General features: G+C 50.0%; 50 protein-coding genes (1 of these 50 only partly in view). 24 read left to right on the forward strand and 26 right to left on the reverse strand.

Annotated features, from left to right (window positions below):
* Positions 1–252 precede the first annotated feature (252 nt).
* Entirely contained in the window at positions 253–1,917 is a 1,665-nt protein-coding gene (locus EHW58_RS02265; RefSeq protein ID WP_152794412.1) for a DUF342 domain-containing protein, read from the forward strand.
* Between the two features lie 22 nt (positions 1,918–1,939).
* Here the strand turns inward: EHW58_RS02265 and EHW58_RS02270 are convergent, their stop codons facing one another.
* The 6 genes from EHW58_RS02270 to EHW58_RS02295 are packed head-to-tail and all read right to left on the reverse strand — an operon-like array spanning position 1,940 to position 10,020.
* Entirely contained in the window at positions 1,940–4,057 is a 2,118-nt protein-coding gene (locus EHW58_RS02270; RefSeq protein ID WP_152794415.1) for a type I secretion system permease/ATPase, read from the reverse strand.
* Positions 4,050–5,984, reverse strand: coding sequence for an EAL domain-containing protein (locus EHW58_RS02275; RefSeq protein WP_046075591.1), 1,935 nt, complete (start codon positions 5,982–5,984; stop codon positions 4,050–4,052). Before EHW58_RS02275 ends, EHW58_RS02270 begins: the two co-directional genes overlap by 8 nt.
* A gap of 6 nt (positions 5,985–5,990) precedes the next feature.
* A complete protein-coding gene (locus EHW58_RS02280) occupies positions 5,991–6,656 on the reverse strand; it encodes a transglutaminase-like cysteine peptidase (protein ID WP_046075590.1) in 666 nt (221 codons plus the stop codon).
* Between the two features lie 13 nt (positions 6,657–6,669).
* Positions 6,670–7,278 (reverse strand): OmpA family protein, encoded by a 609-nt coding sequence (locus EHW58_RS02285; RefSeq protein ID WP_077639311.1) that lies wholly within the window; start codon positions 7,276–7,278, stop codon positions 6,670–6,672.
* Positions 7,275–8,603 (reverse strand): TolC family outer membrane protein, encoded by a 1,329-nt coding sequence (locus EHW58_RS02290; protein WP_152794418.1) that lies wholly within the window; start codon positions 8,601–8,603, stop codon positions 7,275–7,277. Before EHW58_RS02290 ends, EHW58_RS02285 begins: the two co-directional genes overlap by 4 nt.
* Before the next feature lie 16 nt (positions 8,604–8,619).
* Positions 8,620–10,020 carry an HlyD family type I secretion periplasmic adaptor subunit gene (locus tag EHW58_RS02295; RefSeq protein ID WP_152794420.1) on the reverse strand — a complete coding sequence of 467 codons (1,401 nt, stop codon included), beginning with the start codon at positions 10,018–10,020 and terminating at the stop codon, positions 8,620–8,622.
* Positions 10,021–10,264: 244 nt separating this feature from the next.
* Here EHW58_RS02295 and pdxH point away from each other — a divergent pair, with 244 nt between their 5' ends.
* Complete coding sequence (gene pdxH / locus EHW58_RS02300) at positions 10,265–10,903, forward strand: pyridoxamine 5'-phosphate oxidase (RefSeq protein WP_046075586.1); 639 nt, start codon at positions 10,265–10,267, stop codon at positions 10,901–10,903.
* A gap of 96 nt (positions 10,904–10,999) precedes the next feature.
* On the opposite strand, the gene EHW58_RS02305 is transcribed toward pdxH, so the two are convergent.
* Positions 11,000–11,698, reverse strand: coding sequence for a PAS domain-containing protein (locus tag EHW58_RS02305; protein ID WP_152794423.1), 699 nt, complete (start codon positions 11,696–11,698; stop codon positions 11,000–11,002).
* Between the two features lie 501 nt (positions 11,699–12,199).
* A complete protein-coding gene (locus EHW58_RS02310; protein WP_152794426.1) occupies positions 12,200–14,053 on the reverse strand; it encodes an SUMF1/EgtB/PvdO family nonheme iron enzyme in 1,854 nt (617 codons plus the stop codon).
* A gap of 583 nt (positions 14,054–14,636) precedes the next feature.
* Here EHW58_RS02310 and EHW58_RS02315 point away from each other — a divergent pair.
* From EHW58_RS02315 to putP, 4 genes are all read left to right on the forward strand, one after another.
* Positions 14,637–15,413, forward strand: coding sequence for an AraC family transcriptional regulator (locus EHW58_RS02315; RefSeq protein WP_077579437.1), 777 nt, complete (start codon positions 14,637–14,639; stop codon positions 15,411–15,413).
* 231 nt (positions 15,414–15,644) lie between these two features.
* The gene (gene putA, locus EHW58_RS02320; RefSeq protein WP_152794429.1) at positions 15,645–18,758 is read left to right on the forward strand and encodes a bifunctional proline dehydrogenase/L-glutamate gamma-semialdehyde dehydrogenase PutA; all 3,114 of its coding nucleotides are present in this window, start codon (positions 15,645–15,647) and stop codon (positions 18,756–18,758) included.
* A 31-nt stretch (positions 18,759–18,789) separates the two neighbouring features.
* Positions 18,790–19,500 (forward strand): aldehyde dehydrogenase family protein, encoded by a 711-nt coding sequence (locus EHW58_RS02325; RefSeq protein ID WP_152794432.1) that lies wholly within the window; start codon positions 18,790–18,792, stop codon positions 19,498–19,500.
* A 47-nt stretch (positions 19,501–19,547) separates the two neighbouring features.
* Positions 19,548–21,044, forward strand: a complete 1,497-nt coding sequence (gene putP, locus EHW58_RS02330; protein ID WP_152794435.1) for a sodium/proline symporter PutP — start codon at positions 19,548–19,550, stop codon at positions 21,042–21,044.
* A gap of 77 nt (positions 21,045–21,121) precedes the next feature.
* Here putP and EHW58_RS02335 read toward each other — a convergent pair whose 3' ends face one another.
* Positions 21,122–23,968: a two-component regulator propeller domain-containing protein gene (locus EHW58_RS02335; RefSeq protein ID WP_194163196.1), complete on the reverse strand. Its 2,847-nt coding sequence runs from the start codon at positions 23,966–23,968 to the stop codon at positions 21,122–21,124.
* Between the two features lie 269 nt (positions 23,969–24,237).
* Here EHW58_RS02335 and EHW58_RS02340 point away from each other — a divergent pair, with 269 nt between their 5' ends.
* Entirely contained in the window at positions 24,238–24,957 is a 720-nt protein-coding gene (locus tag EHW58_RS02340; RefSeq protein ID WP_152794441.1) for a GntR family transcriptional regulator, read from the forward strand.
* Here EHW58_RS02340 and EHW58_RS02345 read toward each other — a convergent pair.
* Positions 24,913–25,605 (reverse strand): HAD-IA family hydrolase, encoded by a 693-nt coding sequence (locus tag EHW58_RS02345; protein ID WP_152794444.1) that lies wholly within the window; start codon positions 25,603–25,605, stop codon positions 24,913–24,915. The genes EHW58_RS02340 and EHW58_RS02345 overlap by 45 nt on opposite strands.
* A gap of 154 nt (positions 25,606–25,759) precedes the next feature.
* On the opposite strand from EHW58_RS02345, the gene EHW58_RS02350 reads away from it, so the two are divergent.
* Positions 25,760–26,455 (forward strand): fumarylacetoacetate hydrolase family protein, encoded by a 696-nt coding sequence (locus tag EHW58_RS02350; protein WP_152794447.1) that lies wholly within the window; start codon positions 25,760–25,762, stop codon positions 26,453–26,455.
* Here EHW58_RS02350 and EHW58_RS02355 read toward each other — a convergent pair.
* The 4 genes from EHW58_RS02355 to EHW58_RS02370 form a co-directional block, all read right to left on the reverse strand.
* Positions 26,416–26,970, reverse strand: coding sequence for a DUF1415 domain-containing protein (locus EHW58_RS02355; protein WP_152794449.1), 555 nt, complete (start codon positions 26,968–26,970; stop codon positions 26,416–26,418). The two genes, EHW58_RS02350 and EHW58_RS02355, sit on opposite strands and share 40 nt — an antisense overlap.
* Positions 26,971–27,010: 40 nt before the next feature.
* Entirely contained in the window at positions 27,011–27,466 is a 456-nt protein-coding gene (locus EHW58_RS02360) for a CreA family protein (protein ID WP_370517811.1), read from the reverse strand.
* 146 nt (positions 27,467–27,612) lie between these two features.
* Positions 27,613–27,942 (reverse strand): hypothetical protein, encoded by a 330-nt coding sequence (locus tag EHW58_RS02365; RefSeq protein WP_152794451.1) that lies wholly within the window; start codon positions 27,940–27,942, stop codon positions 27,613–27,615.
* Between the two features lie 100 nt (positions 27,943–28,042).
* Positions 28,043–28,720 (reverse strand): hypothetical protein, encoded by a 678-nt coding sequence (locus EHW58_RS02370; protein ID WP_152794454.1) that lies wholly within the window; start codon positions 28,718–28,720, stop codon positions 28,043–28,045.
* A 370-nt stretch (positions 28,721–29,090) separates the two neighbouring features.
* Here EHW58_RS02370 and EHW58_RS02375 point away from each other — a divergent pair, with 370 nt between their 5' ends.
* From EHW58_RS02375 to EHW58_RS02390, 4 genes are all read left to right on the forward strand, one after another.
* Positions 29,091–29,492: a GFA family protein gene (locus EHW58_RS02375; RefSeq protein ID WP_077520382.1), complete on the forward strand. Its 402-nt coding sequence runs from the start codon at positions 29,091–29,093 to the stop codon at positions 29,490–29,492.
* 12 nt (positions 29,493–29,504) lie between these two features.
* Positions 29,505–30,023 (forward strand): GNAT family N-acetyltransferase, encoded by a 519-nt coding sequence (locus tag EHW58_RS02380; RefSeq protein WP_152794456.1) that lies wholly within the window; start codon positions 29,505–29,507, stop codon positions 30,021–30,023.
* A gap of 185 nt (positions 30,024–30,208) precedes the next feature.
* Positions 30,209–30,466 carry a glutathione S-transferase N-terminal domain-containing protein gene (locus EHW58_RS02385; protein ID WP_152794459.1) on the forward strand — a complete coding sequence of 86 codons (258 nt, stop codon included), beginning with the start codon at positions 30,209–30,211 and terminating at the stop codon, positions 30,464–30,466.
* A 9-nt stretch (positions 30,467–30,475) separates the two neighbouring features.
* Positions 30,476–30,829, forward strand: coding sequence for a hypothetical protein (locus EHW58_RS02390; protein ID WP_152794462.1), 354 nt, complete (start codon positions 30,476–30,478; stop codon positions 30,827–30,829).
* A gap of 1 nt (position 30,830) precedes the next feature.
* Here the strand turns inward: EHW58_RS02390 and EHW58_RS02395 are convergent, their stop codons facing one another.
* Together EHW58_RS02395 and EHW58_RS02400 are read right to left on the reverse strand one after the other, a co-directional pair.
* A complete protein-coding gene (locus EHW58_RS02395; protein ID WP_370517812.1) occupies positions 30,831–32,225 on the reverse strand; it encodes a diguanylate cyclase in 1,395 nt (464 codons plus the stop codon).
* An 80-nt stretch (positions 32,226–32,305) separates the two neighbouring features.
* Positions 32,306–33,193 (reverse strand): aspartoacylase, encoded by an 888-nt coding sequence (locus EHW58_RS02400; protein WP_152794464.1) that lies wholly within the window; start codon positions 33,191–33,193, stop codon positions 32,306–32,308.
* 222 nt (positions 33,194–33,415) lie between these two features.
* Here EHW58_RS02400 and EHW58_RS02405 point away from each other — a divergent pair, with 222 nt between their 5' ends.
* Positions 33,416–34,846, forward strand: coding sequence for a 6-phospho-beta-glucosidase (locus EHW58_RS02405; protein ID WP_152794467.1), 1,431 nt, complete (start codon positions 33,416–33,418; stop codon positions 34,844–34,846).
* 137 nt (positions 34,847–34,983) lie between these two features.
* Here EHW58_RS02405 and EHW58_RS02410 read toward each other — a convergent pair whose 3' ends face one another.
* The 3 genes from EHW58_RS02410 to EHW58_RS02420 form a co-directional block, all read right to left on the reverse strand.
* Positions 34,984–35,523, reverse strand: coding sequence for a histidine phosphatase family protein (locus EHW58_RS02410; protein ID WP_077579465.1), 540 nt, complete (start codon positions 35,521–35,523; stop codon positions 34,984–34,986).
* A gap of 193 nt (positions 35,524–35,716) precedes the next feature.
* Positions 35,717–37,552, reverse strand: coding sequence for a GGDEF domain-containing protein (locus EHW58_RS15995; RefSeq protein ID WP_152794470.1), 1,836 nt, complete (start codon positions 37,550–37,552; stop codon positions 35,717–35,719).
* A complete protein-coding gene (locus EHW58_RS02420) occupies positions 37,553–38,617 on the reverse strand; it encodes an ABC transporter substrate-binding protein (protein ID WP_194163197.1) in 1,065 nt (354 codons plus the stop codon).
* Between the two features lie 208 nt (positions 38,618–38,825).
* On the opposite strand from EHW58_RS02420, the gene EHW58_RS02425 reads away from it, so the two are divergent.
* The 4 genes from EHW58_RS02425 to EHW58_RS02445 all read left to right on the forward strand — a co-directional run bounded on the left by EHW58_RS02425 (position 38,826) and on the right by EHW58_RS02445 (position 41,695).
* Entirely contained in the window at positions 38,826–39,212 is a 387-nt protein-coding gene (locus tag EHW58_RS02425) for a hypothetical protein (protein WP_052708091.1), read from the forward strand.
* 57 nt (positions 39,213–39,269) lie between these two features.
* Positions 39,270–39,626 carry an NADH:ubiquinone oxidoreductase gene (locus EHW58_RS02430; RefSeq protein ID WP_152794476.1) on the forward strand — a complete coding sequence of 119 codons (357 nt, stop codon included), beginning with the start codon at positions 39,270–39,272 and terminating at the stop codon, positions 39,624–39,626.
* Positions 39,627–39,675: 49 nt separating this feature from the next.
* Complete coding sequence (locus tag EHW58_RS02435) at positions 39,676–40,230, forward strand: GNAT family N-acetyltransferase (protein ID WP_227986272.1); 555 nt, start codon at positions 39,676–39,678, stop codon at positions 40,228–40,230.
* Positions 40,231–40,390: 160 nt separating this feature from the next.
* On the forward strand, positions 40,391–41,695 hold the full coding sequence (locus tag EHW58_RS02445; protein ID WP_370517813.1) for an MFS transporter: 1,305 nt from the start codon (positions 40,391–40,393) through the stop codon (positions 41,693–41,695).
* A 61-nt stretch (positions 41,696–41,756) separates the two neighbouring features.
* Here EHW58_RS02445 and EHW58_RS02450 read toward each other — a convergent pair whose 3' ends face one another.
* Together EHW58_RS02450 and trpS are read right to left on the reverse strand one after the other, a co-directional pair.
* Positions 41,757–43,427 (reverse strand): methyl-accepting chemotaxis protein, encoded by a 1,671-nt coding sequence (locus EHW58_RS02450; protein ID WP_152794483.1) that lies wholly within the window; start codon positions 43,425–43,427, stop codon positions 41,757–41,759.
* Positions 43,428–43,648: 221 nt separating this feature from the next.
* Complete coding sequence (trpS, locus tag EHW58_RS02455; RefSeq protein ID WP_152794485.1) at positions 43,649–44,686, reverse strand: tryptophan--tRNA ligase; 1,038 nt, start codon at positions 44,684–44,686, stop codon at positions 43,649–43,651.
* 288 nt (positions 44,687–44,974) lie between these two features.
* Here trpS and EHW58_RS02460 point away from each other — a divergent pair, with 288 nt between their 5' ends.
* The 3 genes from EHW58_RS02460 to EHW58_RS02470 are packed head-to-tail and all read left to right on the forward strand — an operon-like array spanning position 44,975 to position 47,333.
* Entirely contained in the window at positions 44,975–45,706 is a 732-nt protein-coding gene (locus tag EHW58_RS02460) for a 5-oxoprolinase subunit PxpA (RefSeq protein WP_077479629.1), read from the forward strand.
* A complete protein-coding gene (pxpB, locus tag EHW58_RS02465; RefSeq protein WP_152794489.1) occupies positions 45,703–46,398 on the forward strand; it encodes a 5-oxoprolinase subunit PxpB in 696 nt (231 codons plus the stop codon). Before EHW58_RS02460 ends, pxpB begins: the two co-directional genes overlap by 4 nt.
* Positions 46,383–47,333: a biotin-dependent carboxyltransferase family protein gene (locus EHW58_RS02470; protein WP_152794492.1), complete on the forward strand. Its 951-nt coding sequence runs from the start codon at positions 46,383–46,385 to the stop codon at positions 47,331–47,333. The genes pxpB and EHW58_RS02470 overlap by 16 nt, the downstream gene beginning before the upstream one ends.
* Positions 47,334–47,410: 77 nt before the next feature.
* Here the strand turns inward: EHW58_RS02470 and EHW58_RS02475 are convergent, their stop codons facing one another.
* The gene (locus tag EHW58_RS02475) at positions 47,411–49,240 is read right to left on the reverse strand and encodes a DUF3413 domain-containing protein (protein ID WP_152794495.1); all 1,830 of its coding nucleotides are present in this window, start codon (positions 49,238–49,240) and stop codon (positions 47,411–47,413) included.
* Positions 49,241–49,313: 73 nt separating this feature from the next.
* Positions 49,314–49,715, reverse strand: coding sequence for a diacylglycerol kinase (locus EHW58_RS02480; RefSeq protein ID WP_077479625.1), 402 nt, complete (start codon positions 49,713–49,715; stop codon positions 49,314–49,316).
* A 96-nt stretch (positions 49,716–49,811) separates the two neighbouring features.
* On the opposite strand from EHW58_RS02480, the gene EHW58_RS02485 reads away from it, so the two are divergent.
* Entirely contained in the window at positions 49,812–50,855 is a 1,044-nt protein-coding gene (locus EHW58_RS02485; RefSeq protein ID WP_152794497.1) for a glycosyltransferase family 9 protein, read from the forward strand.
* Positions 50,856–50,894: 39 nt separating this feature from the next.
* Here the strand turns inward: EHW58_RS02485 and acnA are convergent, their stop codons facing one another.
* On the reverse strand, positions 50,895–53,633 hold the full coding sequence (gene acnA / locus EHW58_RS02490; RefSeq protein ID WP_370517814.1) for an aconitate hydratase AcnA: 2,739 nt from the start codon (positions 53,631–53,633) through the stop codon (positions 50,895–50,897).
* A 176-nt stretch (positions 53,634–53,809) separates the two neighbouring features.
* The gene (locus tag EHW58_RS02495; RefSeq protein ID WP_152794500.1) at positions 53,810–54,412 is read right to left on the reverse strand and encodes a DUF6151 family protein; all 603 of its coding nucleotides are present in this window, start codon (positions 54,410–54,412) and stop codon (positions 53,810–53,812) included.
* A gap of 438 nt (positions 54,413–54,850) precedes the next feature.
* On the opposite strand from EHW58_RS02495, the gene EHW58_RS02500 reads away from it, so the two are divergent.
* The 3 genes from EHW58_RS02500 to EHW58_RS02510 all read left to right on the forward strand — a co-directional run bounded on the left by EHW58_RS02500 (position 54,851) and on the right by EHW58_RS02510 (position 57,396).
* Positions 54,851–55,486: a 2OG-Fe dioxygenase family protein gene (locus tag EHW58_RS02500; protein ID WP_152794503.1), complete on the forward strand. Its 636-nt coding sequence runs from the start codon at positions 54,851–54,853 to the stop codon at positions 55,484–55,486.
* A gap of 2 nt (positions 55,487–55,488) precedes the next feature.
* Positions 55,489–56,736, forward strand: a complete 1,248-nt coding sequence (locus EHW58_RS02505) for a cysteine desulfurase-like protein (RefSeq protein WP_152794611.1) — start codon at positions 55,489–55,491, stop codon at positions 56,734–56,736.
* 192 nt (positions 56,737–56,928) lie between these two features.
* Positions 56,929–57,396: an ASCH domain-containing protein gene (locus tag EHW58_RS02510; protein WP_152794506.1), complete on the forward strand. Its 468-nt coding sequence runs from the start codon at positions 56,929–56,931 to the stop codon at positions 57,394–57,396.
* 54 nt (positions 57,397–57,450) lie between these two features.
* Here the strand turns inward: EHW58_RS02510 and EHW58_RS02515 are convergent, their stop codons facing one another.
* A protein-coding gene (locus EHW58_RS02515; RefSeq protein WP_046075496.1) for a hypothetical protein crosses the window boundary here: on the reverse strand, positions 57,451–57,671 show its 3' portion. It continues 64 nt past the right edge of the window; the window shows 221 of its 285 coding nt (coding positions 65–285); its start codon lies off the right edge, out of view; it ends in the stop codon at positions 57,451–57,453.

Below are 57,671 nucleotides of genomic sequence, written 5' to 3' on the forward strand. Positions count from 1 at the left end.
AGCCGTGCTGAGTGCGACTGAATTAATCCTATCCTGGTCACGTTTTTATCAGTGATCCTGCTCCCAAGCGGGATAAACCTGTATAATTTATTATAAATGAGACAATTGCGCACACTTGCATTAGATTTGGACTAATCTAATCAGTGACAACAGTCGAGTGCAAGGCTCCTCGAGATGATGGAGCAAGCGCATTGCCAAGTGGTTTATCTGGCTAATAAGGCCGCCACAGGGATTAGATAGGCAGGAAGCGAGATGCTAGACGATATCCTCCGCGTCTCTCAGGATGGTCAGCGTGTATACTTATCGGCAGGGAAAGTCGAGCATACCAATGGCCAACCGATAGAGAAAAAACAAATCAAGGACTGGTTGGTGAGCAACCAAGTCGAGGGCTTTTTTTGTTTTGATGATACGATAGAGTCAGCATTAACCAAGTTAAACGCGTCGCCGGATGATGCTGAATCGGAAGACTTCATTATTGCAGAACGCCGTGATGCAACCATCGAAGCGCGTATCGCCGACGATAAAATGACGGCCTATTTGATCGTTAACGGCGCGTGTGGCGGGCGTGGACTGAAAGCCGATGACATTCTCTCGACGCTGCGTGATGCCAATATCGTTCGAGGGATAAAAAAGCCGACCCTGCAAAAACTTCTCTCCGCGTCAGGAAAGCTCAAACCTGGTGAATACCTTGATGTTCCCGTCGCATTCGGTCGGCAGCCGGTTGCGGGCGAAGATGCGCACCTTGTCTATCTCATTGAAGATCCTGCCGAGCGTGTTCGCCGTCCCAAACAGCGTGAGGATGGAACCGTTGACATGCGTGATTTGGGTGAAATGGTGATGGTTAAGCAAGGACAGCCTTTAGCTAAACTGATCCCTGAAACATCGGGCTATGAGGGCTTTACTGTAACTGGGTCGGTGTTATCGACATCTTCCGGTAAGCCAATGACATTGACCGCGCACCCAGGCAGCGAGTTAAGTAACAAAGACCCTAATATTCTAGTGGCGACCATGGCTGGGATCCCACGGTTACAAAAAGACGGCGTGGCGGTCGATGATGCATTGAGCTTAGATGCGGTTGATGTCGGCACCGGGCATGTCAACTTTGAAGGCAGTGTGGTGATTAAAGGTGATGTTGAAGTGGGTATGAAGGTCACAGCATCGGGAACGGTCACCGTGGGAGGGGTAGTGGAATCAGCGACCATTACCGCTGGCGCAGACATTATTGTCCAAAATGGGATCATTGGTCGACAAGTCGCAGCAGACTCTGACATCAACTGCACCCTGGTTGCGGAGGGCAATATTGTCGCCAAGTTCGCGCAATATGCCACACTCTGTGCCAATCAAAACCTAGAACTTACCTTGCATGCGATGCATTGCAAAACGCATGTAGGGCAGTCAATCGTTATTAGTGATGCCACCAAGCGCAAAGGCACGTTGGCGGGCGGTAAGCATGAAGTGGGCGAAAAAGTCCAGGCGGTGATTATCGGCGCGAGCGCAGGGGCGCATACGTATATACATTGCTTTCCGCGTCTGCCAATACTTAAACGGGAACTCGTCAATTTAAATAAAAGCTGGGAAGAGAAAAGTGTCCAACTGGATAAGATCCAGGCGGGAGAGAAAAAACTTGAAGCGATCCCAGAAGAGAAGCGCGACGCGGCCATGGTTGAAAGAATAAGCTCGACACGCGAGCACCTCGCTTCTGCGCTAAGCGAGATAGAAGTCATGATAGAAGAGACAGACGCGGCGATAGAAAGCGGATACCAAACGGCCAGTATCATTGCGACTAAGTCGCTACTTAGTCGTGTTCACTGTACTATCGGCGAAGAAAAGCACTTGGTTCACTCAGAGCACGGCCCATCACATCTATTTTATGATAATGCCGCGATTGAATTAAAACCGTATCAAGCCAATGGTTGATACTGGTTTACAGTGTAAACTGTTAGCCAACTTTACGGATTTTTCCTTCTTTTAAGGCCTGAAGCACTGCCTTTTTCGGTCCATCTGCGACCACACATCCTTCCTCCATTACAATAAGACGGTCAACCACATCCAGCATGCTGGTTTTGTGGGTACTGAGAATGAGTGTCTCCTCTCTGCGTAAATCTTTTAGCTGCGTTTTAATGAACTGCTCTGTGCGGTTATCCATCTGACTGGTTGGCTCATCGAGTAAAATCACAGGTGGGCGGCCTAAAAAGGCGCGAGCAATTGCAACGGCTTGTCGCTGTCCCCCTGACAATAAGACGCCACCTTCACCAACTTGTCTTTCTAGTCCTGAGGCATGGTATTGGGTAAAACTTAACACGCCCGAGCGGGCAGCGGCGTCCATAATATCAATATCATCGGCAAGTGGCTGGCCGAGGGTCATATTCTCTCTGATTGAGCCAAAGAATAGCGTCGGCTCTTGAGGGACAAAACCGACATTGCGACGAACGTCGATATAATGAAGTTGAGAGATATCGGTATCATCGATGGCAACCGAGCCTTGGGTGGGAGAATAAAGGCCGACTATCAGGCGGACAAGCGTTGTTTTTCCTGAGCCCACTCGGCCAATAATACCGACTTTTTCGCCGGGATAAATGCGAAAGGACACTTGGCGTAAGGCGAGGGCAGTGGTGTTAGGGTAATGAAAGTCAACCTTATCGAGCTCAATTTTGCCACGCAGCATCGGGCGATGTAGATAATGCTTACCTTCGGTTTGTTCTGATGGCAATGCCATCAGTTGGTCGATGATATCGAGTGCTGATTTTGCTTGGTGATAGCGTGTCGAGAGCAAAGACAATTGAACCAAGGGCGCTACTGCTCTTGAGCTCAGCATACTTGCCGCAATCAATCCCCCCATTGTCAGTTCGCCCGCGGCTATTTGGTAAACACCAAATACAATCATACTGACGATGACAAACTGCTGAACAAAACTGGCCGAGTTATGGACTGAGTCTGTGAGACGGCGTGTTTTGATGCTCCAGTTTGCCATATGGGCCACCGCTTCTTCCCAGCGATACTGAAACTGACTCTCCGCCCCGAATATTTTAATGGTCTCAAGCCCTGACAGGCTTTCTATGAGGTTGGCGTTCTTTTGTGAAGAAAGACGTGTCCCTTCCTCAATTGTGCGCCGCAGGGGCTTTTGAATTAGCCATGCATGGATGACCAATAACGTGACCGCAATGATAGGCACGATTACTAAAGGACCGGCGACAAACCAAATCACGAGCAAGAAGATGATGGCAAAGGGGAGGTCGATGAGGGTGGATATAGACGCCGAGGTAAAAAACTCGCGGATGGATTCAAATTCTTGCATATGCCGTGCAAAGGCCCCGACTGAAGGGGGCTTGGCATCCATTCTTACCCCTATGACTTTGGCATATATGCGTGAAGAAATGAGTAAATCTGTTTTCTTACCTGCAATATCAATAAAGTAACTGCGCAGCAGTTTAAGGAGTAAGTCGAAGACAAAAATGACCAAAATCCCACTCGCGAGCACCCACAGTGAATCGAAGGCCAAGTTAGGCACGATTTTGTCGTAAACGAGGCGAGAAAATAGCGGCACACTAATCGCAAAGACATTGATAAAGAGTGAAGCGATTAAGACATCCCGATAAATATGACGTGATTGCCAGAGCGTGCCCCAAAACCAATGGCCCTCATCCTTCACCTGTGCTGTTGGCGCGCGTTCATCAAAGCGATATTGCTTTTTCAGCAAAAAAAGGCGCCCCAGATACGCATCGTTAAGATCATCAAGCATCACCCAACGCGGTGTCATATCCGCATGCGGCAAAACGATTTCCGCACGCCCCTTTTTCGCATCCATTTCTAGTACGACGCACGCGTCGTTATCTTTCATTAGCAAAATAGCCGGGCAGAGCAGCGAAGAGAGGCGCTCGAGTGGCATCGCTTCTTCTTTCGCGACAATCCCCGCACGTTCAGCCGCGCGGGGCAGTAAAAAAGGTGACAGGTAGCCGTCGGAGATGGGGAGCCCAGACACAAGGGCATCGGGGGAGTTCGCGTTACCGAAGTAACGCGATACATAAATCAATGATTGCAGAAGCGGATCTTTAACCATGGCTGTCCTGAGTATTATTGAAGATATAGCCTTGGAAACCATTGACGAACAGCTCGGAAAGGCGCGCAAGCTGTGCTTCTGTTTCCACGCGTGTCGCGATAGTAGTGATGTTTAAGTTATGCGCGGTACGACAAATGGATGCCAAAACATGCCCTTGGGCGTCGTCTTCTATATGACTGGTATAGGCAAAGTCTATTTTTACGTAATCGGGCTTAAAGCGTTGTAAGTAATCCAAAGACTGGAAGTTGCGGCCATAATTATCGACCCCAAATTGGAAGCCTGCTTGACGGATTTGATCGGTCAACAAGCCAGTGTGGTCAGCGTGACGGACAAAAGCGACCTCTGGGATCTCAAATAACAGTTGGCCTGCCAGTTTGCGGTGCTGGTACAAGGTTGTCCCCAACCAACGAATAAATGACGCATTGGTTACACTACTTAAGGTGAGGTTAACCGCCAATGGGCCGACGCTAGCGTCTTGAGACAAGGTTTTAATCACGTGAGTAATGACATATTTATCGAGGGTTTCACCCAGTTGGAGCTGCTCTACCGCCCCTAAAAAGTGGCCAGCGCCATAATAGTGCTCATCCTTTTCTATCGCGGAAAAGACCTCTTGATGCAACCGGTTTGATTCGCTGTCTGTGGCGGGTTGGTATTTGAACACAAACAGCTCTTTGGCCACGGCTTCATGAAGCAGTGCTTTCCATTGCTGTTTACCCATTGCAGCGTCACCGATAGATTGGTCAATCAGTACGACAGGGTGCTCCGGCGTATTGCGTGCCTGTGACAAGGCGTTATCCGCTTGTGACAGCAGCACACTGGCATCCTGATTTCCGCCGCCGTTGATGGCTAACCCCACTGCTACCTTAGGCGGCGTGAGACCGGTCGGATCCGCTTGCATGTCTACTACCATGGCGAGCACACTCTCGCCGAGTAAGCGCAAGTCATCGGGGTCTGAGTTAGGCGCTAGGATCACAAATTCATCTTTGCTCAAGCGCGCAGCTGTCATGCTGTCGTCGCTGATAATCGTGGTGGTGAGGTTATTCGCAAATTGCTCAACAATACGATCCCCAGATTCGAAGCCTTGGTTTTTATAGGCCTCTCCAATGAGATCCACTTTGATTAAGACCATACCGCCAACACCCGATTCAGTTAACCAAGATTTAAGCTGGCCAACATAGAAGCTGCGGTTGCCAAGGCCAGATACCGCATCTCGGTAGGCGGTTTTACGTAACCTATCGGCTTCTTTTGCCTGTTGTTCAAAGTAGTGTTTGAGCTGATCGGTCATGACATTAATGGCACTGACCACGGTTTTTAGCTCTGTCGTGGGAGGGAGCGGAATGGGATCACCAAACTTGTTTTTGGCGATTTCGCCTGCTTTAGCCGTAATACGGGCAAGGGGTCTCAGCGATCGCTGTAATTGCCAACCAATGATCACGGACGCGACCAAAAAGATGATTGCCAAAATTGTCCCTAACTGGACAAATGATTTCCACAGTTGCTTATACGCATAACCTGGATGCGCGACCACTTCGACTTCGGCAAGCTGCATCCAACCACTGGTGATGGTTTGTTTTTCGGTGATCACAGGGAAAACATCGAGGTCGATAAACCACTGGGGCACACCCTGGATTTGTACGGGATACTCGCGAACAATCTCACTGTTATCTGACAGCAAGGTCAGATTAACTTCGCGGTAAAAACCGCCGTCAAAAAACGCATTGATCACCGACTCTGCGGCGACTTTATCATCCGACTCTAAGTAGGGTGCTAAGGCTAGCCCCATCGAATTGACCGTGTTGTTGACATCAGAGGTTTGCTGATTGAGTAAAAAGTTGCGTGTGGTATTCAGCTCGATACCGAAGACGGCCAGCACTATGCAGAAGAAAATCACTAGCATCCACGAGAATATTTGATTGAATAACGTCATCGGTGTTTACCTATCAAATTGTCTAATCGGTTTTTGCATCTTTAAGGTGTCGATACGGCTACGTAAATCGTTCCAAAGGCCAAGCCGGGAAGCGTTGCCTGCAAGCTCGCCTTGGCCGCGTTCTTTCATTAACCATAGTCGGCTACCATTGAAGCTATATATTGGCAGTAGATCGCGTCGTAACGACGCACGTTTAATTGTTGGATCTAAGTTATCGAGTAGCACCGGCTCGGATGATGGCGTTGGGTAATACGCAACGACCATATGAAATTGGTCGAGACGGATTGCTTTTACGTACACCAGGCGCAGTTTTTTATCATCAATGCCTAATTCGCGAAGAGAAAAATATTTTGCAATACTAAAGTCTTCACAATCACCGGCCGCTGCGCCAAGAAACTCTAAGGGCGTTGCCCAATAGTCTTTTTTTCCCCATAAGTCGATATCATCGACAAAATACAGCTGATTAAAAAAATCGTTCACTTTGCGCAGCTTTTCTTGCTCTGACACGCCTTGCGTATTTTCCACCATGTTGCGCCATGCCGTGACACGCTTACCCGCGCGTTCACCATAAAAACTCGACACTTGCCCCACCCAGCGTGACTCTTTGGTGGTCAGGCTCATCGCGCTGAGAGAGAGCAACAAACATAACCCGGCAATATGCCATTGCTTCATAAATATTTTCGCTTTAAGACTGAGGTCGACGCGTGAAGATGGTCCATGCTTTCTCGACATCCCCTTTAAAATTCAATACTTCACCACTGACTCGCCGATACTTATCGGCCGATTCACTACCATGCTTAGCGTCCGTCTCTCCTTTGGCAACCACGTCGATTCGTTGTGGTGTAATGCCACGATCGATAAGCGCACGTTTAACAGTCATTGCTCGACGATAAGAGAGCGCGTGATTGTAGGATGTCGAACCGTCCGCACTGGCGTGACCGGTTAAACGGAGCTCAGTATCAGGGTAATTCATGAGAAAGTCTGCCATAGCGTCGATATCGGTTATAGCGTCGGTCGTCACTTTTGCGGTATCGAGGGCAAAGAACACATCGATTTGTCGTGCTGATGCGGTGGGTGACGGGTGCTCGCTGGTAGGTTGAATGTAATTGGGACAGCCTTGATTATCAACGACGGCGCCGCGTGGCGTATTGGCGCATCTATCACGGGCGTTGATCACGCCATCTTGATCACTGTCGGTCACGTCATGAATTTGCTTGGCCGTAGGGGGCGGAGAGAGTGCCACCGTACATCCGGTTACGAGCACAAGAATGAGGCTCAGTCCGAATACTTTCATTCCGTTTCTCCTTCTGTCCCTTGCCACTGTTTGGGTAAGGATACTCTCAACGCTTCCAATAAATGACCGGTATTGTTGAGTAAACGATACTGTGCAAGCAAATGATCATAGTTTGCGTTTAGGTAAGCGCGCCTCGCCTCTAGTAACTCGTTTTCAGTATTTAGCAGGTCGAGTAGCGTTCGTCGTCCAATTCTAAATTGTTTTTCATACGCTTGCACTGTATCCGAAGCGGCATCAACTTGCTGCTGCAAAAGGACTTTTTGTTGATCAGTGAGCTGAAACGCACTCCAAGCTAACCGGGTGCTTTCTTCCAATTGCCGATAAGCGTTATCAAAGATATCTTTGGCTCGATTTAACTCGTAGGCGCCTCGTCGGATATCGGCTTGATCGCTACCGCCATTAAACAGTTGGTAACGCACGCGTAGCATGGCGCTAAATTCATCACTAAAATCATCCACGCCGCTGACTTCATCCGCCCAAGTTTGGCTGACTTCTAGACTGATGTTTGGGTGGTGCGCCCCTTTAAATTGTTGATACTGTGATTTTGCCGCTTCAATATCGTAACGCGCCAGCTTGAGTAGCGGGTTACGTTTGACGGCTTGTTCAAGGGCACTCTCCAGTGAGGTTGGGAGGCGAGCGTCATCAATAACGGGTTGGACAGGATTGTTTGCGGGCTCGCCAACCACGCGAAAAAATGCGGTAAAGGCATCCTCTAGGTTGGTTTCAGCGGATAACAGGTTGGCTCGGGCCCGTGCAACACGCGCTTGTACTTGGGAAAGGTCGGCCGTTGAGCCGATCCCCGTATCTGCTCGGCGACGAATATCAGACAGAATCTCCTCATGTACCGTCATATTCGCGCTAGAGAGATCTAGCACCTGCTGGGCTTTAAGTATCTCAAGATACACTTCTGCGACCTGGAGTGCTTTATCGGAGGCATCAGAACGCAGTTGAAAGCGCTGGCTCTCAGTCTCATAACGATTACGAGCAATGTTGTTGTGTGTTTGTCCATCCCACACTAATTGCCGAACGTTGAGGGTGGCATCTTTTCTCGCAAAATCGAGGTCATCTTGCGCTTGTGTTGTATCATTATCGATGCGTTCGTAGCCAATCCCCGCATTCAAATCAACGTCGGGTAGATAGTCGCCCTCACTGGCCCTTGTTCTCTCATGAAGGCTTTGTAGCTGATGAAATGCGCCACGCAACTCAGGATCCGTGGCCAGCGTTGTCACTACGGCTTGCTCAAGGGACTGGCTATGAGCCGGGGCGACTAATCCAATTGTAAGGGCGATGAACCAAAATGGTTGCCAAGGAAAGTGGTAAGCCATAAAGCCTGTTGCCTCTTTATTCGCGCAATGCTGTTTTTTGCGCGCGCGTAATGGGATTAAGTAAGTAATCCAAAACCGTGCGTTTACCCGTGATAATGTCGACGGAGGCTGTCATGCCTGGAATTATGGGTAAGCTTTTTTCTGTGCCCAAGCTGTCTTTTTCGGCACGTATTTTGGCGAGATAAAAACTGTTTCCCTCTTCGTCTTCGATGGTATCAGCACTGATGGTTTCAAGCTTGCCATCCAGTCCGCCATAGACGGTAAAATCGTAGGCGCTGAATTTGACCACGGCATTAAGGCCTGGACGTAAAAAAGCAATATCTTGAGGGGCAATTTTTGCCTCAATCAAGAGGTTATCCTCGGACGGTACGATTTCTATAATGTCCATACCTGGTTGGATGACACCGCCTACTGTGTTGACGTGCAGCTTTTTAACCGTTCCATTGACAGGCGAGGTTACGACGGTGCGTGAGACTTTATCCTGTAATCCAACACGCCCTTCAGACATTGCGGCAATTTGCTTCTCTACTTGGTTGAGTCGCTCTTGCTGGTCGGTGCGAAACGTTAATGCAACATCAATACGTTGGAAAACAGCTTCGCGCAATGAGGAGACCACGGAAGGGAGAGAAAGCTGCGCTGAGGATAACTCACGCTGAGTATCATTTAATTGGCGCTGGAGCTTGAGTAAGTCGATTTTGGGGACAACGCCTTCATCGGCAAGCGGGCGTGTGATATCGAGCTCCTCTTGCGCGAATGCTTGGCTTTGTTCGAGATTCGCGATTCGAGACTCCAATTCGACAAGCTCTTGTTCCTTTTGCCGGATTTTTTGCGCGGTCACATAGAGCTGATTTTGAATATTAGAAAGCTGTTCTTGATATCGCGCTTGTGTCTGCGTGATCAAGTTTGGGCGTGTCGTGGTAAAGACGTCCGGAAACAAGAGTGGTTGGCGCTCAAGCAGAATACTTTCTCGCCATTGCTCAAAAGGCACGGTTTCATCGACACGAATAGCGGCGAGCAACGCTTGCAGGCGCAACCTATCTGCGCGTAGACCGAGCAACTCTTGTTCTCTTTCTCGGAAATTGGCGCGAAAGAGGGTATCGTCAATGAGGATAAGCCGTTGCCCTTTATTCACTTTGTCGCCTTCTTGGACTAAGAGCGCTTTGACCAAGCCCCCCTCAAGGTTTTGCACGACTTGAAGCTGTGAAGAGGGGATCACTTTTCCTTGTCCGACGGTCACTTTATCGAGCTGTGCTTGTGATGCCCAGGCCGTGGCGACAATCAAAAATAGCACGATAGCCCATAGCAAAACGCGAGCACTTTTCGGCGTGTTGAGCAAAAGTGCGGCCGTCTTGTCATCGATGTAATCGAGGTGCTCATCTCGGGGCAAGCTCGCGCGAGATTTATCACGTATCGCCATCTGACCCCCATCGGGTGTTTCACTTCCTTCAAGCTTAGTCTATGGTGCTGATTTTTTGCAGACTTTCTCACTCTCCGAGTGGGCCAGCGCGATGAGAATATAGACCGCTCACGTCGCCAAGCCTGAGCAATGAAAAGCGTCGAGGTCATTGATCCCTGTTTCTGTCGCCACGGTAATAAATTGCACTTGTGTATCGTTAGGTACCTGCGCAAAATAGCTGAAAATAAACGAATTGGAGAAAGCAATGGAGTTGTCAGATATTCGAAGAGAATACACCCAAGGGGGATTGCGTCGTGACGATTTACCCGACGCGCCTATGGATTTATTTGGCCAGTGGTTACAACAAGCCATTGATACCCAAGTGCCTGATCCAACCGCAATGACTGTCGCCACTGTCGATGAAGATGGGCAACCTTTTCAGCGCATCGTTTTGCTTAAAGACTTTAATCAAGAGGGGTTTGTTTTTTACACCAACTTGGGGAGTCGCAAAGCGCTACATTTGAAAAAAAACAGCAAGATTAGTTTGCACTTTCCTTGGCATTTTATTGAGCGACAAGTCCATATTATGGGTGAGGCGGAGCCTCTGAGTAAAAAAGAGGTATTTAAGTATTTCACTTCCCGCCCCAAAGAAAGTCAGATCGCGGCATGGGCAAGCAAGCAAAGCGAACGCTTATCAGCACGCTCGGCGTTAGAAGGCAAGTTTTTAGAGCTGAAAAAGCAGTTCGAGAAAGGGGAAGTGCCTGTCCCTACATTCTGGGGCGGCTATCGAATCAAGCCCCAAAGTATTGAGTTTTGGCAAGGTGGCGAGCACCGCTTGCACGACCGTTTCTTATATCAGCGCCAAGAGGGTGATCGCTGGGCGATTGAGCGCCTAGCGCCGTAGCTTGTGACGCGCCTTGACGATAGCGGTGGGAGACGCCATCTCGTCCTCCCAGAATGACGGCGAGATGGCGTACGGTTGAGTTGGGGGGCTGCTTGTTTAATCTCGCAGCACCACAGACAATTGTTGGGTTAATAAGCTTTCGGGAATCGCGGAGCCAAACCCTTGCGCGAGCGCATGCTCTAATAAACCTGCTTTGGAGTCGACATCGAACTTTTCGCGTAAATGCGCAAAGTGGTTCTCAATGGTTTTGACGGACACCGACAATGTCTGTGCGATCAATTGCGGTTTCTTACCATGCAGATGAAGGAAAAGGACCTCCCGCTCTCGTGACGTCAGGTGTACCTGAGAGTTACTATGGTGATGATCGCACAAGGCTTTTTCGGGGTGGGTGACGGCACGGCACACCCAATGCCCGACTTCTAAAATAGCGGTATCACTGAGCTCCTGGCCACAGAACATGACCCCACAAATATGCCCCTTTTCATTGAACCAAGGCGTTTTGGTAAACAGGTGCGCATGCCAACGGCCATTGGCATAAGGATGAATATCGAGCACACGGAGTCGCTTGCCTGTTTTCATCACATATTGGTCTTGCGCTTGAAATTGATCGGCGCAACGCGTGGTGGGGCAGGGCATATCATGGTCGGTTTTGCCTATGCAGTCTTGCGGTTGTGTAAGGCCCATGAGGCGGCAGTATTCACTATTGGCGTAGACAAACACCGACTGAGTATCTTTGCAGCCCCAGCAACCAGGTAATTGCTCTAGCATAGACAGAGCAGGGGGAACGTGACTCATATTGCTTACCCATTCATTGTTATTATTATTGGACGCAAGCGCCCATCAAGATATAGAAAAACGGACAAGCTATTGGAGCATAAAAAAAAGCCGGCATAAAGCCGGCAAAGACAAGATTTCCCTTTCAGGACATATCCTGTACGACGTGTAGAAGAGGTTGTCGAGATACCAAGCGGATGTCTGAGGGTAAGTGACGACGCTGGTATCTGACTGCACCTAACAGTGTTAGGAACTGCTATAAACGCATTCATCGGGACAAATCGCGTTTACGGGGTTTACTATATCCAGAAGGCTAGACGTTGGGTAGGGGGGATTTGACCTATTGACATCGAATCAAGCAACTTAATATAAAGATTGTTGGTTTTCGCCCGTTCAAGCAGGCTTGATCTTTTTTAGGTTGTGTCGGTGTCTAGGGTCAAAAGCATCAAGACAAAATGGCTTACCCCCACACAAAAAACGCCGCTACGGATAGCGGCGTTTGTTTCTACCATGGTGACGAGATTAAGGGGTTTTGATATCTCGCACCACGCGGAACCCAAGGTAGTTAGCGCTGGTGTTTTCGCCTAACTCCAAACGCTCGGAAACGCGTGAGCGTTGAGGTGAAAAGTTCCACGCACCGCCACGGGCGACTGGCGTATCATTGCTCACCCACTCCCAAACATTCCCCGCGGTGTCATAAACACCGAATGGGTTAGGCGGAAAGCTTTTAACCGGTGAGGTGCGGTCGTTTGACCATACTGTGCCACTCCAGCCTGTATTGGCGTTGCCGACACCGATTTCATTGCCCCACCAGTAATCGCTTTCCGTGCCACCACGGGCGGCCACTTCCCACTCAACATCGTTTGGAAGTGCGTAGCGCTGCCCCGTTTGTTGGCTTAGCCACTTGGTGTAAGCCTCGGCATCATCTTTATTCACACAAACGACCGGAGAGTCAGCCGCTTGATCAAAGCCGGGTTGACGCCAATCTGTCTCTAGGCTTTGGTTGATCTCGCCATTCACCAGCATATTGCAGCCATTGCCTTGTTCGGCCGCGGTGACATAACCGGAGGCTGTCACAAAGGCGTCAAATTGCTCCACCGTGACGGGCGTTGCGCCCATCGCAAATGATTGCTGAATAGCCACATTTTCACGTGCATCTGGCCCTACTTTGTATTCGCCAGCGCCGATCACCACCATTTGCGGTGCTTCGAGATTATTGGCAACAGGGTCAGTGAATTTTTTACCTGGGCTTGGCGGCTGATTAGGCTGCTCTTTCAGTTTGGCCCACACCACTTGATCTTTACCGAGGTAGACTTCGCGATCATAAGGCACAAAACCAGGTTTAGTGACCGTTAAGTCATGATTGCCCACTGGCAGCATGAGTTCTACGGGCGTACTTCCGTATGACACATCATTAATGGTCACACTGTCATCGTAACGATTAGACCGTATTGTCACGTTAACCCAGCGTTTCGCCTGCTGTTTACGATTGGCTTGCTGCTGTGCTTGGGTGGTTTCAACACAGTATCTGTCTTCAAGATCAAGCAGTCGACATGCCGCCGTTTTATCAGGACGGCTTACCAGCTCCGCTTTAATACGCGTTGTGTAGTCCATGCCACCGGTAAAGCCTGCGTCAACAACTTCACTGTTAGTGACGTGGATATTAAACGCGACTTTATCGATGTTTTGCTTCACTGCATTGGATTCGGTGACCAAGTCCGTTACCTGGCCTCGGAAGTCACGAATCGCTTTTTGCATGGTCAGCGTCTCACCTTGGTTTGCGCACGCCGACAATGTCATGTTGGGCGAACAGGTCAAGCTATGGACAACTTCAATAGTGTCTTTTTGGGTGAGTTCTTTACGTAGACGTTCCGCGCGTGCTTCGCGCATGGCCTCATGTAAATTCTCAAGGGTTGTTGCCAATAGTGCTTGTTCTCGTTCAAGTTTCGCCAGTCGTTTCTTCTGCTCGATAATGGCGGACTCGTTGGCAGCTTGTGTTTGCTGGTGGTTGTTCACCTGCTGCCATGCTTGTTGGTAGGCCTGCTGATACGGGCTGATATCTGTGCTCGGATCGGCAATTAAATCCTGAAATTTCGCATCCAGCTCTGCTTTAGCATTACTGCGTTTGCGTTTCAGGTTGCTCAGCTCATCTTCTAACGTCGCGCGCTTGACCAAAAGGTCATCCAATTTCGCCTGCTGCAGAGCCAGTTCATCGTTTCGAGCCTCCAACGTATCTTCTTTATCGCGGAGTTTCTCAACCAACTCACTGACCGGATCGAGATTATCAGCGGAAGACGCGTTTTCAGCGAACGCCAACTCGGTTAGCAGTAGGGGAGGGAGCGCTAAGCATAACGCTTTTATATATTTCGTTGTCATAGTTCCCTTGCTTACGCATGTCGCAATAATAATACCTATGTCCAAAAAGTAGACTATCACGGAAACCCGCGTTGCCACGCAAACCGTGCTAATTATTTGACGGCAGTCAGCATTCTGCGACGTGATCGGTGCAACTGTGCTCATGGTTTTTATGTTTATGCGAGATTACCTTAAGCGGTGGCTTGCTTCAAATAAGATTGCGTGAAGACACGATAAAACGGAAGAATGATCAAGGTGTTGATCCCCTTTGATCGCCTCGAAACAATGATCAAGTCAGTGAGGTTTTCATCGAATAAGGTTTAAATGTTTGAATTTTATATTTTTTATCTATTTTTGTGGTGGTTTTTTTATCGCGTTACATCCGGCTTTCATCCGATCAACAAGAAATACATGAGGGATCCTTCGCATTTTTAGCGTCAAAATGACAGAGGCCGTAAAAAATGCACTACTTGATCATTGTTCCGTAAAGTTGAGAATAAGCACATAGAATCCAGTCGCACACGGGTGATAAGCGTGCCAGAATGAGGAAAAGGCACTTGAATGTTTGGCGGCAAACCCGTAATCCGCACCAAGAGGGATAGCCATGGTGGTGAAAACACCCAAAGTCTCTGAAGTGATCGCCTTGCCTCGGCAACAGCTTCACCATAGCCATGAGTACAAGCAGGTCGTGATTGGTCTGCAAGGGCAAACGGAATTCGATGTTGATGGGCGTGGCAGTCTGGTTGGCCCAGGCCAAGGCTGTTTGGTGGAGGAATCACAAGAGCATGCATTTACCGGGGTTGGACGTAATGAAATTCTGGTGATTAATCTTCCATACCAAGAATGGGTGGGGCATGCGTCCATGCATGACAACATTGCGCGTTTGTTTAGTCGCGAGCCTTACTTCCAACTCGACACTCACGCGCAAATGCTGATCAAGGCGCTGACCGCAGAGATGATCGCCAACCCGTCTGATTTGCTGCTTAGCCGCGCTTGTGCGGATACGCTGATGTGCGTGTTACATCGCCATTTCCGTGACCATGTTTCTCCGCGACGTGATGGTCACCGTTTAAACATGGATATCATTGACCGTTATATTCATCAGCACATCAGCCGCAAAATCTCGGTGGCGCAGTTAGCGGGCAGTGTTTTTCTGGCTGAAAGCCAATTCCACCAGTTATTTAAAGAGCAGGTGGGCACCACGCCACATCAATATGTGCTTGAAAAACGCTTTGCCTTAGCGAAACAACTGATTAAAGAAAGTGAATTGACCATGGCACAAATTGCCGATAGCTGCGGTTTCTCTAGCCAAAGCGGTTTCACTAATGCATTTTCTCGCTATTTTGGCCTCTCGCCTGCCAAGTTTAAGGGCTCGGTTTAAGCTTGGCCCGATGTGCTTTCGCCGTCTCAGGCATCAATAATATGCACTTCATTTGTTATGCCATTATGGCGATCGACAGCTTTATTTGTTAATCATCGGAGGATTTTGCAATAATGCCGGTGTATTTTGTAAGACCCTACTGATAGACCACGCATAGAATCGATCGCAAAGTAACAATGACGTAACATTTTTCCTGCCCGAGTTTGGGAGGACGTGAGTGAGGATACCACTATGTTCAAAGCCATCGATGCTATGCAGCCCTCGTTTATCGAGCGCCCACTAGCGCAGATCTGGTCTGAAATCTCTCCGCTGTATTGCGTTGACGAAAGCCTATGGCTTCAACAGTTAATTCCCTTAGCGGAAGCCACTGACAGTGAGCGTGAGCAAACACGTCGTCAAGCCACGCAGTTGATTGAGCAGGTGCGGGCGGATAAAAAAGCCGTTCAAATGATTGATGCGCTCTTGCTTGAGTACAGCCTGGATACCCGTGAAGGGATTTTGTTGATGTGTCTGGCTGAAGCGCTGATGCGCATCCCTGATTCGCACACCGCCGATGCACTTATCCGCGATAAACTGAGTGTTGCTGACTGGAAAGCCCATTTGCGCCACTCTGACTCCCTGTTTGTTAATGCCTCAACGTGGGGACTGATGCTCACCGGAAAAGTGGTGACCTTGGATGAAAGCACCGAAGGGAAACCAGCCTCTGTTATAAACCGTCTTGTTAACAAAATGTCCGAGCCGGTGATTCGCCAAGCCATGCATCAGGCGATGAAAATCATGGGCCACCAGTTCGTGCTTGGCCGTGATATTGATGAGGCGCAAAAGAACGGTGAAGGCCCCCGCAATAACGGCTTTACCTACTCATTCGATATGTTAGGGGAAGCGGCACTCACTCAAGAAGATGCTAAAGCCTACTTAGCGGACTACTTACAAGCCATTGAATCTGTGGGCGAAGCCAAATCTAGCTACCAAGGTCCATCGCCGTCGGTGTCGATTAAGCTGTCGGCTTTGCATCCGCGCTATGAAGCAGCTAACTACGATCGCATGATGAACGAAATGTTCGACACTGTGTTGGTACTGCTCAAGCGTGCCCGTGAAAAAGATGTGGCGATCACCATTGATGCTGAAGAAGCGGATCGTCTAGAACTCTCGCTAGCCCTATTTGAAAAGCTATATCGCGATCCTGTGGTTCAGGGCTGGGGTAAATTTGGTTTGGTGGTGCAAGCCTATTCAAAACGTGCGCTCCCTGTGATTACTTGGTTAGCGGCGTTAGCAAAAGAGCAAGGTGATGTGATCCCAATGCGCTTGGTAAAAGGGGCGTACTGGGATAGCGAGATTAAACTATGCCAGCAAGGTGGACACCATGGCTATCCGGTATTCACCCGTAAAGAGGCGACTGATGTCTCATATCTCGTCTGTGCCCGTTTTCTGTTGAGCGAGCATGTCCGCGGCCTCATTTATCCGCAATTTGCCAGTCATAACGCCCATACCATTGCCGCGATAGCCTCAATGGCATCCCATCAAGACTTTGAGTTCCAGCGCCTTCATGGCATGGGTGACGCGCTGTACAACCATGCAAAAGCCTTATTTAACACCGAGGTGCGCATTTATGCCCCAGTAGGCAGCCACAAAGACTTGCTCCCTTATTTGGTGCGTCGCTTACTGGAAAATGGCGCAAACAGCTCGTTCGTTCACCGTTTGGTCGACGCGCGTTGCCCGATTGATGATCTTATCGCCGATCCTGTCGATACATTGCGTGCCAATCAAACACTGCATAACGATCGTATCCCTCTGCCGTTAGATATCTTTGGCCCCTCACGCAAGAACTCTCAAGGCGTGGCGACCGATATCGACTCAGAATGGCAACCATTCACTGCAAGCGTTGCGCCTTTTATGGGCGCGCACCAATGGCAGGCCGGCCCCATTGTCAATGGCCAACGTCTGGCTGGTGACACGCATCCTATCGCTGCGCCTTATGATCGCGAGGAGCCTGTCGGCCAAGTTGACTGGGCGACGTCTGATCAGGTGAACAATGCACTCGATATTGCCGCGAATGCTTACCCAGAGTGGTCGAAAAAAGCGGTTAGTGAGCGTGGTAAGTACTTACTTGACCTGGCTGATAAACTCGAAGCGAATTTGGGTGAATTGGTGGCGATTTGTCATCGCGAAGCCGGTAAAACGATTCACGACAGCATTGATGAAGTGCGTGAAGCGGTCGACTTTTTGCGTTACTACCCCGAGCAGGCCAAAGCGTTGCAGGGCGAGCCGCTTTCATACACAGGCTTTGACGGCCAGATACAGTCCGTAAGCTATCAAGGTCGTGGCGTATTTACCTGTATTAGCCCGTGGAACTTCCCATTGGCTATCTTCTTGGGGCAAGTCAGTGCGGCGCTGGTAGCCGGTAATACCGTGGTGGCAAAACCGGCAGAGCAAACCTCCATTATCGCTTATCGCGCGATTGAGTTGCTACTTGAAACCGGGATCCCAGCTGGCGTTATCCAACTGCTCCCGGGCAGTGGACCTGTGGTGGGTGCGCCATTGACCGAAGACAGCCGCATTGCCGGTGTGGCATTCACAGGGTCAACGCCTACTGCTCAGCGTATCACACGTACATTGGCTGAGCGTGACGCTGATCCTGTGCCTGTGGTGGCAGAAACCGGCGGACAAAACGCCATGCTGGTAGACAGTACCGCATTACCTGAGCAAGTGGTGCGTGATGTATTGCGCTCAGCGTTTGCGTCCGCGGGTCAGCGCTGTTCAGCCCTGCGTGTTCTGTACATTCAAGAGGATATCGCAGACCGTGTGATTAGCCTGATTAAAGGCGCAATGGCTGAGTTGTCGGTGGGGCGACCAGAGCGCCTTTCTACCGATGTGGGACCGGTGATTGATCAAACCGCGAAAGACAAATTGCTTGCTCACATTGAACAAATGAAGCGCAGCGGCAAATTGGTCACCCAAGTCTCGCTCTCGTCTGAGTGTGATAAAGGCACCTTTGTCCCGCCAACGGCCTTTGAAATTCGCAGCATTGACCAGCTGAGCGAAGAGCACTTTGGTCCGATTTTGCACATTGTTCGTTATCGCGCAAACGAACTCGACAAAGTGATTGATGATATCAACCGCACTGGTTTCGGTCTGACAATGGGTGTGCATAGCCGTAATGAAACCACATGTGCTCATATTGAGCACCGAGCGCGCGTGGGTAACTGCTACGTAAACCGCGATCAAGTCGGCGCGGTAGTTGGGGTTCAGCCATTTGGTGGCCGTGGCCTGTCAGGTACCGGCCCGAAAGCGGGCGGACCACATTATCTCTACCGCTTTACACAAGCGTCAATAAACGTTCAATAAGTCGGTTGGTATCAAGATCAGGAGAAGCGTGATGGAGCAATTAAATAACGTTTTAGAGCAGTGTGACGCGGTATGGGAAGACTGGAACGATCAAACCGTTGCTGGCCGCATCACTTTATTACAGCGGTGGTCTGAAACCGTTGCCGCACGGGGCGATGACTTTGCCCAAGCGGCGAGCATGATCCGTTTTCAGTGCGACAGCGCAGAGCGGCTGCTCAACAAAGTACATGAATTACCGGGGCCAACGGGGGAAACTAACGAGCTCTATACCGCCGGGCGTGGCACCGTCGCGGTGACGGGCGATACCTCGCTGACGTCCGTTGCCTTATGTGGCCAGTTAGCCGCCGCCTTGGTCGCTGGTAATTGTGTGGTAGTGAGTGTTGAGGGCACTCACGCTGATATGGTCGACGCTGTACTGGCCGACCTCATTAAAGCCGGATGCCCAGACCGTGTGGCGGTTCGCGTTGGTATTGACGCGCTCAGCGATCTGCTGGTTCATCCGCATATCGTCGGGTTGGCAACGACAGGGGAGGACGCACATGTGCGGCATGTCAATCGCCAGCTCGCACAACGTAAGGGTGTGATTGCCACACTGGTTGCGGAAACTGACACGGCTGACTATCCCGTGATCGGCACGCCTGACTATGTGTTGCGTTTTGTGACCGAATGCACCCGAACCATAAATATCACTGCTGTAGGTGGTAATGCCACGCTTCTGGAACTCGGCAGTGGTGAACATTAACTTTCCAGAAATGGCCCCGATTGGGGCCATGTAATTGAGGGACAGATATGATAGACAATAGCTATGCCATCAGTGCAACCTTTCTGGCATATCTCATCATGATGCTTGCCATTGGTGTATATGCCTACAAACGCACATCCAACTCCGAAGACTACTTCCTCGGGGGGCGTTCTTTAGGCCCATGGCCTGCTGCATTGTCAGCGGGTGCATCAGATATGAGTGGTTGGTTGCTGCTTGGCCTTCCTGGCTATGCCTACGCTGCGGGAATGGAATCACTTTGGTTAGCAGGCGGTTTGCTGTTAGGGACTTACCTGAACTGGTTAATTTGTGCCAAACGCCTGCGTACATACAGTATTGAAGCAGATAACGCATTGACGTTACCGGAGTTTTTTGCCCGCCGTTTTGAAGATAAATCAAAACTGCTGCAAACCATCTCTGCTTTCTTCATTTTGCTTTTCTTCCTTTTCTACACCAGCTCCGGCTTGGTTGCAGGCGGCAAACTCTTCACCACGGTGTTTGGGTTTGATTACACCACTGCGGTGGTGATTGGCACCATCTGTGTTGTGTCTTACACCTTGTTCGGCGGCTTCTTGGCGGTATCTTGGACTGACTTGGTACAAGGTTTGTTGATGGCGGCAGCCCTGCTGATTGTGCCTTTCGTGATCATGGACGGGAGCATCTTTAAGCTTGGCAGCGATGTGGCGGCTGTTAACCCTGAGTTGATGACGCTCTGGCGTGATGTTGAGGGCGAGCCGCTATCTTGGATCGGCATTGTATCGCTGGCAGCATGGGGACTGGGTTACTTTGGACAGCCACATATTTTGGCACGTTTCCAAGCCACCCGTTCAAACAAAGACATCACTACCGCGCGCCGTATTGCCGTTGGTTGGTCTGCGCTGTCAATGTTTGGTGCGGTGCTTATCGGGCTGGTGGGCATTTTGTACGTACAAAACGACATGACCGGTGACCTGAAGGATGGCGAGAAAATCTTCATGCTTCTCGTTAACGCGGCATTCCATCCTGTTATCGCAGGTATCCTGCTTGCCGCCATTTTGGCTGCGATCATGAGTACCGCGGATTCACAGCTACTGGTTTCGTCGTCTGCGTTAGCGGAAGATTTCTATAAGCAAGTGTTCCGTCCTGATGCTTCTACGCAAGAAGTGGTGATGGTGGGTCGCGGCGCTGTTATCTTACTCTCGGCGATTGCGCTTGGCTTAGCGATGGATCCAGAAAGCTCAGTCCTCGGCCTCGTGTCGTATGCATGGGCGGGCTTTGGGGCTGCCTTTGGCCCAGCACTGCTGCTCAGTCTGTTCTGGCGTGACATGAACCGTAACGGTGCACTGACGGCGATATTGGTCGGCGGCGTGACAGTTGTGGTATGGAAACAGCTTTCAGGCGGCATTTTCGATTTGTATGAAATTGTTCCTGGCTTTATCTTTGCGGGATTGGGCGCGATTGTGGTGAGTAAAGCAACCGGTGGCCCAAGCGAGTCGGTATCAAAACAATACGAGTCTTATGAAAAGAGCTTAGAAACCATGGCCTAAGCCTTGGCTATAAAGCCTCTATTCAAAGCATCGTATAAAGGAGCGCATTCGCGCTCCTTTTTCTTTGGCGTTCACGTTTAGGATGGCTGTGACTCGTGTCCGCTACGTTGGCGCACACAGTTCCGTCCGTCACGCTTGGCACGGTACAAGGCTTGGTCAGCTTGCTTGAGGCCATCGACATAATCGGTAGCCTGATGATTGCCAGCCACACCAATGCTGACCGTCACTTTTAATGACGGCGCAATGTCGTCAAGGGTCAATGCCGCGATACGACGGCGTAATCCATCAAAGTAGCGATAACCATCGGCCGGTGTCCCTGCAAACAGTAACGTAAATTCCTCGCCGCCCCAGCGGGCGATATGGCTTAATTGCTCGCGTTCTTTATCTAAAAAGCTTCCGATTCGTTGGATAATCTGGTCGCCAACCAGGTGTGAATGCTGATCGTTGATGCGCTTAAAATGATCAATATCTAAAATCGCTACTTGCAAGGGCTGCCCCGACTGGTTGGCTTCATCAAAGGCCAGGTGCCAGTATTCGTCAAAGGCGCGTCGATTCGCAAGGCCGGTTAATGCATCCTCTTTCGACATACGTTCAAAATCGTCAGCTTGCGCTTGTAGCGCGTGTGTTTTCTCTTCCACCAGCGCTTTTAGCTGCGCCTCTTTTTGTTGCATTCGGCGGATTCGCCACATAAAGGCGCCGTAGGCGAGGGTGACTAAGGCCAAGAACCCCAGCGCACGTATATCTGACCGTTGCCAAAGCGAGGGGGTCACACTGAAGCGATAGCTAAGCTCATCATCACTCCAGTTGCTATAGGGGTAGCGAGCACTGACTTTAAAGGTGTAGTCACCCGGTGGTAAATTCGTATATTCGGCAATATGGTTTTCGTGACGGTAGGCCCATTCAGACTCAAAGCCCTCTAGTTGGGTGCGGTACTGGATTTGTTCTGGCATGGTATAGCCAAGCGCAGCATAGGAAAAGGAGACGCGATTGGTACCAGCAGGAGCTCTGTTGCTCGCCTCTGGGTTAATCGCTTGGCCATCAAAGTGCACGTTCTGCATCACGATCGGCAAGGGCTGGCTGAGCATCTGTGACAATCGAGCGGGTTTAACACTCGTCACGCCTTGAGCGGTGGCGAAGACAATATCGCCTGCCGCGGTTTTTGTCGCCGCAGGATTAGAGCCGCCGTTAGCCTGACTATTCAGCATGCCATCGCTTTGATCATAGTGCTCAAAGTCAATACGCGCGCGGGTTTTATCCGCCACTTGATGCGCGTGATGATAGTTGACCCGCCAGATCCCTCGGTTACTGGACAACCAAAAACTTTGGTCATCGCCTTTGATGATTTGAAAGAACTTATCAATCGGTAGGCCATGTGGTCGGCCGACTAACGCGAGTTGGCTATCAGATTGCCGATAACGGACAATACCCCGATCAGTGGCCATCCAAACGTAGCCAGGCTCGTGAAAAAAGCCAAAAACATACTGCGCTTGCTCTTGCTCGGTGAAATCGAGCGGCGTGATGGTCTCATTGATCAGATACCCGGCTCCGCTGCCGGTGCCTATCCATAGCTTGCCCGTTTCATCGAACGTTAACGACATAATATAGTTGCCGGGTAGGGCACTATTTTGACTATTGTAGTGTGCACGCTTTTGATAAACGGTTGACGAGTGCGCGGGTTGACTGCCTGGGAGAGACGAAAACGTGACCAAGCCACGTGGTGTGCCCACCCATAATGCACCATCACGTTCGACAATCGCCCTGACTTCATTGTCAGGCAATTGATCGTTCAGTGTTTCGGCGGGAGTGAGCGAGCCTTGCTCCCAATAATAGAGGCCTTGTTGATAGGTGCCTACCCAGACGCCACCTTGTGCTCGAGGCGCGAGACTGAGCACCGATATGTCGTCGGCTAATATTTTGGCATTACCTTGTACGATATCAATTTGGCTTAACCCCTCACTGGTCCCTGCCCACACCGTATTTTTATCGTCAGCGAGTACGGTGCGTACATAGTCACCGGCTAGCCCATTGTCTTTAGTCAGCGTCACAAAAGGTGCGTATCTAAGCCGCATTGCACCGCCGTTAGTGCCTATCCAAATACTGCCCTCATTGTCTTCAAACCAGGATAATATCCGGTTGTTGGGCAGGCCGCGGTGATCGTCGAGAAAATCGATATGTTGGTCTTTCATGTGAGCAATACCGTGGCTAAGGGTCCCGAACCAATAGGCGCCACGGCTGTCTTGTTCAACCATGGTAATCGCTTGGTGGAGTAGCTCACTCGCCAGTGGCGTCCAGCGACTGTTTTTATAGCGCCAAGCGCCATTTTCGGAGCCGACTAGGAGGCTCCCATCCTGACCACTCGAGACATAAAAGGCTTTGCGAAACAGGTTGTGAAAAGAGAGAGGCGTCGCGCCGTTTTGCGAAGACAGTTGGTAGACCCCTTTTTCGGTGGCCGCATAGACTTGACCATCGGCGGTCTGGGTCAAGTGATAGCTACTGAGGGTATCGATAAATGTCTGTGGGGTGGGGTCGGGTTGCGAGAGCTGTTCAGGGGCGTAGTAAGCAATCCCCATTCCCTCTACGGCTAACCATAAGCCACCTGTCTGGTCATGGAGCGCATCATTAATGAGGCTGGGGGCTGTGGGAAGGCCCTGCCACGAAAAGCCTTGTCGCATCACTAAGCTGCCTCGTGCCCCGCCGGCATAAAGTTGATTGTCAGGCCCTGTCGCCAGGGCGCGCGTCCCTGAATCTTTCATTTGTGTATCAGGGCCGCGGTCAAAGCGCACAAACTCTAAACCGTTATAACGTGCCACGCCCTCCCAAGTGGCAAACCACAAGTAGCCATCCGAGGTTTGGGCAATGGCATTGATGCTGTTATGCGGCAATCCGTTGGCAGAGGTCCAGGTTTCAATAAAATAATCAGACAATTGGTTATCCTTGGCATAACTGGGCGTGATATGCCCTGCCAAACCTAACCAACAAAAAAGCGTAATACACACGAGACGTTGGCCTAGTTGTGGGGAAATATGTCTCAGCGTGTTCCTTAAGTGCATCTTTTGTTCTTTGCTCCGATTCCGAGTAGACTGGCGATTCTATCTTAATCACGGTTTATTTCTTGGACATAATGGACAGGTTTTGACAACAAATTGAGAATGATCACACTAGCGATACAAAGATCACGCAGGCCTGACAGCTCATGATGCAATTTATGGTGATTCGCCAGCAGTTATTAGCGCAAATTGATCGCGGTTTATTGGCGCCGGACAAAAAACTCCCAGGTGAGCGCCAGCTTGCAGACACCTTTTCCACTACCCGTGTCACCTTGCGAGAGGCACTTGCAGTGCTTGAGGCGGAAGGACGCATATATCGGCGAGAGCGACGTGGCTGGTTTGTGGCGCCCACCCCTTGTGCGTATGATCCCAGCCAACTCGTCGATTGGCAGCACAATTTCTCTCAACACGGTGGCCAATTTGCTTGGTTATCGCAAAAGACGCCCATGGCGTCGGCGTCGGTGAGTGATCAGATGCAATTGCCTCCATTTGCTCAGGTCTTCGAGGGAGAGGGACTGATTCAGATCGCACAGCTCCCTGTTGGCTTTGTGCGTACGTATCTCCATCCTGATTATTTCCCCAGCATCTGGCAAACTGGCGACCAAGCAACGTTGTTAAACACGCCAGCCGATGCGGATGTGTATTGGTCGAGCACATGGGAAGCGCTAGACAGTGAGCGTGCTAGTGTATTGGCCGTGCCTGCTGGTACGCCAGTGTTAATGGTGACCCGAGAGTGGCACATCCAGCACGCCCACGGGGGCCAGACTATCCGGATTGATACGGAGTGGTGGCGGCAGCATGCGGTGACACTCTGTGGTTGCTCAGCGCGTGATGCTCAGGCTGGCCCTGTGAAAAAACGAGAGTAAGTCTTCACTTTTAAACAGCCGAGTCACCAAAGGGTGCACCGTAGTGGGTACATTGGGGTTGGGGTTAAAGTGGATGGTACGCATCTCGGCATTGATCCCCGCTTGTATGCCCTTATTGGTGTCATCGATGAACACACACTGGGCAGTGGGGCATGCCATATTCATCGCAGCGTAGTGAAGAAGATCCGGGGCCGGCTTCCAGCTGTTAGTATCAAAGGCACTGAATAAGCGATGCTCAAAATAGGACAACAGCTTGGTGAGTTGAAGTGCATGGGCCATTTTTTCTACGGGGCTATTTGATGCGACACAAACATCAATCCCTTGCTGTTCAAGCGCCTGTAAGACGGTTTCAATGCCCTTTACTGGCGCTAACTCAGCCTCGAAATACTGACGACATAAGTGTCGAAAACGTGGCTCGAGTTGATCAATAGGAATATGTGCGCCGCTTCGCTCGCAGGTTTGCTGAAGGACATCGGTCAGTTTTCCGCCCTCAAAATGATCGAGCGAGTCTTGCAGGTCAACACGCACACCAAAGGTAGAGAAGGTTTCTACCAAGGCTTGGTGGGATAATCTCTCTGAGTCAACTAAGGTTCCCTCGCAATCAAAAATGACGCAATGAATGGGGGGATCAAATGGATGTTGCGGCATAGGTGCTCCCTTCAATCTCTCTTTGTATCCTTGGACGAGAAAAAAAAATCAACAAGTCAGTGACACGGGAAATGCCAACTGTGTCTTGCATTCTTGCCTTTTTCGTTATCAAAATTAGTCAGGGATCGACTTTTCATTAGCAAGGACAAAACCGATGCGTTATCAACATCAATGGTTAAAGGGTGGGGCGATCGATTTGCCCGTTGGACAGGTGGTGTGTGTAGGACGTAATTATGCTGCCCATGCGCGGGAGCTTAACAATCCTATTCCGGACGAACCTGTGCTGTTTATGAAACCGCCGAGTGCAATCCAACCTCTGGATGACAAGCTGGCGATAGTGGCGTCATTTGCCCCCGTTCACTACGAGACCGAGTTGGCGGTGCTAATCACCAAACCTTTATTTCATGCCACTAAACAAGCCGTTGAAGACGCCTTGGGCGGGATGACACTGGCGCTGGACTTGACCCGTCGTGAAACGCAAAGCCGCTTAAAACAAAAAGGACTGCCTTGGGAGCGGGCAAAAGCATTTGCGGGGAGCGCAGCGGTTGGACGTTTTGTGTCGGTGCCTGATGATTGGCGTGAGGTCGCCTTTTCATTGTCTATCAATGGCGAGATGCGGCAGCAGGGAAATAGCGCGACCATGTTAATGCCCGTGATCACGCTTATTCAGCATATAAGCCAAACATTTTGGTTGAGCCCAGGCGACATTGTGTTGACGGGCACCCCTGAAGGGGTTGGTGTGCTGGAAAACAGCGACCTTTTATCGCTGTCGCTTGAGGGACAACACCTTGCCCAAACCCAGGTAGTAGTTCAGTCTGATGAGGCTTTTACCCAAGGAAAGAGTGCTTGACGCTCTTCGTGGGTCAGTGCTGAAACACGGGCAATGTTACGCGCGGGGATCTGTTCTGGGTCTTGGCCATAATGGGCGAGCGCGCGCGACATACTGGCCTCACGGATTAAGTGAAAGCATGGATAGGGTGAGCGATTGGTCAAATTCTCGCTATCTTCAGGGGTGCAGCCTTCAAAACAGTAGTCGGGATGAAAACTGGCAACTTGGAAAACTCCCCGCCAGTGGTAGTGGTCAATCATCGCCTCGGTAGCATCGACTAAGTCGAGGTAGTGATCAAAATCAGCGAGTGCGTTGGGCACCACGACCACCGTGGTATCATTGATGGCAGGATCGGTGTGATCAAGATGGACTAAAGCCTGATAAATCGCGGTTAAAATCTCGGTATCATCTTGGGCGTCACAAATATCAATATGAATTTGTTGTTTGCGACGGGGCTTAGCAGCGAAAGGGCAAAGATTTAGCCCGATCACCACGTCATCTAGCCACGTGTTCATCTGTGTTACGACTTTGTTCATCGAGTTCTCGTTTAAATGTCGCCTGCAGGCGTAGCGGTGATTATTGTTGTGGTTGTGACTGGTACGCCTTGGTGCCCCAAAGAGGAACCGTGGACAAGCTATGCTTAAAGCTGCCAGATGTTTCTTTGGTTGAGTAAGAGAGATACATCAAGGTCTGATTTTTCACATCGAAGATCCGACGAATCTTCATCGACTTGAAGAAAATACTTTTCGATTTTCTAAATACCACTTCGCCCGATGCGCTTTTATCGATATTGGCAATCATCTCGGGCGTAATCTCCCCAGTTTGACGACAAGATATAGCGCTATCACTGGGATCAGAAAAGCTTAAGTCCGCTTCGACAGAGGCGACATGGCACGTTACCCCGCTCACCACAGGATCGACAAGATGGTTAAGCTTGATGTCTTTCATGGTAAACATCCCTAGGCTTACGTCGCCAACTTCATCGTTGTCACAACCAGCCAGCGCCGCGGCTAGCGCGACTACAAATAGCATTTTTTTCATCATCAAAGCCCTTGTTTATCCGTGGCGGGAGTGTATCACAGCCTAGACGGGAGGAGGAAAAGTGTGCGTTGACCAAGAAGGCCGATGATTGTTGGTCGCCGACAAAAAGATGTAAGTCAATGGCAGGCTGTTCGCTATTACTCGCGAAACTGCGCATCTCCGTCTTGACCTGCTAGGGATTTAGGCTCGAACGTCATTAATACTTGGGCGGCATCGCAGTAGCTGCCGGTATCGGCGAACTTTTTTCGGGCTGCAGCAATTTTACGCTCGGCAATGCGCCTAACGTCTTGCGCGTTAGCTTGATTACTAAACGTCATTTGCTGGTTAATCATTTCTTGTCCAAACGTCGATTTGCAAATAGCCTCGTTCTTTCCCGTCAACAGCTGCTCGGCGTTTGATGTATCTTCCGTGTTAGCGTGAGCAAAAATACTCATAAAGAGCGTAAAGACCAAAAATGTTCTCGTCATGCTTCTGACTTCCTATGCTATTTGTTTTAATCTTAGCATTAAGCCGCGACGTCGCCCAATGGCGACGTCGAAACAAGATAAGTGTTTGGGGAAGAGGGGCTTAGGCAGAGATGTCACTTTCGATTGTCGCTTGGCTTGGCTGAGTCTTTGTTACGAAACGCCACTTCTTTACCTCAGAAAGATACCCCAGCGCCGACAGCCAAATGAGTGAGTAAGCGACTAATTCGGTACTTTCTTCCGCAATATTTTTCACATCTCGCACGTAGTTGGCGCCCATCGCTTGTTCCCATAACTCGCCCATACCAAATAAGCGCGAATACACGAGTAATAGCGCTAACGCGATCATTAAAACCGTGCTGTGTCTTGAATGGATTGCGTGCGCAAGGCTAGTGAGGGTCTCTCGCCAGTGTTTCAAAGCGGGCCAAATGGCGAGCCCCGTTACAATGAGTGCCGGTACTTTCCAAAAACCATGCATCACCACATCAAGTGTGGCATCCAGTTCTCGGATCATTAATACCAAGAAAAAGGCACTCATAAGCCCGGCAGCGTGGTGAAGGGATTGACTGAACTTAGCGACACGACGAAACGCAAATACCGTCGCGGCGAGTAGCCCCAGCTGGGACAGCTCAATCAATGATGATTCGGAAGCAACGTTGTGAGAAGCCACACTGTAATGAACAATGCCTGCAATACCAGCGAAGTAAAGGGCGATTATAAAAAATTGTCCGGCGCCTTTAAGCACCGTACGCGCAGCACATGAAGACCGTGGTAATGTCATATTATCCTCAATTCGATAAAACGATCTGCCCGTCCGTAGCAGGTGTCACCACCCTATGTGTGACCCTTATCCCAAAAATGTCATTTGGATTGATAGTACGGTGAGCTTCATTAAACTGCAATAATTTATGTGATCGATGTCACTATATGTTCAGGGAGGCGTCAGGATTGTGAGCATTTGTTCGTCAGGCGTCTCGTTAGGTCGACGCGTTGTCAATAAATTTACACTGTAAATAGAAAATGGGCGAAAGTGGCAAACATCAATGGCGAAAATGAGCAGATAGCTATACCTATGAAATTCAACATTTTAATTGTGTTTTGATAGACAGGCGTAGACAATAAAGTCTGATATTTTAGATAGAGGTATACTCATGTCCACGCTCTCTGCTCGTTGCCTATGCGGCGGTGTCCGTCTTACATTACCTGACACTTTCCTTTATATGGGAAACTGCCATTGCTCTGAATGTCGAAAGTTTACTGGTTCAGACTATTCATCAGTCGGCGGCATAGAGGCAGACAAAGTCTCGGTCACGGCTGGCCAAACGCATATTCGTTATTATGAGAAGAGCGCAGAAACGGTGCTTGCTTTTTGTGGGCAATGTGGGTCGAGCCTTTTCTCTCATAAAATCAATAAGGGGGTGTTCAATATTCGTCTGGGAATTTTGGATACCGCCCCACAATCGGCGCCAAATTTTCATATTCACACGGCGTCGAAGGCACCATGGCATACGCCTAATGAGGCATTAAAACAGTTTGAACATGGGCCGGATTAATTTGGTCGTGTTATGCATCTGCTGCTCCGCCCCCTTATCCTGGCTGATACGGACTTGGTGTTCCAGTTTGAACAACAAAACCGTGCTTATTTTGAAACCTATATTGAATCGCGCGGTGAGGCGTTTTATCGCCAAGCAGGCGTTTATGACCACATCTGCGAATTACTTGCCTTACATCAGAAAGGACAACACGTACCTATGTTGATCACGGATGCCGAGGGCCAGCTTTTGGGACGGGTTAATATCAGCCAAATTGATGCGGTATCTTCATCAGGTTCGTTAGGGTATCGCATTGCAGAGCAACATACCGGGAAGGGGGTTGCCTCTCGAGCGGTAAAGTATGCGTTAGAGATCGCGCGCGAGCACGGACTTGTGACACTCAACGCCATGGCATCTACGACCAACATTGCATCACAAACGGTGTTAGAGCGGAATGGGTTTAACCTATGCGATAAAAAATTCAACGTGGCACACGTGGCTGGCGAAGTGATTGACTGTCTTTGTTACCGGAACACATTATCCAGTGTTTGAGTGATGAGCAAGCGACCTTGAGGTGATGAGTTAATCTCCATTATTCACTCGGTTGCTTATTTGGTGCCAATAAAACAGGCTAACGACTAGCGTTGGGACCAAGTTCAATGCCATCATTACGTGGAATGAATTCACACATATGGCGGCATTTGATAATCCGCCCTGATGACCTATAAGGAAACATAATGGCTGATTTGAACGGACTAAGCTTGTATCACAAAGAGCACTGCCCATTTTGCCATAAAGTGCGTGCAGTCATGACAGAGCTCAAGTTAGATATTCCGCTGGTGGATATGAACGCTAGCGCCGAAGAATGGCAACGACTACAGACCGAAGGCGGCAAAGGTATGGTGCCTTGTCTGCGTATTGACCAAGGCGGCGAAACACAGTGGATGTATGAATCGGACGACATTATTGAATACTTGCGTGACAACTTCGCGTAATTGAACCAGATGCTGGTTACGAGGGTCGCAGTTATTGATGCGACCTTCTTTTTAAGCATTATTACCTGTATGCCTGCCTCTCCGCCTTCTTCAACGCCCTGTGCACTGTGTCAGCACTCAAAGCCGCTGACCTTCCATCACTTGATCCCCAAAACTTGTCATAACAACAAATGGTTCACCAAGCGCTTTTCCCGACCCTACATGCGTGAGCACGGTATTTGGGTATGTCGGCCTTGCCATGCTTTTATTCATCGCCAATTCAGTGAAAAACACCTGGGTCGCGTATTACACAGCCTCGACCTTTTACTCGCTGAGCCTGTGATCCAAGACTATGTGACTTGGGCTCGAAAACAGCGAGGTTAAATCATGCCCGCTCGATTCGATTGCGGCCGTTTTCTTTTGCGAGATAGAGCGCGGTATCGGCACGTTGAATGATCCTGTCTTGTGTATCACCCGCCGAGAAGCCCGTATAACCGATACTGATGGTACAGCGTATGGTTTGTCCGTCGACGTGAATTTCTTCGCCATGTACGCGCTCGACCAAGCGCTTTAGTACAACCTCAGCACCACTCAAATCCGTTTCAGGAAGCAAACAGAGAAATTCCTCTCCGCCCCAGCGACCGTATATGTCATTAGTCCGTGATTCTTCCCGCACAATATTGCCGAAGCGTTGTAAGGCGATATCGCCTGCCCGATGACCAAAGGTGTCATTTAAGCGTTTGAAGTTATCGAAGTCTACGATCGCCAGCGTCAAGGGGTTGTTGTACCGTTCGCAGCGTGCCAGCTCTTGAACGAGAGCGTTGCTGAGGTAATGGCGATTATAAAGCTGCGTTAATGAGTCAGTATTCGCTTGTATTTCAAGCAATTGTTGCGCTTGTTCGAGAGCTTCCCAATCTCGTAGACGCGCCAGCTCGTGGCCGACCCATTCGGCAAAGAGTCGTACCAGTTCATAGTCTTGCGAAGTAAAGGGGCGAGTGGGTTCAGGGCTTGAAAAATTTAACGTGCCATAGCGCTCGCCATCAATAAAAATGGGGGCGCCAATATAAGCTTCTAAACCAAAATGTTGGTAACAGGGGTGTGAGCGGATATCACTGTTGCCAACATGATGAAAGCCTTTGACCTCATTGGCTTGATAGACATGACTGCAATAGGTGGTTTGTAAATCAAATACCTGGCCGGCTTGGAGCGCACATTCGGGATGAATGGCTTGTTGGACGGTATAGCGTTGACCGACGATTTGGCTAAGAATGCCAATGGGTAGCCCGAAGTGTTTGCAACCCAGTGATAAAATACGCTCCACGCGTTTGCTGAAGTCAAGATTGCGCGCCGAGGTAATGGAATGCAGTTGACTAAGGGCTGATTCCACTTCAACGCGCGTGCTGATATCTTGGATAAAGGCCACGTACATAATAACTTCTTGGTTATCATCGCACACTGGACCACCGTGAGTTTCTCCTAGAAACACATGACCATCGGCGGTTTTGTATCTTACCACGTAAGCATTGTGATAGTAGGGCTCCGCCTCGGGGTTGAAGCGTTCACGCCCCTTAGTATCGAAGTCTTCTTGCTCGGCGTATAACACTCGCGTGCTGGTGTTTTTCACAGTCTCCAGCGCACAACCAAACAGGGCTTCTGCTTCGGGGTTTAAAAACTGGATGCGCCGTTGCATATCGGCTATTACAACGGCGGTATCTAGATTACGAAACAGCGAGGGCAGTATCGTCTCAACGTCTTTATGATGTTCAATTGCCTTGCTCACGACTGGGCTCTATACGTCTGCCGGAAATAGCTTAAGCGTAGTACAAAACCCAGTGCCTGCTCATATTATTGATGGGTTTATTACTTGGTGATGATCTCAATACGCTCTGCCATCGACATGGCGATGTTGTTGTCGTAATACGCGGCTTCATTAATAAAATGTGGGTACGCAACATAGTCGCCTTGCCATGTTTGCTCGCTGCCATCAAACAAGATAAAGAGTGGATCCCCTGGATTCACCGGAGCGAAGTCTTTGTCTTGAACGTGTTGATGCACCATACCAATGCGTTCCCCAGATGCATCCTGAGGTAAGTGCAGTGTTTCTGTGTAACGGAACCCAGTGATCTTTTCCGGCAATTCAGGCACTTGGTCGATATTAAATAAATGAACGAAGTCAAGAATGTGCGTGGTCATTTCATGCATCGATTCCATCACATCATGGCGCAGCACCGATTGAGGTTGGGGGCCAATTTCAACGATCACACCTTGTTTGGCTACCGAGCACAAGAAGGCTTGCTGAATGGGCTCAATATGATCTTCGACTAAGATAACCGCATCTGGCATGCGTTCGCTGACATAGGCGGCTAACTGGGTATTGAAGGTGTCTAGGGTCAATAGGATTAACGTCGGGCCCATATTGCTAGTGGTATTGTGCAAATCAATAATTAAATCCACCCGCGGATCGCCTTTGGGGCCGAGTTGCTGGTTGAGGGCTTTAGCGCGACTTTGCTCGTAGTTTGCCAAGCTGTAGTCAGCCAGTAGTTTAGGATCGAATTGGCGGTTAAGGTCGCAGTCTAGATAGCGTTTGTTGGCGCTATAAGCAGGGGGGTTCGCAAACACATGTTCGGTGGAAAAACTATCGCGGGCTGTGATTGCTGAGTTGGATTGCCACTGTTTTAGTGCGTAAATACCGCTAAACTCATTACCGTGGGTGCCACCAACAATAGCAACGTTACTAAACCGACTCATGAAAGCTCCTGATATGTGAAGAATAATCGCATGGATTTGTCTATTTACACAGCTTAGCACTAACCACTCGATAGGTTAATAGCATAATTTTTCTTTATTAATGCTTTTCTATTCACTTGATCGCGAGTTGGTAGTGGAGGTCCTATGCTTTTTCGAGTCAGTTCACACTTCAGCTGAGTGGAAATCGTTAGCCTAGCGGAAGACGATACAAAGAGGTGAACAATGAAAACGGTATTTCCTGAGCATTTTTTATGGGGTGGCGCGGTAGCGGCTCATCAAGTTGAGGGGGGATGGGATTGCGACGGTAAAGGCGTCAGCATTGTGGATGTGCTGACCAAAGGTGCCCATGGTACACCGCGCAAAATTACCCAGCGTGTTGAAGAACATGAAGCCTATCCGAACCATGATGCTGTAGACTTTTATCATCGCTACCGTGAAGACATTGATCTCTTTGCGGAGATGGGTTTTAAGTGTTTTCGCACGTCTATCGCGTGGTCGAGAATATTTCCTCTTGGTGATGAGCTCACGCCGAATGAAGCGGGCCTTGCCTTTTATGATGACCTTATTGACTACCTATTAGATAAAGGGATTGAACCTGTCATTACGCTTTCTCATTTTGAGATGCCCCAGCACCTTGTCACCCAATACGGGGGCTGGGCTCACCGAGATGTGATTGAGTTTTTCGTGCGGTTTTGCGAGACCGTAATGACTCGCTATCGCGACAAAGTCTCCTATTGGATTACCTTTAACGAGATCAACAACCAGCTCAACTGGGACTATCCGCTATTTGGCTATTGTAATTCAGGTGTGGTTTTTACCGAGCACGATCATCCCGAACAGAGACTCTATCAAGTGCTACATCATCAATTCGTCGCCAGTGCCAAAGTGGTGTCTCTAGGGCATGTGATTAATCCGGATTTTAAAATAGGTAGCATGATCCACATGATGCCGTTGTATCCGGCGAGTTGTCACCCTGATGATATGTTGGCGTCACAGCAAGCGATGCGTGACAAATATTTATGCAGCGATGTGCAGTTGCGAGGCCACTACCCACACTATATTTGGCCGCAATGGGCCAGCAAAGGGATCGAGGTCAACATGCAACAAGAGGATGCAACGATTCTTAAAAACGGCTGTGCGGACTTTTTGGCGATCAGCTACTACATGACGAATATCGTAGATGCCAATCCGCCAGAAGAAGATGAAAATGCTTTATTCAGTGCAAGCCGATTGAATCCGCATCTACCCGCTTCGGACTGGGGCTGGCAAATTGATCCCAAAGGTCTACGCTTTGCGCTTTCTGAGCTGTATGAGCGTTACGAAAAACCGATTTTTGTGGTGGAGAATGGGCTTGGCGCGACAGATAAGCGTGAAACCTCAGGGGAAATCAATGATGATTACCGAATCAGCTATTTATCACAACATATTGAGGCGCTCGCGGATGCCATTTGGCAAGATGGCGTTGAGGTGATTGGCTATACGCCATGGGGCTGTCTCGATTGTGTGTCCTTTACCACGGGCGAATATCGCAAACGCTATGGTTTCATCTACGTTGACCGTCATGATGATGGCAGTGGCGACTTTTCTCGCCATCGTAAAAAGAGCTTTTACTGGTATCAAAACGTGATTAAGAACAATGGGTTGATAGAGTAAAGGCTCTGGTAGAATCGCAGTAAGACGAGAAGGGGCGCCTAGAGCGTCCCTTTTATAACTATCGGTAAAGTCATTGCATCGAGGTATGCGATTTTTACCGTTTTAGCGCTAAAGCCTCGCCCGCCAAGGGAGAGAAGTTAGAGATTGGGTTGGTAGTCGACCTCAATCACTTCTCCATATTCAATCCCTTGCTCACGATAACCCACTAAGCTCTCAATCACATTAAAATGCGCGATAACCGCAATCGTATTGTAGTCTTGATAGGTGTCGAGCACAGATGTCACTCGGCGATATAACGCGGTCGCGGACTCATAACCTGCATTGGTCACTTCATTTCCATTAGCAAACAGTTCTCGATACTCAATCCAGCGTCGATCGCGCTCAGAAAGAGGAATATAGCTCCCTTTGATATCCGCTTGCCACTCGCGGAGGTCATGCTCGACAAACAGTTCTTTTTGCAATTGCCGGTTGAGGATTTCTGCTGTTTGTAAGGCACGTGTGTAGGGCGAAGAGAGGATGATGTCTGCGTGTTGTAAACTCGGGTGATCGGCTAGCGATTGAATAGCGGGAATACATGCACGTTGGAGTGGTGCATAGTCTTTTTCCAGTTGGCTCATTTGGCGAGCATCGGCCAAAGAGTAATCGGTTTTTCCGTGACGGACAAAGACGACTTTCATAGGGCTTCCTTTTCTGCGTCGACAGCGTCTGAAGCGCTGCTTCTTGAGTCGGTGACATTTTTATTATCCGGATAATGAGGCGAGACACCCGCTTGGCGGGTGGTCAACATATCGCTTACGAGGGTTGTAGCATACCGTCATCGGACTGTCATGACTCACCCGTGGGATTGAGAGGAGGGCGTGAGCAAGCTCGCTATTTTTCTCTGGTTTGATCTAATATTTTGGTGCGATCACGGCCTTCTTCTTTGGCTTGATATAGACGCTGATCAGCCATTTCGAGTAGGTATGAGTCCGTGGTTTCGCGAGTTGGGAGCGTAATAATGCCACCGATACTGACAGTGATTTTGTCACCATCTGGGTTTTTCTTGTGCTCGATATCAAGCTTGGCAATTTCAGCGCGAATGGTTTCGGCCAGCTGAGTTAACTTCGAGGCATAGCGCGTTGAGAGCGTGATCGCAAACTCCTCGCCCCCAAAGCGTGCCACGGAACCATGAAAGCGTTCCGTTTGTGTAAGCAGCACGCGCGCGATTTGGGTGAGAACGTCATCGCCTTTGAGGTGACCGTATTCATCGTTATACGCTTTAAAATGATCGACATCGATCATCATGACGGCGACAGGTAACCGGCTGGCGATGCCATGTTGGATATGGTTTTTGAGCTCACGTTTAAACGGTCTTCGATTACTTAACCGGGTGAGGTCATCGGTTTCTGCTTGTACTTTCAACTTTTCATTGGCGACAATCAGCTCTTCTTGTAGCTCTTCCATGGCGTAATGGTTTCGTTCACGGATCATCACTTCACTGATGGCGGTCGCGAAACGTTTTAAAAGCAATGTCTTATTGTTATCCCAGATGAAGGGTAGACGGCGATTTGCCACTGTAATCATACCAAAGCTTTTTCTACCGTCGGTTAGCGGAAAAGCGGCAAACGATAAAATATGCCGTTGGCGCAACCAAGAGCGCTCGTTAATTGCATTATCGCCGAGCTGGCCGACATGGGGAACGACCAGTGCGTCGGTATCAGCCAGCCACCGTTTTATCATGTGCATATCGCTTAAATCGACGGTCTGGGGGGCAAAATCAATCTCTTGTGGCCAGTAACAACGACGTTCAGCGCGAAATGCGTCAAAGGCATACCAGCCAATCGCCTCAACGCCGAGTAATGACGCCATATCGGGAAAAATTTTCTCTACGTCTTCAGTAATATATTGCGAGTCTGCACGTAAAAATTGAATTGAAATATCGGCCAGTAGAGAGCTAGCGTTTGATTGCCAATTGAGGGCTTTGGTGCGTTGCTCGACTTGCTCTTTCAATAAAGTTTGATGTTGACGAAGTTCACGCTCTGTCACGCGTTTTTGTAGAAAGTCGTCTCTGATACGCGATTGCATCGCATTGATTGAGCGAGACACTTTACCTATTTCGTCATTACGTTGAATCAACGAGAGTGGCACACTCGTTTGGTTGGCCTTGTCGGTTTGGTAGTAATCGAGCGTATTTGACAGCTGTTGGAGTGGGCGCGAGCACAGCCGATGGATAACCCACAAAATCAGCAGAGTGATGATAAAGGTTTCAGTAAAATGGACGACAGCGACAGGCACGGCGCCTGTGAAGGCATCGCGTTTAATCGCACTGCGATCGAGCACAATGTTCAGGGTGCCAATATTGTTACCTTGAACGCTCAACAATGACTGATGATTGGCGTCACAGTCCTCACTGGTATTATTGACTTCAGTGATGTGTGTGCCATCAACACCTTTTACCTCGACGCGACAAATGGTGGGGATCATCGACAATCCCTTTACACTGCGGCGCACAAGCTCTAAATCAACGACCCACAATGCATGGCTAATCACGCGAGCCGAGTTATGGCTCCGGCTCTCTACCAGTTGTGTGGTCGTAGCCAGTGTGCGCTGGTAGTTGATGTACATCTGCGTCAGTGTACTCCCTACCGCAAACAGTAAGCTAATCGCGAGCACAACGAAGGCGACGCGCGCTTGAAGACCGCGCAAGTTTACATCGCGTTTTATCACTTAGTTATCCATTTGGGTTGTGGTTGAATGACAATGGCTTTCAATCCCTTTCGCCATGTTCAAAAACGAGATTTGATCCCACGCCTGCTCGCGCAACTGTAAGAAAAAAGCGGAGCCAGGTTCAATTAAGTGAAACAACTGTCCAGCGCATTGCGGTGGTAACGGCCAACCTTTATCGTGAGCGTAAATGCGGCTCAATGCAAGGCCAGCGGCTTTAAAGTGCCCGCCCCCAAGGGCTGAAATGTCGCCTTTTTCTCGCAAAGAGAGCACGCGCTCGGAGGTATTGACCGTGGCAAAATAGATGTCATCGCCGGGCGTTTTTCCTGCTTGCCGTGCGGCTTTCATCGCGCCAAACGCCATATGATCGTTGGCCGTCCACACATAGCGCACATTTGGGTAGCGTTGCAACAAGGTATGCATTTGCTCTTGGCTGATGGACTCATTCCACTGACCATGAACAACTTGATGTAAGGTAATGTCTGAGCGTTCAACGAAAAAGCGCTTGCCGCCCGCTTCGCGTTGGACGGATGCGGGGGTGGTAAGATCACCTGAAATCATGACGGCTTCGCCGGGCGCATTATCGCCTGCTTGCACCATGGCTTCGGCGATCGCATAGCCTATCGAATGATTGTTGGGAATAATGCTCGGCAGTAAGTATTGTTGCCAATGTGGGTCTTGGAAGAGCTTGGTTTTGGTCTGCTGATCGACATCATTCAAGATAAGTTGTACATAAATAGGATACTTTCTCAGTATAGGAAGTAGGTTTTTGGCCGCCAGCTTTTCATTCACGATGATAATGTAATCAGGGTGGGTCGGTTTACTCAACGTTGCGGCGAGTATTTGACGCACGGCAAAATGATTGCGATCGGCGTGGCGAATCGTTAGGTCAATATTTAATGCTGAGGCAGCGCTATTGGCATATTCATCTACGTCCTGCCAGAAGCTTTCCGTTGCATAACCGGGATTAATAAATAGTACACGGGGCTGAGCCTGTTCAGCATGAACGTGCGCACTGAACATCATGTATATAGAAACAACACACCACAAAATCAGTTTTCTACACATGTAGGGAAGGGTCCTCTCCATTGGCCACCTCTGTTAAGGATAGCGCATATGTATACGCTTGATTGCGGTAGGTTTATCATTGTCTGTAATTCGTTCAGATAGCCGCTGTTTGACACGTAAATTTTATTGGGCAAGAGAAAGCATATACGGCATCATAGTTATGTAGACTAGAGTGCCAGTCAATGGCGAACAAAATGATAACAATGCAATGAAATCTTACTACGATAAGAAGAAATTTAAGCGGCATTTTCCGATGGATTTTTATGGTGAGAGTGAAGGCTGGCAGTTTGCAGTGCGCGCCTTGTCTCCCACGCAAGTCTTATCGGCGAAAAGCTGGGTGGCGCGATTGAGCTGTCGTCGCCGAGACTTTCGGCTCGTTGATTTGGCGATTGACCGCTTCCACTTTTTGAGTGGCGGCGATGAGCAGATGCGTTTCACGGGGGTGGATTTGGGCACTAAAGTGAGTATTCGCCGGCAAGGGCAAATCGTCACTGTCGACGCCCTTAATCACCGCTATGGTGCTTTGACAGCAAACGTCCAGCCGTCAATTTCAACCGCGTGCATAGAGCCTGCGAGCAAGATCGTACTCTCTTAATAGGCGTCTCCTTGGCGGTTTGCATCAGTGCCATACTGAGAAAAAAGGTGGGAACTCATGACGTTTATTGTGATTATCGTGCTTAGCATTCTTGGTGGTTTGTTGGCGGGTGAGCACTTCCATTCTTATCTTCTTGGGCTGGGCGTCGCCAGTACAGCGGTGGGTGCTTGCTATTGGATCACGTTTCGTAGCAGTCATTACCCCCAGTTTGCGCTGTTTTTGTTGTTGCTCGGGGTAGTCGCTAAGATTGCCGTCACAGCGGCGGGTGTACTGCTCGGGTTAAAACATGCGTTGATCACCTCGCCTTTGGTCTTTTCGCTTTCGTATTTGTTTTTCTTGTTCGCCTCGACCTATTGCTATTTTCGCTGTCGTGAATATTGGCTCACGCGCTTGCGTCATAAAGACTTACAGTAACGGGCTCGGCGGTGTTCAGTGTGATCGTTAACGAGGGATGGTATTGGTGATGTACTCAACGAAGCGATTGACGCTACGCCCATGGCAAGTGTCCGATTTGGCCCCTTTTGCGGCACTCAATCAAGACCCCGATGTCATGCGCTATTTTCCCAGTGTGCTTTCACGCGCCCAAAGCGATGCAATGGCGGCGCATATTCAATCCAAACTGGCGGATAATGGGTTCGGATTTTGGGCGGTAGAACTGACGGAAACACGGGAATTCATTGGCTTTGTGGGGTTAAACCGTCCCACCTTCGATCTCGGCCATCAGCCGTTTGTTGAAATTGGCTGGCGTTTAGCGTCGCCACATTGGGGAAAAGGCTATGCCACTGAAGCGGCACAAAAAGCACTCGCCATCGGCTTTGAGGACGTTGAGCTTCCGGCGATTTATGCGTTTACCACCGAGAGTAACCTGCCCTCACAAGCGGTGATGAAAAAACTCGGGATGACGCCGGCTGCTCCCTTTACCTTTTTGCATCCTCATTTGGCAGCAGATCATCCGCTCGCAACGCATGTCTTATACGCGATATCGAAGCCCAGCTGGCAGGCAAACCATGCTAATTAATCGCCGGTACTATACCCGGTATGGGCAGTATTTAAAGCAACATATTCGGTTTTCAACGCGGCGGTCTTGGGTTCGCCATGATGAACATTATCACGTTGATTTTGCCGTGCCTTGCCAATAAGGGCAGAATAAAAACAAAAAGAAGAGACTGGGAGAAAGTGTGCACAAATTAGCGGATGACTTACACCAAAAACTTTTTAATGAAGAAGATGCGCGTGCCTGTAAAGACATTGATGGCAGTGCGTGCCGTGAGGTTCCGGGCAATTTTTTCCGCATCATCGTTAGCCAAGGACTCACCAAAATTGGCGACGCGGTATCTAACCCGAAAATTGTCTTGCCAGCGCTTCTCACCGCAGTGGGCGCCCCCTTGGCGTTAATTGGCTTATTGGTGCCAATACGAGAGGCGGGCTCGTTAGTGCCTCAGTTGGGTATCGCCGGTTATGTCCGCCAATTTGCGGTACGTAAGTGGGCATGGGTGGCGGGCTCTGTCATTCAAGGGGCGTGTATCCTAGCCATGGCGATCGCTGCGTTACTTTTAACCGGTCAAGTAGCCGGCTGGAGCATTATCGGCTTGCTGGTGGTATTTAGTTTGGCGCGAGGCTTGTGCTCGGTCGCCTCGAAAGATGTGTTAGGGAAAACCATCCCTAAGCCGCAACGAGGGCGCCTGAACGGGTGGTCGTCAAGCTTGGCGGGGGCGGTGACGATTGCCGCCGGTGTCGGATTATTCAGTGTCTCGGATCAGCAGCATGTGTGGGTCTATTGCGCGCTACTGGCGTTCGGTGCAGTACTTTGGTGGATTGCCGCAGCGGTTTACAGCCAAGTTGATGAATACGAAGGGGCCACAGAAGGCGGTGCCAATGCGCTCACGCATGCGCTTTCTAAACTGCGCTTGTTGGTGGATGATAGACGTCTACGCCACTTTGTGATCACCCGTTCACTGTTACTCTGTTCGGCCCTATCCGCGCCCTATTATGTGCTGTTAGCCAGTCAGCATAGCCAAGCGCTGGCGATCACCACCGCAAGCTTTGTCGCGATTAGTGGCATCGCAAGCTTGTTGTCGGCTCCTTTTTGGGGGCTATTTGCCGATCGCTCCAGCCGCCAAGTGATGATAATGGCTGCGGTGGTGACGGCGTTATTGGGGCTGGTGGTAGTGAGTATTAGTCTCTGGTATCCCGCGCTTTTTTCTTTGGCGTGGGTACTTCCTGGCGTCTACTTTGTCCTGACTATTGCTCACGAGGGTGTACGCCTTGGGCGTAAAACCTACATTGTGAACATGGCCGAGGGCAATCAGCGCACCGATTATGTCTCGGTCAGCAACACCTTGATTGGTTTCGTGCTCTTATTCATGGGTAGCGTCACGGCATGGTTGAGTCAGTGGGGGTTGATGGTGGTGATTGCGGTGTTATCGGCGCTTGGCTTGCTGGGGGCATTGATGGCACGCGCGCTGCCAGAAGTAGAAAGATAAGCCGGCGGGCGGAATAGAAAAAGGCGCTAGTGATTAGCGCCTTTTGGCCTGTTGTTGCAGGTTAAACCTTAAATTGGCTCACCAGACGTTTGAGCTCTTCGCCTGTCTGGTTTAAGTCAGTCGCCGCTTGTGCCGAGTCATTACTGGCGTTGAGTAGCTGGCTCACAATGTCGCGAATCGATACCAGATTACGGTGAATGTCTTCGGTCACCGTGGTTTGTTCCGAGGCAGCCGAGGCAATATAGCTGGTCATGTCATTGATTTGTGTGATTGCATTACTTACTGAATCAATGCCGCTACCAATTTCGTTGGATGCCTCCGAGGTTTGCTGGCAGGTATCGTTACTTTGCTTCATCCCATCTACAGCTTGATTAACGTACGACTGTAGCTCATCCAGCATTTCGCGAATTTCGTGGGTGCTCTTTTGCGTGCGGCTTGCGAGGGTTCTCACCTCATCAGCGACCACCGCAAACCCGCGACCTTGTTCACCTGCACGTGCGGCCTCAATGGCAGCGTTAAGTGCCAGCAAGTTGGTTTGTTCAGCAATATCGCCAATCACAGAAAGCACGCCAGTAATTTTATGGGACTGCTCATTCAGCGAATCCACATGTGTACTCGAGGTATTCATTTGCTCGACCAGCGCTTGCATCGAGGTGATCGAGAATTGAACTTTCTCCTGGGCGTGACGCGCGTCGTCAGTAGCTGCACTGGTGGCATCAGCTACTTGGGTGGCGTTCTGTGACACCTCTTGCGCAGCCGAGCTCATCTGGGTAACAGCGGTGACCACTTGTTCAGTCTCGTTATCGTGAGTCTGTAATTGCGTGGCAACCATCTGGGTTTGCTCGTCAATCGTGCGTGCGGTGTGGCTCACTTTTTCCGTGACATCCACCACGCTACGTATGGTGGTTTGTAGCTTATCGATAAAGCGGTTAAACGCATCCCCAAGCAGAGCAATTTCGTCACTGCCTTTAATTTTCAGGCGCTGGGTCAGGTCGCCATCACCGTCGGCAATATCATTGAGGTTGTCCAGCATGTCTTTCACCGGCGTTGACATCCGTTGGGCAACAAAGGCGACGGCAACGAACGTAATGATCAAAATAAGAATACCCGCAATGACCATGTGCGCAGTTTGTGCCGCTAATGCTTCCTCTGCATTTTCACGGAAATCGGTAACGCGTGCCTCAATATCGTCAATGTACGCCCCAGTACCCAACATCCATTGGCCGTTATTGACCATATCGGCATAGCCAATCTTTTCGATCAGTTCATCGGTACCCGGTTTTTGATAGAGGTAGGTGAAGGTGCCATCACCGCTTTGCGCCGCTTCGAGCAAACCCACGATAATTTTGTTGCCCTTGGGATCAGTAAGATTGATCAAGGACCGGCCTTCTAGCTCTGGCTTTAAGGCATGGAATACGTTGTTGCCTTGTTTATCGTAGATGTAAAAGTAGCCAGCCTTACCAAAGGTCACTTCGCGAAGTGCGTCTTTGACATTTTGCGTAGCATCTCCGCCCGCTTGTTGTGCGTTTTTTACTACAGTCGCGGCAATTTCTGTGGCTTCGCGAAGCTGCATTTTTCGCTCATCAATTAATTTGGTTCGAAAAGTGGCAATGTTCTCTTCGACCAGCTCTCGCTCGTAATAGGTAGTGATAAACAACGTAACGAGAATGGATAATACCAAGGGTACGATGGCAAGCACTAAGAGCTTTCCGCGCAGCATTAACTTCAACATACCGGATACCTTGTGTTAATTATGGTTTCGAATTCGCTAAAGTATGGAAGACATTTTTTCCGTTTGCCGCGCAAAAAGCCCTTTTATTTGATGTGGATTGGGAAACATTCTGCAATCTTTTACATCTGTCTAACTCATTATGTACAAGAGATTGCGATAACTATCTGATTCATCACTGGTAAGTAAGTATAAGCCATTTTTCACTCACCCCTCTTACCTCTTTATCCCACAAGCAGGCCCAACGCACGCTTAACGTTCTGGCATGTTTGGTCTGTCTGTATACGCGCCTTTTTTTGCCCGTCTTTTAGGACACCATACAAGTAATCAGGGGCGTTCATTAGTGCTTTTCGCCGTTCTCGAATGGGCGATATCAGGGAGATTAAGCTATCGGTCAGCACGTTTTTCACTGTCATATCCCCTAGACCTCCGCGCTGATAATGTGCTTTGAGTTCGGCGACGTGTTGAGCGTCAGGGTGGAAAGCGTCCAAATAGGTAAAAACGACATTGCCTTCGACTCGGCCGGGGTCTGAGACGCGTAGGTGTTGAGGGTCTGTGTACATGGATCGCACCGCGTCACGTATGGTGTCATTGTCATCGCTAAGATAGATGGCGTTACCCAAAGATTTTGACATCTTGCTTTTACCATCAACACCCGGCAAGCGTGATGCTTTGCTGGTGAGTGCACGACATTCGCGTAATACAGGCTCGCCGACAACGTGATTAAATTTGCGCACAATGTCGTTGGTTTGCTCGATCATAGGAAGTTGATCATCGCCTATTGGCACGAGGTTAGCGCCAAATGCGGTGATGTCGGCGGCTTGACTGATTGGGTAGGTTAAAAAACCGACGGGAACTTGCTGTCCAAACTGCTTGTCGTTGATTTCGTGTTTTACCGTGGGGTTGCGGACCAGTCGTGCGTAACTCACTAAATTACTATAAAACATGGTGAGTTCTGCGAGCGCAGGAAGTTGGGATTGCTGACAAATTGTGACCTTATCAGGGTCAAGCCCAACCGCGAGATAGTCCGCGACCAAGCCTAAAATATGCGTGGCGACGTGACCTGGTTGATGACCATTGTCGGTTAATCCCTGCATATCTGCGACCAGAATGGTTTGAGCACATTGTCCTTGTAACGCAAGTCGTTGGCTAAGTGAGCCACTGTAATGACCAAGATGTAAGCGGCCAGTGGCGCGATCGCCGGTCAGAATAACGTCGTTTTTGTCGATAGCGTTTTTGTCGATAGAGTAGGGGGTGTGCATTGGTGTCTCCTTGAGGATAAAAGCCGACGGAGACAGGGAAGTTGAAAACGACTCATTGACTGCCTACCGGCGGCCAATGAATACCCAGACTCAATGGCACGCTAAAGCGCGCGCCACCACTGGGTGCGAAAAATCAATAGAGTGTGTGTATCAAATACTGTTTTCATAGTGGTTTAAACTATCAGTCTTATGAGTACGACACAAGACTCACATCCTGACTATTTTGTTGGTTTATCCGCGGGTTAAAAAGCCGTAAGGTAAAGTAAATTCAGTGAAATCGAGGGAGTGATGAAACTAAACGCAGACATGGGTGAAAGCTTTGGTGCGTGGTCGATGGGGATGGATAGCGCGCTAATGCCGTGGATTGATATGGCCAATATCGCGTGTGGTTTTCATGCCTCAGATCCTGATGTAATGGCCGCCACGGTGGCACTCGCAGTAAAGCACAATGTGAGTATTGGTGCTCATCCCGGCTACGCCGATAAGCAGGGCTTTGGCCGCCGTCATATTGATCATACCCCTGCACAAATTAGTCACCTTGTTCGCTATCAAATTGGCGCGTTACAAGGGATCTGTGCACGCTTTAATGCGAGCCTTGATTATGTGAAGCCCCATGGTGCGCTGTATAACACCATGATGGTGGACAATGATTGCTTTGAAGCGGTGTTGGCTGCGGTGGCTGATACGCTGCCCAATACGCCATTAATGGTGTTGGCATTGCCTGATAACCGTCAGCATCGCCAGCTTGCCCAACAAGTCGGTGTGCCGCTGATTTTTGAGGCCTTTGCTGATAGAGCCTACCTGGCGTCAGGGCAATTAGCGCCGCGCGGTCAACCGGGAGCGGTGTTAGATGACGCTAACGCGATGATTGCGCAGGTGTTGCAGCTATCTCAACATGGCACGGTGACAACCCTTGAGGGGCAAACGCTCACCCTATCGCCGGATACGGTGTGTGTGCATGGAGATAATCCACAATCGGTCGAGGCGATAAAACAACTCAGAAAGGCCTTAACACCATGACACTCAAGGTTGAGCAGGTCAGTGAAACCACGGTAATGATCCGGTTGGGCAATAAGATCGATCTTGCCTTAGTTCCACAGTTATCTGCGCTGTGTGAGCGAATCCGCCAATACTTTGGCCGTGGTGTGGTTGAGTTAATTCCCGCCTACACCAGCGTTCTAGTAGAAGTGAATGTTCACTTGCTTCCGCCAGAAAAGTTGAAAACGTGGGTGATGAACCAAGGCGAATCACTGCGAGTCACAAGTGACTTTGGTGACGGAAAACACGTGACGTTGCCGGTGTATTATCACCCTTCGGTTGGGCCCGATCTGGCTGCGGTCGCCGAGTTTGCCGGCGTGAGTGAGCAAGAGGTGATTGCGCGACACAGCCAACGAACTTACACCGTCTGTGCGATTGGTTTCGCGCCCGGCTTTGCCTTTCTTGCGTCGGTGGATGAGACGATAGCCATGCCGCGGCATACCACGCCTCGCCATCAGATCCCCGCCGGCAGTGTGGGCATTGCACAACAGCAAACCGCGGTGTATCCGGCGGCGTCGCCCGCAGGCTGGCAAATTATTGGTAACTGTCCCAAGGTGCTATTCAATCCCCGTCAATCGCCCATGATGCCGTTTGATGTAGGTGATACCGTCCGTTTTGAGCCAATGTCAGAGTCTGATTACCGCGCGGCAGGAGGTCAATGGTGGCAGGATTAACGGTGCTTGACCCCGGCGTATTGAGCTTGGTGCAAGACACAGGGCGCTATGGGGTGGGCCAGCTTGGCTTAAGCCAAGGCGGCCCAGTCGATTGCCATGCATTTGCTTGGGCGAATTATTTACTCGATAACCCCGCCAATACACCGCTTGTCGAGATAACCATGGGTCAAGCACGTTTTCGTGCTGATCACGCGATGTCGATCGCTATCACCGGCGCAGACATGCAACCTTGCATCAATGGTCAGCGCGTGGGTATGTGGCAGACGTTGACGCTAAATGCGGGTGATGAATTGCGTTTACGCTACGCGCGCCGTGGTTTGCGGGCCTATCTCGCGGTGTGTGGCGGCTGGGCGGTCGATGGGGCATTTGGCAGTGCTGCGACGGTGATGCGCAATCAACTCGGCGGCCTGCATTCCGGATTAGGTGAACAGGCGGGAGGCATGGCGCTCACCAAAGGAGATGTATTGCCTTGCCGACCGCATGCGCTGTTGCCGAGGGTGCGCGGTGTACCGACACGTTTTATTCCTGACTACAACGCCCTGACCCCACTGGCGCTTGTGCCGGGGTATCAATTTGATAGCTTCAGCGCCGAGGCGCTAACGGCATTTTTTGATGGTGAATACACAGTCGATCAGCACAGTGATCGTATGGGCGTGCGGCTCAATGGACCGAGCGTCGTGAGCAAGCAACCGGGTATTGTTTCCGAAGGCATTGCACTCGGCGCCGTGCAAGTACCCCCGGATGGTCAGCCGATTGTGTTGCTCAACGATCGGCAAACACTCGGTGGTTATCCTAAGCTTGGCTGTTTAACCCGTGCCAGCTTGAGCATGTTGGCGCAAACGCCACCCGGTCAGGCCGTGCGCTTTTATCCAGCGCGGCTGGCGGATGCATCGGCGCAATGGCAAGAGTTTGTGCAGTTTTTTGACTGGATATAGCCTGCAGAAAATGGATAGATGAGCCTCTGGAAGACAGAGGCTCATAAACGGATAGGCCTTAACGTGCAAGCGACGGACTAGCGGAAACGGCTGATTTGCTCGAGGGCTTTTTCCATTTGCGCAAAGTCAGGTGACGCGTTTTCTATGGGTCGGTTGGTATTATCCATGTATTGATATTGCCCTCCTGCACCCACTTCTAAAATAGTGTCGTCGGTCACTAACGCATAGCCGCTGTAGTTTGACGATAACACCCAATCTTGGCCAGGATTTGGCGCAAGTAAGTCATGACCAATCGCGTAGCTGGCCGGATCGGATGTTACGCCTAAATAATGCTTCATCAGGGTGGGCGCAACATCTTGGTGGCTGGTTAGCTGCTTGCCAGTATCTACCTGTTTTGCATCGATGCCGGGGCCGACCATCGCGAAAGGCACATGAATTTGTGGGTCAGTAAAATTACTATTATGCCCCCAAAAATTCAGTTGGTTGTCGTTCATTTCTTGGCCGTGATCGCCGGTAACAACAATCAAGGTATTATCGAACTCTCCGCTTTGTTTTAGCTCCTCAATGACCTTGGCCACCAAGCTATCAACGTAGCGCACGCTGGTCTTATAGCGATTGAAAAACGGTGTCGGGTCTGTCTCGTTATTTAGCTTGAGGTAGTTAATTTCGTCCAACATTGGTTGATACTTGGGAGTAAAGTCCGCAGGAAAATCATAGCCATGGGGCGCATCGTAAAACAAAAACGAGAAGGTGGGACGATTGGGGTCACGCTTTTGGTGCCAGCGGATCCAATCTTGAGTGAGATCTGCGTCGAGCTCGGCGGGAGAGTCGCCCTCAGAGCCGTTACGTAAATCGGACACCTTGGCAAACACGGTTTGGTTGAATTCCGGCTTTTCCAATTGCGCGGCGGTAAAAATACCCAGTTGATAATCGAGCGCTTGCAGGCGGTCCATCAGCACCGGAGATTGCTGATTGGCAAGAAAACTGTGCCAATAGGTGCCCGGCATGCCATAAAACAGGCCAAAAATGCCGGTACGGGTGGCGTTCCCCGTCGCAAGATGATGTGAATAGGTACGACCATTTTGTGCCAGTGCCCAAAGGTTGGGCGTGTTGTCAGCATTGAAGGTATCCGCGCGCCATGAGTCAACCACCAAAAACATGATATTTACCGGTTGTTCAACATGGATGGTTTCTAATGGTGAAAGCGGGTAGTTAAGGTCGGCTTCGCGATCTACATCCATCGCCTTTTGGCGCGCTAGAGCTTGTTCATCAATCCAGCCATTTTTGCGCATCATACTGTTGGCGGTAGCTGGATAGAAAAGTGGCAAATAACGTTTTACCGTTGTCACGGGTTGGTACGCATAGGCCGCAGCCCAGATATGAATCCCGTGGGTGGCGAGCAAGGTAAGAAACGTGAGCAGCGCAAATTTTTTGCCGACTTTGTGCTGGTGGGAAAAACGTGTGCGCGACAACGCAGCCAAAAGTGTCCATTGCGCGGCGAGGCAGGCAATCACGCCACCTATTACCATCAGCCAAGTGATCAGCGGGAAGCTGACAATTTGCCCTGCGAGGATGAGATCTAGCACCATGGCATTAATATGGAATCGGTACTGGGCAAACACGATGGTATCGATGAAAAGCGTGATCACACCCACCGAGGCAATCAAGGCGAGCAACGGTTGGCGCACCTTGGTGGGCAGCAATAGCAGTGGCAGTGTTATCAAGCCAACAATGGCGGCAAGTAAGGCCATTTGGCTAAAGGTACTGACCACGATAAAGGTGATGCCAAGTGGTTCTGTGGGAAAGCTAGGTAGAAACGCAAAGTAGCGGCTGGCTATTGCCATTAACACAAGGGCGTTAATGGCGATGAACCAGCTGTGTGTTTGAAGTCGCGATTTAAAAGACATGATTTCTCATCACAGTTAAGTTAATCAATCGGCAACATAATGGACGCGTTGCCGGGTTGTATGACGATGTGTGTTATCGAATAAGTAGGACACCAAAGTGATGCCATAAGATGGTAAGCCAGATTACACCTGCTAAAAGCAAACTGACAAACACCGCCGCAGAGCCGATGTCCTTTGCTCTGCCACTGAGCTCATGACGCTCTTCACCCACTCTGTCGACCACGGCTTCAATGGCGGAGTTAAGCAGTTCGACGATAATCACTAACACAATGACGCCGAACATCATCAAAGATTCCATCACAGGCAATTGTAGCCAGAGTAATACGGCTAGCGCCGCAACCAACAATACAACTTCTTGACGGATCGCGGCTTCATGGTGATATGCCGCTTTTAATCCAGCCCAAGAATAGCCAGTGGCTTTAATGATACGTATCAGCCCTCGCGGCTTTTCTGAGGGGGATGTATTAGCGCCCATAAATACATTCTCGTAACAATTTGATCGATAGGCTGGCATTTTACATTTAACCGAGCCAACTGCATAATCGGCGCGATAACTTAATTGGAATTTGTTATGCCTCTGTTTACTCACGCCCCACGCTCCCTGTGTTTTTTGCGCCTATCTGCAATTGGCGATGTTTGTCATGCGGTCGCGGCGATTCAAGCCGTGCAGCGCCATTGGCCGCAGACGCAGATCACTTGGGTGGTTGGTAAAGTTGAAGCACAGCTTTTGGCCGGGCTGGAAGGGGTGGAGCTGGTGGTGTTTGATAAAAAAGCAGGCTTGGCAGGCATGCGTCACGTCTGGCGGCAGCTGAAAGGACGCCGGTTTGATGCGTTAGTGCATATGCAACTTGCTTTGCGTGCCAGTTTATTGACTATGGGGATCGGCGCGCGCTATCGCGTAGGGTTTCATCGTCACCGAGCGAAAGAGGGACAGTGGCTGTTTACCAATAAACGGATCCCCGATACCCAATCTTGCCATGTGTTAGATAGCTTTTTCGCCTTCACTCAATATTTGGGCGTGCCGGTTACGCCGCCGCAGTGGCAACTACCACTTTCTGAAGACGATCATGCCTTTGCCAAAGCGCAACTCGGTGATAAGCCTACTATCGTGATCAGTCCCGCCGCGAGTAAAGATGAGCGCAACTGGCTGCCAGAGCGCTACGCCGAATTTGCCGACTACGCGGTCGGTAAAGGTTATCAGGTGGTACTCTGTGGTTCACCGGCTGCGCGTGAAAAAACGCTGGCTGCGCGTATTATTGCCGACGCCAACGTACCACTGGTTAACTTGGTGGGACAAACCAGTCTCAAGCAATTGGCCGCGGTGCTCGCACGCGCCGATGCGGTGCTTGCCCCCGACTCTGGCCCCGCGCACATGGCGACCACCCAAGGCACGTCTGTCTTAGGCCTTTATGGCCATAGCAACCCGAAGCGAACCGGCCCTTATAACAATCTCGCGGATGTGGTCAGTGTTTATGAAACCTTTGCTGAACAGCAACATGGAAAGCCCGTTGAGCAATTGGCATGGAGCACGCGGGTGAAAGGCGATCACGTGATGGCCTCCATTGGCACTCAGCAGGTGATCGACGCCTTTGAAACCATGATGGAGAAGCAATAAAAAAGGCCCCGTGGGGCCTTTGTGGTAGCGATGCCAGTATTAGCTGGCGAGTTGGCGCAGCACATAGTGGAGAATGCCTCCATGGCGGTAGTAATCCCACTCGACGGCGGTGTCGATGCGGACGTTGACGTCAAACTCAATGGTTTTATCATCCCGCACCGCACACACTTTTAGGGTGGACGGTTCGCCGCTGATCTCCTCAAAATCGAACGTTTCCGTGCCATCCAACTCGAGTGACTCGACGGAATCGCCGTCTTTAAATTGCAACGGCAACACACCAAAGCCAACCAAGTTAGAGCGGTGAATACGTTCAAAGCTTTCAGCAATGACTGCTTTAATCCCCAGCAGGTTAGTGCCTTTGGCTGCCCAGTCACGGCTCGACCCTGTCCCGTACTCTTTGCCGGCCAAGACCACCAATGGGGTGCCATCTTGTTGATAGCGTTGGGCCGCCTCATAGATGCTCATTTGCTCATTGGTGGGTAGATAGGTGGTCATGCCGCCCTCGGTGCCTGGTGCCATATGGTTTTTTAAACGCACGTTGGCAAAGGTGCCGCGCACCATGACTTCGTGGTTACCACGGCGGGAGCCATAGCTGTTGAAATCTTTCGGCTCAACCCCTTTGGATTTCAAATACTCGCCCGCTGGACTATCCGGTTTAATCGCCCCTGCAGGTGAGATATGGTCAGTCGTAATAGAGTCGCCCACTTTCACCACACAGCGTGCGCCCTTGATGGGTTTCATCTCGGGGAGCGCCATGGTCATGCCATCAAAGTACGTTGGTTTTTTAACGTAGGTGGAGTCAGGCCATGAGTAAATCTCATCTTCAGGGACTGGCAGTTTCCGCCAAGCGTCTGTACCGGCAAATACATCCGAATATTTGTCTTGGTACAGCCCCTCCGTCATCGCTGATTGGATGGTTTGCGCGACTTCCTGTGGCGTTGGCCAGATGTCTCTGAGGTAGACCGGCTTGCCGCTTTCATCTTGTCCTAATGGCTCCTTAAGGACATCCACATTCATATTACCTGCCAGTGCATAGGCAACCACTAATGGGGGCGATGCCAAATAGTTGGCTTTCACATCTTGGTGAATACGGCCTTCAAAGTTGCGGTTACCGGAGAGCACGCTGGTCGCGAGCAGGTCAGCAGAGCGAATGGCTTCTGTGATCGGCTCTGGTAATGGCCCAGAGTTACCAATACAGGTGGTACAGCCAAAGCCGACGATGTTAAAGCCAAGTTCGGCAAGTGGCTCAAGTAGGCCAACATTTTCTAGATACGCAGGCACTACCTGTGATCCAGGTGCGAGAGACGTTTTCACCCAAGGCTTCGTTTTTAAGCCTCGCTCGCGTGCTTTTTGTGCCACTAGCCCAGCGGCGACAAGCACGGCCGGGTTCGACGTGTTGGTGCAGGAGGTGATCGCGGCGATCACAACGGCACCGTGCTCAAGCGTAAATCGCTCACCTTTGTAGTCGACTTCTACTTTCCCTTGCTCACGAAGACTGGGGTTATCGACTGCGGTTTGACCCCCTTCACTGGCAAAGCTTGCAATCACATTATTAGACGCCGCTTGTTCTTTTTCCAACAGCTGATCGAATTGGGTTTTGGCATCGGTTAATGCAATTCTATCCTGTGGACGTTTGGGACCCGCCAGGCTTGGTACCACATCACCCAGATCGAGATGGAGCGTGTCACTATAATCAGCCACCGGTGCATCGTCATCACGCCACAAGCCTTGTGCTTTAGCGTAGGTTTCGACCAGCGTGATTTGCTCATCGGTGCGTCCTGTCAGGCGCATGTAGCTAAGCGTTTCTTCATCAATCGGGAAGATGCCACAGGTTGCACCATACTCTGGCGCCATATTGGCAATGGTTGCGCGGTCAGCCAGCGGCAATTTAGCGAGGCCCGGGCCATAAAACTCAACAAATTTACCCACCACGCCGCGCTCACGTAGCATTTGGGTGACGGTGAGTACCAAATCAGTCGCAGTGGCAGACGCAGGCAGCTCACCTTTAAGCTCAAAACCGACCACTTCTGGAATTAGCATAGTAATAGGCTGGCCGAGCATCGCCGCTTCCGCTTCGATACCGCCTACCCCCCAACCCAGCACACCCAAGCCGTTAATCATGGTGGTGTGCGAGTCAGTGCCCACGAGCGTGTCTGGCATGGCTAACTTGTTGTCGCCGTGCTCTTCCACCAATACACCGGGTGCTAAAAACTCGAGGTTCACTTGGTGTACGATCCCAGTGCCAGGTGGTACGACGCGGAAATTGGAGAAGGCTTGTTGACCCCAGCGCAAAAATTGGTAGCGCTCGCTGTTGCGCTCGAACTCAATCTCAGTGTTTTTCTGCAAGGAATCAGGGTTGCCATAATCATCGACCATCACTGAGTGATCGATGACAAGATCAACCGCACCAAGCGGGTTGATTTTAGCTGGGTCACCTTTAAGCTCTCGCATCGCGGCACGCATGGCTGCTAGATCCACCACGGCAGGTACGCCAGTGAAGTCTTGAAGTACGACGCGAGCGGGGGTGAAGTTCACCTGATCTTGTCCTGCTTTATCAGCTTGCCACTGGCAAAGTGTGCGAATGTCATCGGCAGAAACATTCTTACCATCTTCTTTGCGTAGTAAGTTCTCTAGCAGGACTTTCAGGCAGTAAGGTAATCGATGAATGTTGAACGTCTCAGACAGTGCGTCCAATCGGTAGTAGTCGTAGGTTTCACCATTGACGTGTAGGGTTCGTCGGGTATTGAAACTATCTGGATGTTGAGATGGGTTGCTCACGGATGCCTCCCCTTGTCCGTTATTGTGAATAAGAGAGGCGACCTTACCTCGAAGGCCGTCGCCTCGCTCGGGGGATTGCTTGATTTTACCGCTCTATTGTAAATGGGGTTTTGATGAAGTTAAAGCATCGTTATCACGGTATTTCCAATCACTCCCATCGGCCGTGCCTTACTGCGTCAGGGGAGGGACTGTCTTCCTCTCGGTGATGGTGTTGATTGCCCGACATGATGGACAAGCCCTCGCGGACGTCCTTCACGGTCAAAAAAGACATTGGGGCGATGTTTGCCTAGTAGTCGTGCCCACAAGCCCTTTACGGCAGTGATAACCATCAGGCGCAATGGAAATCGTGCGTGAACCTTGTTTGCTGTAGGCGTTGAGCGAGCATCTTGGCCTTGCACATACCAGCGAACCGGGCCGATCTCTTCTTCATTATCCCCTTCAATGTGATAGCAAGCACTCACCACGCCAACAAAAGGAATATCGGCATTAATCGTATTGGCGATAGGCGTTTGGCAACAACGAGTATACCAGCGGTGTAGGCCTCGCTCGCCCAACCTTAAACAGACTAATTGATCTCGGCCGCGATAAATACGGAGCTGCGCTGGCGTAATTTGTAGCACTTCTGTGCCGCCGCCTGGCTCGAGTTCAGTGTGGTAGCCCAGTGTTTGCGCATAGGTCTGACAATCACTGCAAAAGCACACACAGCGTTGGCTTTGTTGTGCGTCAATGATCTCTCCTGTCATCTGCCCACATGAACACTGAATGGCAAGACGAGCCATATTATTTCCCCCAAGCTGCAGAGCGTGTCTTAACAGTATAGCGCTAATTGTGAGTTCAGACGGTTGCGATAAACGGATAGACACAGCCACAAAAGGGCGGAACCTTATCTATAACATCCTGTTTTATCACTCATGGCAACTTTTCGTGACAGAAAAACGGTGAGGTGGTGATTTAAAATGTTGCTAATGGTTTTTATGTTGGTGATTAATGCTGATGTTTAATAATTGTTAACTTTCGGGTTGGAGGTTTTCAATAGCTTAAGGGTTATCAATAGCGGATAATTCTGATTGATGTTTTTATGGTCGACAAATCTAGGGTTGAAGCTGGAAATAACAGGGGATTTAGTTAAATATAACATGTAACGCATTTGTTAATCTTGTATCTGGCAACGGCTCTGGCATCAATGCGTGCGTCGATACAGATAAAAGGAGAAAGCCATGAATACGTCTTCACTACTCATGCAGCTCAATCAACTGGACGATAATCACATCAAGCAGCTTCAACCCTCGTTTGATAATCTTCCAGGCACTTCACATGCTGATGGCGGCTATCGACTTCGCCGTTACTCGGTGGTTCATGTTTTTAATGGGGGCGTCGAAAAACTACCACCGCGACCATTTATGCAAACCTCGGACATTAACGAGTTCCAAGGCGACGTAGCGAGAACATTTGAAGATATTGAATCAGAAACCGTGCAAAAACTCGGTTTTCATGCAATGTGTCGCACGTTCCGCGATGTGTATCAATTAAGTGACGATAACGATATTGAAATCCACCAAATTCGTATTCAGGCGGATAATCAGTCGGTGCAAGTCGCCCCAGAAGGCGTTCACCAAGACGGCTTTGATCATATCGCCATTGTCAGTATTGGCCGCGATAATATTGAGGGCGGTGACTTTCAGATATTTAGTCATAAAACCAGCGCACCGCTGTTTAGCCTGCCGCTGGAACCGGGACAAATGGCGGCACTTGATGACCGTACACTATGGCATTACGCTGAGCCGATTACGCCCGTGGATAACCAGAAACCGGGTACGATGGATGTATTTGTACTCACAGCAACAAGGAAGTAATGATGACACCGGCAGGTTTTTCACCCCATGCTGTTAGGGGCCACTTTCCCGCACTCGCGCAAATCATTGAAGGCAGACCCGTCGCATTTTTCGATGGGCCTGGGGGCGCGCAAGTGCCCCGCGCGGTGCTTGACGCTATGGTGGATTATTTAGGGCACTACAATGCCAATCTGGGCGGCCAGTTTTTCTCTGGTCGTTATACCACCGAGCTTATGCAGCGCGCACGTGATGTGGCAGCCACCTTTGTGAATGCCGCATCGTCAGAAAGCATGGTATTCGGTCCGAATATGACCACCTTGACCTTCTCTTTGAGTCGGGCGATCAGTCGCGACTGGCAGGCGGGAGATGAAGTGATTGTTTCGGCACTCGATCACTATTCAAATGTATCTAGCTGGCAACAAGCGGCGCACGACAAAGGCGCGATCGTGAAACAGGTACGTGTTGATGAGTCGACGTATTCTATCGATATGACCCACCTTGCCAGCCTAGTAACCGACAAAACTAAGTTGATTGCGGTGACACTCGCCTCTAACACCACAGGCAGTCTGGTGGATGTGGAAAAAGTGGTAGAGATGGCGAAACAAGTGGGCGCCAAAGTGTATGTGGATGCGGTGCATTATGCACCCCATCACTTAGTGGATGTGCAAGCACTCGGGTGCGATTTCCTTGCCTGTTCGGCGTATAAGTTTTTTGGACCCCATGTTGGTTTTGTCTATGTCGCGCCTGAGTGGGTACAGACGTTAAAACCGTATAAAGTGGAACCTGCGACTAATCAAGGCCCCGGCCGATTTGAAACAGGCACCCAAAGCTTTGAGGCCATCGCGGGGTTTATCGCCGCAGTCGAGTATCTCGCACAATGGGGTGATCCCACGTCGTCACTACGAGAAAGGCTAGCGGCAAGCTATGCGCAGTATCAAGCGCATGAGCAAGCACTGTCAGCACACTTTATCCAGTTGATGCGCGCTTACCCTAAAGTACGTATTTATGGTATTACCGACGATAATCAGCTCGATAAACGCACTCCAACGTTTGCGATCCGCATAGAGGGAGCAGAGCCTGCTGAGGTTGCTCAAGTACTTGGCGAGCAAAATTTGTGTGTCTGGAATGGACACTTCTACGCCCAAGGCTTGTGTGAGCAGCTTGATATCTTAGCTAAAGGCGGTGTGATCCGCATCGGTATGATGCATTACAACACAATTGATGAAATTGACCGGCTTCACCAAGCCTTATTGCCATTTATTAGCGATTAAACGTCTCTTCTATTCTGAGCGGCCATCCTGGCCGCTCTTTTATATTGGTTGGTTAGTGTCAGCGACCTTTATTTCGTTGTAAGAAAAATGTGAAACGTTAGCTGGCGCATAGGCGAAAACGACACAGAGCGTTAAGATAACCGTCGTTTAACTGCCCAAGAAACCATTCAAAAAGAAAACAAGGCGAGAGAGATGACTGAAGAACAATACGCCTTTTGGCACCAGTACCTTGCGACCCTGCCACCTCACCAGCGGCCAAGTGACGATATGGTGGTAGTCGATACGTTAAGCCACCATACCGTCAGAGCCAATGAAGTCGCGACCTTGGTGAGTTTGAATAAAAAGAAAGCGCACTGCCGGTTGCGTAGTTCTTTGGAAGAGAAAAATGCGGTGATCCCGCAAAAAGGACATTATAAGATTGTCCTCAATGGTCACCAGCGACCCGTTTGTATCGTCAAAACCACACAGGTGAGCTATTGCCCGTTTAACCAAGTCAGCGCTGAATTTGCGGCACGTGAAGGCGAGGGAGATGGATCTTACCAGTGTTGGCACGAAGCGCATTGGGGTTACTTTTCCCAGTACGCTAAAACACACGGCCTACATTTTGATGAGCACTCGGATGTGGTGCTTGAAGAGTTTGAAAAGGTCTACCCGCTCTAAATATAAAAGCCGCGCCCAGCGGCTTTTTCGATGACGGCCATCAGAGCGATAGGTTTACTCACCGATATCCAAATTAATTTCATCGGCCCATGGCATGTCTGGCAGGGTGTCTAAGTTGGCTTCATAGCGAGACAGGGTAAATTGCCCGTTGTGATGGCTAACATCATAGATCTCAACCATTAACGCACAGGCAATGTACTCGATAGCTTCGTCGCGTGAATAGCCGGTCATACGCAGGCGCATCAAGGTTTCTGCTACCTTTTTAGGGTCTTGGT

Origin of the sequence: Salinivibrio sp. VYel1 (assembly GCF_009377945.1) — a bacterium.
Classification (GTDB): domain Bacteria; phylum Pseudomonadota; class Gammaproteobacteria; order Enterobacterales; family Vibrionaceae; genus Salinivibrio; species Salinivibrio siamensis.

Coding starts and splice junctions, on each gene's coding strand:
- EHW58_RS02265 (WP_152794412.1), top strand. CDS start 253: ATGCTAGACGATATCCTCCGCGTCTCTCAGGATGGTCAGCGTGTATAC.
- EHW58_RS02270 (WP_152794415.1), bottom strand. CDS start 4,057: ATGGTTAAAGATCCGCTTCTGCAATCATTGATTTATGTATCGCGTTAC.
- EHW58_RS02275 (WP_046075591.1), bottom strand. CDS start 5,984: ATGACGTTATTCAATCAAATATTCTCGTGGATGCTAGTGATTTTCTTC.
- EHW58_RS02280 (WP_046075590.1), bottom strand. CDS start 6,656: ATGAAGCAATGGCATATTGCCGGGTTATGTTTGTTGCTCTCTCTCAGC.
- EHW58_RS02285 (WP_077639311.1), bottom strand. CDS start 7,278: ATGAAAGTATTCGGACTGAGCCTCATTCTTGTGCTCGTAACCGGATGT.
- EHW58_RS02290 (WP_152794418.1), bottom strand. CDS start 8,603: ATGGCTTACCACTTTCCTTGGCAACCATTTTGGTTCATCGCCCTTACA.
- EHW58_RS02295 (WP_152794420.1), bottom strand. CDS start 10,020: ATGGCGATACGTGATAAATCTCGCGCGAGCTTGCCCCGAGATGAGCAC.
- pdxH (WP_046075586.1), top strand. CDS start 10,265: ATGGAGTTGTCAGATATTCGAAGAGAATACACCCAAGGGGGATTGCGT.
- EHW58_RS02305 (WP_152794423.1), bottom strand. CDS start 11,698: ATGAGTCACGTTCCCCCTGCTCTGTCTATGCTAGAGCAATTACCTGGT.
- EHW58_RS02310 (WP_152794426.1), bottom strand. CDS start 14,053: ATGACAACGAAATATATAAAAGCGTTATGCTTAGCGCTCCCTCCCCTA.
- EHW58_RS02315 (WP_077579437.1), top strand. CDS start 14,637: ATGGTGGTGAAAACACCCAAAGTCTCTGAAGTGATCGCCTTGCCTCGG.
- putA (WP_152794429.1), top strand. CDS start 15,645: ATGTTCAAAGCCATCGATGCTATGCAGCCCTCGTTTATCGAGCGCCCA.
- EHW58_RS02325 (WP_152794432.1), top strand. CDS start 18,790: ATGGAGCAATTAAATAACGTTTTAGAGCAGTGTGACGCGGTATGGGAA.
- putP (WP_152794435.1), top strand. CDS start 19,548: ATGATAGACAATAGCTATGCCATCAGTGCAACCTTTCTGGCATATCTC.
- EHW58_RS02340 (WP_152794441.1), top strand. CDS start 24,238: ATGATGCAATTTATGGTGATTCGCCAGCAGTTATTAGCGCAAATTGAT.
- EHW58_RS02345 (WP_152794444.1), bottom strand. CDS start 25,605: ATGCCGCAACATCCATTTGATCCCCCCATTCATTGCGTCATTTTTGAT.
- EHW58_RS02350 (WP_152794447.1), top strand. CDS start 25,760: ATGCGTTATCAACATCAATGGTTAAAGGGTGGGGCGATCGATTTGCCC.
- EHW58_RS02355 (WP_152794449.1), bottom strand. CDS start 26,970: ATGAACAAAGTCGTAACACAGATGAACACGTGGCTAGATGACGTGGTG.
- EHW58_RS02360 (WP_370517811.1), bottom strand. CDS start 27,466: ATGCTATTTGTAGTCGCGCTAGCCGCGGCGCTGGCTGGTTGTGACAAC.
- EHW58_RS02365 (WP_152794451.1), bottom strand. CDS start 27,942: ATGACGAGAACATTTTTGGTCTTTACGCTCTTTATGAGTATTTTTGCT.
- EHW58_RS02370 (WP_152794454.1), bottom strand. CDS start 28,720: ATGACATTACCACGGTCTTCATGTGCTGCGCGTACGGTGCTTAAAGGC.
- EHW58_RS02375 (WP_077520382.1), top strand. CDS start 29,091: ATGTCCACGCTCTCTGCTCGTTGCCTATGCGGCGGTGTCCGTCTTACA.
- EHW58_RS02380 (WP_152794456.1), top strand. CDS start 29,505: ATGCATCTGCTGCTCCGCCCCCTTATCCTGGCTGATACGGACTTGGTG.
- EHW58_RS02385 (WP_152794459.1), top strand. CDS start 30,209: ATGGCTGATTTGAACGGACTAAGCTTGTATCACAAAGAGCACTGCCCA.
- EHW58_RS02390 (WP_152794462.1), top strand. CDS start 30,476: ATGCTGGTTACGAGGGTCGCAGTTATTGATGCGACCTTCTTTTTAAGC.
- EHW58_RS02400 (WP_152794464.1), bottom strand. CDS start 33,193: ATGAGTCGGTTTAGTAACGTTGCTATTGTTGGTGGCACCCACGGTAAT.
- EHW58_RS02405 (WP_152794467.1), top strand. CDS start 33,416: ATGAAAACGGTATTTCCTGAGCATTTTTTATGGGGTGGCGCGGTAGCG.
- EHW58_RS02410 (WP_077579465.1), bottom strand. CDS start 35,523: ATGAAAGTCGTCTTTGTCCGTCACGGAAAAACCGATTACTCTTTGGCC.
- EHW58_RS02420 (WP_194163197.1), bottom strand. CDS start 38,617: ATGTGTAGAAAACTGATTTTGTGGTGTGTTGTTTCTATATACATGATG.
- EHW58_RS02425 (WP_052708091.1), top strand. CDS start 38,826: ATGAAATCTTACTACGATAAGAAGAAATTTAAGCGGCATTTTCCGATG.
- EHW58_RS02430 (WP_152794476.1), top strand. CDS start 39,270: ATGACGTTTATTGTGATTATCGTGCTTAGCATTCTTGGTGGTTTGTTG.
- EHW58_RS02435 (WP_227986272.1), top strand. CDS start 39,676: ATGTACTCAACGAAGCGATTGACGCTACGCCCATGGCAAGTGTCCGAT.
- EHW58_RS02450 (WP_152794483.1), bottom strand. CDS start 43,427: ATGTTGAAGTTAATGCTGCGCGGAAAGCTCTTAGTGCTTGCCATCGTA.
- trpS (WP_152794485.1), bottom strand. CDS start 44,686: ATGCACACCCCCTACTCTATCGACAAAAACGCTATCGACAAAAACGAC.
- EHW58_RS02460 (WP_077479629.1), top strand. CDS start 44,975: ATGAAACTAAACGCAGACATGGGTGAAAGCTTTGGTGCGTGGTCGATG.
- pxpB (WP_152794489.1), top strand. CDS start 45,703: ATGACACTCAAGGTTGAGCAGGTCAGTGAAACCACGGTAATGATCCGG.
- EHW58_RS02470 (WP_152794492.1), top strand. CDS start 46,383: ATGGTGGCAGGATTAACGGTGCTTGACCCCGGCGTATTGAGCTTGGTG.
- EHW58_RS02475 (WP_152794495.1), bottom strand. CDS start 49,240: ATGTCTTTTAAATCGCGACTTCAAACACACAGCTGGTTCATCGCCATT.
- EHW58_RS02480 (WP_077479625.1), bottom strand. CDS start 49,715: ATGGGCGCTAATACATCCCCCTCAGAAAAGCCGCGAGGGCTGATACGT.
- EHW58_RS02485 (WP_152794497.1), top strand. CDS start 49,812: ATGCCTCTGTTTACTCACGCCCCACGCTCCCTGTGTTTTTTGCGCCTA.
- EHW58_RS02495 (WP_152794500.1), bottom strand. CDS start 54,412: ATGGCTCGTCTTGCCATTCAGTGTTCATGTGGGCAGATGACAGGAGAG.
- EHW58_RS02500 (WP_152794503.1), top strand. CDS start 54,851: ATGAATACGTCTTCACTACTCATGCAGCTCAATCAACTGGACGATAAT.
- EHW58_RS02505 (WP_152794611.1), top strand. CDS start 55,489: ATGACACCGGCAGGTTTTTCACCCCATGCTGTTAGGGGCCACTTTCCC.
- EHW58_RS02510 (WP_152794506.1), top strand. CDS start 56,929: ATGACTGAAGAACAATACGCCTTTTGGCACCAGTACCTTGCGACCCTG.